The organism is Pseudomonadota bacterium (assembly GCA_018817425.1).
In the GTDB taxonomy this organism is placed as follows: Bacteria; Desulfobacterota; Desulfobacteria; order Desulfobacterales; family RPRI01; genus RPRI01.
This window is the reverse complement of the sequence record JAHITX010000096.1, coordinates 57672-115342: the sequence shown is the minus strand read 5'-3', so window position 1 is coordinate 115342 and position 57671 is coordinate 57672. Positions and strand designations below refer to the sequence as shown.

At 38.5% G+C, this 57671-nt stretch carries 44 protein-coding genes and 1 tRNA gene (2 of these 45 cut by a window edge); 17 read left to right on the top strand and 28 right to left on the bottom strand.

The annotated features are described in order from the left end of the window. The 11 genes from KKC46_16935 to KKC46_16885 all read right to left on the bottom strand — a co-directional run. On the bottom strand, positions 1–1045 hold the 5' portion of the coding sequence (locus KKC46_16935) for a PAS domain S-box protein (protein ID MBU1055486.1). The gene continues 509 nt to the left of window position 1, outside the view; the window shows 1045 of its 1554 coding nt (coding positions 1–1045); its start codon is at positions 1043–1045; the stop codon falls past the left edge of the window. Positions 1046–1498: 453 nt separating this feature from the next. Next, entirely contained in the window at positions 1499–2905 is a 1407-nt protein-coding gene (locus tag KKC46_16930) for a sigma-54 dependent transcriptional regulator (protein MBU1055485.1), read from the bottom strand. A 13-nt stretch (positions 2906–2918) separates the two neighbouring features. After that, positions 2919–4226 (bottom strand): dihydroorotase, encoded by a 1308-nt coding sequence (locus tag KKC46_16925; GenBank protein MBU1055484.1) that lies wholly within the window; start codon positions 4224–4226, stop codon positions 2919–2921. Further along, complete coding sequence (locus KKC46_16920) at positions 4210–5148, bottom strand: aspartate carbamoyltransferase catalytic subunit (protein MBU1055483.1); 939 nt, start codon at positions 5146–5148, stop codon at positions 4210–4212. The genes KKC46_16925 and KKC46_16920 overlap by 17 nt, the downstream gene beginning before the upstream one ends. A gap of 12 nt (positions 5149–5160) precedes the next feature. After that, positions 5161–5700 (bottom strand): signal peptidase I, encoded by a 540-nt coding sequence (gene lepB / locus KKC46_16915; GenBank protein ID MBU1055482.1) that lies wholly within the window; start codon positions 5698–5700, stop codon positions 5161–5163. Between the two features lie 158 nt (positions 5701–5858). Next, entirely contained in the window at positions 5859–6326 is a 468-nt protein-coding gene (locus tag KKC46_16910) for a phosphatidylglycerophosphatase A (protein ID MBU1055481.1), read from the bottom strand. Positions 6327–6401: 75 nt separating this feature from the next. Next, entirely contained in the window at positions 6402–7343 is a 942-nt protein-coding gene (locus tag KKC46_16905; GenBank protein ID MBU1055480.1) for a universal stress protein, read from the bottom strand. A gap of 18 nt (positions 7344–7361) precedes the next feature. After that, positions 7362–10055: a bifunctional acetate--CoA ligase family protein/GNAT family N-acetyltransferase gene (locus KKC46_16900; GenBank protein ID MBU1055479.1), complete on the bottom strand. Its 2694-nt coding sequence runs from the start codon at positions 10053–10055 to the stop codon at positions 7362–7364. Positions 10056–10076: 21 nt separating this feature from the next. Further along, a complete protein-coding gene (locus KKC46_16895) occupies positions 10077–10538 on the bottom strand; it encodes a universal stress protein (GenBank protein ID MBU1055478.1) in 462 nt (153 codons plus the stop codon). Between the two features lie 240 nt (positions 10539–10778). Continuing rightward, on the bottom strand, positions 10779–11492 hold the full coding sequence (locus KKC46_16890; protein ID MBU1055477.1) for an N-acyl homoserine lactonase family protein: 714 nt from the start codon (positions 11490–11492) through the stop codon (positions 10779–10781). Between the two features lie 24 nt (positions 11493–11516). Beyond that, the gene (locus KKC46_16885; GenBank protein ID MBU1055476.1) at positions 11517–12242 is read right to left on the bottom strand and encodes a pyridoxine 5'-phosphate synthase; all 726 of its coding nucleotides are present in this window, start codon (positions 12240–12242) and stop codon (positions 11517–11519) included. Between the two features lie 161 nt (positions 12243–12403). On the opposite strand from KKC46_16885, the gene KKC46_16880 reads away from it, so the two are divergent. From KKC46_16880 to KKC46_16870, 3 genes are all read left to right on the top strand, one after another. Then, entirely contained in the window at positions 12404–12556 is a 153-nt protein-coding gene (locus tag KKC46_16880; protein MBU1055475.1) for a hypothetical protein, read from the top strand. A gap of 383 nt (positions 12557–12939) precedes the next feature. After that, on the top strand, positions 12940–13260 hold the full coding sequence (locus KKC46_16875) for a hypothetical protein (GenBank protein ID MBU1055474.1): 321 nt from the start codon (positions 12940–12942) through the stop codon (positions 13258–13260). A 25-nt stretch (positions 13261–13285) separates the two neighbouring features. After that, a complete protein-coding gene (locus tag KKC46_16870; GenBank protein ID MBU1055473.1) occupies positions 13286–13897 on the top strand; it encodes a DUF502 domain-containing protein in 612 nt (203 codons plus the stop codon). Between the two features lie 37 nt (positions 13898–13934). On the opposite strand, the gene KKC46_16865 is transcribed toward KKC46_16870, so the two are convergent. The 7 genes from KKC46_16865 to budA form a co-directional block, all read right to left on the bottom strand. Then, a tRNA-Gln gene (locus KKC46_16865) sits at positions 13935–14008 on the bottom strand. A 111-nt stretch (positions 14009–14119) separates the two neighbouring features. Next, the gene (gene gltX, locus KKC46_16860) at positions 14120–15526 is read right to left on the bottom strand and encodes a glutamate--tRNA ligase (protein MBU1055472.1); all 1407 of its coding nucleotides are present in this window, start codon (positions 15524–15526) and stop codon (positions 14120–14122) included. A gap of 119 nt (positions 15527–15645) precedes the next feature. Then, positions 15646–16983, bottom strand: a complete 1338-nt coding sequence (locus KKC46_16855; GenBank protein MBU1055471.1) for a YihY family inner membrane protein — start codon at positions 16981–16983, stop codon at positions 15646–15648. Positions 16984–17026: 43 nt separating this feature from the next. Continuing rightward, positions 17027–19705, bottom strand: coding sequence for a DUF748 domain-containing protein (locus KKC46_16850; GenBank protein MBU1055470.1), 2679 nt, complete (start codon positions 19703–19705; stop codon positions 17027–17029). A gap of 33 nt (positions 19706–19738) precedes the next feature. Continuing rightward, positions 19739–20161, bottom strand: coding sequence for a universal stress protein (locus KKC46_16845; GenBank protein MBU1055469.1), 423 nt, complete (start codon positions 20159–20161; stop codon positions 19739–19741). A 176-nt stretch (positions 20162–20337) separates the two neighbouring features. Beyond that, positions 20338–20805 carry an isochorismatase family protein gene (locus tag KKC46_16840; protein ID MBU1055468.1) on the bottom strand — a complete coding sequence of 156 codons (468 nt, stop codon included), beginning with the start codon at positions 20803–20805 and terminating at the stop codon, positions 20338–20340. Between the two features lie 159 nt (positions 20806–20964). Further along, on the bottom strand, positions 20965–21750 hold the full coding sequence (budA, locus tag KKC46_16835) for an acetolactate decarboxylase (protein MBU1055467.1): 786 nt from the start codon (positions 21748–21750) through the stop codon (positions 20965–20967). Positions 21751–21930: 180 nt separating this feature from the next. Between budA and KKC46_16830 the strand changes: the two genes are divergently transcribed. After that, positions 21931–22356, top strand: a complete 426-nt coding sequence (locus tag KKC46_16830) for an acyl-CoA thioesterase (GenBank protein MBU1055466.1) — start codon at positions 21931–21933, stop codon at positions 22354–22356. 44 nt (positions 22357–22400) lie between these two features. Here the strand turns inward: KKC46_16830 and tatC are convergent, their stop codons facing one another. Then, positions 22401–23183 carry a twin-arginine translocase subunit TatC gene (gene tatC / locus KKC46_16825; protein ID MBU1055465.1) on the bottom strand — a complete coding sequence of 261 codons (783 nt, stop codon included), beginning with the start codon at positions 23181–23183 and terminating at the stop codon, positions 22401–22403. After that, a complete protein-coding gene (gene tatB / locus KKC46_16820; protein ID MBU1055464.1) occupies positions 23170–23529 on the bottom strand; it encodes a Sec-independent protein translocase protein TatB in 360 nt (119 codons plus the stop codon). Before tatB ends, tatC begins: the two co-directional genes overlap by 14 nt. An 802-nt stretch (positions 23530–24331) precedes the next feature. On the opposite strand from tatB, the gene rho reads away from it, so the two are divergent. From rho to KKC46_16790, 6 genes are all read left to right on the top strand, one after another. Next, the gene (rho, locus tag KKC46_16815; GenBank protein MBU1055463.1) at positions 24332–25579 is read left to right on the top strand and encodes a transcription termination factor Rho; all 1248 of its coding nucleotides are present in this window, start codon (positions 24332–24334) and stop codon (positions 25577–25579) included. 26 nt (positions 25580–25605) lie between these two features. Then, positions 25606–25833 carry a 50S ribosomal protein L31 gene (gene rpmE / locus KKC46_16810; protein ID MBU1055462.1) on the top strand — a complete coding sequence of 76 codons (228 nt, stop codon included), beginning with the start codon at positions 25606–25608 and terminating at the stop codon, positions 25831–25833. A 99-nt stretch (positions 25834–25932) separates the two neighbouring features. After that, positions 25933–27012 (top strand): peptide chain release factor 1, encoded by a 1080-nt coding sequence (gene prfA, locus KKC46_16805; protein MBU1055461.1) that lies wholly within the window; start codon positions 25933–25935, stop codon positions 27010–27012. After that, the gene (prmC, locus tag KKC46_16800; GenBank protein ID MBU1055460.1) at positions 26987–27889 is read left to right on the top strand and encodes a peptide chain release factor N(5)-glutamine methyltransferase; all 903 of its coding nucleotides are present in this window, start codon (positions 26987–26989) and stop codon (positions 27887–27889) included. Before prfA ends, prmC begins: the two co-directional genes overlap by 26 nt. Next, positions 27789–29258 (top strand): HD domain-containing protein, encoded by a 1470-nt coding sequence (locus tag KKC46_16795; protein MBU1055459.1) that lies wholly within the window; start codon positions 27789–27791, stop codon positions 29256–29258. The genes prmC and KKC46_16795 overlap by 101 nt, the downstream gene beginning before the upstream one ends. Positions 29259–29329: 71 nt before the next feature. Further along, positions 29330–30643 (top strand): sigma-54 dependent transcriptional regulator, encoded by a 1314-nt coding sequence (locus KKC46_16790; GenBank protein MBU1055458.1) that lies wholly within the window; start codon positions 29330–29332, stop codon positions 30641–30643. On the opposite strand, the gene KKC46_16785 is transcribed toward KKC46_16790, so the two are convergent. The 6 genes from KKC46_16785 to asnS all read right to left on the bottom strand — a co-directional run bounded on the left by KKC46_16785 (position 30644) and on the right by asnS (position 41528). Then, the gene (locus tag KKC46_16785) at positions 30644–32170 is read right to left on the bottom strand and encodes a HAMP domain-containing protein (protein MBU1055457.1); all 1527 of its coding nucleotides are present in this window, start codon (positions 32168–32170) and stop codon (positions 30644–30646) included. 358 nt (positions 32171–32528) lie between these two features. Beyond that, positions 32529–32801 (bottom strand): hypothetical protein, encoded by a 273-nt coding sequence (locus KKC46_16780; protein MBU1055456.1) that lies wholly within the window; start codon positions 32799–32801, stop codon positions 32529–32531. A gap of 234 nt (positions 32802–33035) precedes the next feature. Next, the gene (locus KKC46_16775; GenBank protein ID MBU1055455.1) at positions 33036–33449 is read right to left on the bottom strand and encodes a hypothetical protein; all 414 of its coding nucleotides are present in this window, start codon (positions 33447–33449) and stop codon (positions 33036–33038) included. Between the two features lie 305 nt (positions 33450–33754). Then, positions 33755–38002, bottom strand: coding sequence for a hypothetical protein (locus KKC46_16770; GenBank protein MBU1055454.1), 4248 nt, complete (start codon positions 38000–38002; stop codon positions 33755–33757). A 65-nt stretch (positions 38003–38067) separates the two neighbouring features. Then, a complete protein-coding gene (locus KKC46_16765) occupies positions 38068–39717 on the bottom strand; it encodes a hypothetical protein (GenBank protein ID MBU1055453.1) in 1650 nt (549 codons plus the stop codon). A gap of 428 nt (positions 39718–40145) precedes the next feature. Beyond that, the gene (gene asnS / locus KKC46_16760) at positions 40146–41528 is read right to left on the bottom strand and encodes an asparagine--tRNA ligase (protein MBU1055452.1); all 1383 of its coding nucleotides are present in this window, start codon (positions 41526–41528) and stop codon (positions 40146–40148) included. Positions 41529–41783: 255 nt separating this feature from the next. On the opposite strand from asnS, the gene KKC46_16755 reads away from it, so the two are divergent. From KKC46_16755 to KKC46_16725, 7 genes are all read left to right on the top strand, one after another. Then, positions 41784–43274: a tetratricopeptide repeat protein gene (locus KKC46_16755; GenBank protein MBU1055451.1), complete on the top strand. Its 1491-nt coding sequence runs from the start codon at positions 41784–41786 to the stop codon at positions 43272–43274. 44 nt (positions 43275–43318) lie between these two features. Beyond that, entirely contained in the window at positions 43319–47251 is a 3933-nt protein-coding gene (locus KKC46_16750) for a FecR family protein (GenBank protein MBU1055450.1), read from the top strand. Positions 47252–47544: 293 nt separating this feature from the next. After that, entirely contained in the window at positions 47545–50049 is a 2505-nt protein-coding gene (locus KKC46_16745; protein ID MBU1055449.1) for a TIGR03960 family B12-binding radical SAM protein, read from the top strand. 48 nt (positions 50050–50097) lie between these two features. After that, the gene (locus KKC46_16740; protein ID MBU1055448.1) at positions 50098–51630 is read left to right on the top strand and encodes an Rne/Rng family ribonuclease; all 1533 of its coding nucleotides are present in this window, start codon (positions 50098–50100) and stop codon (positions 51628–51630) included. 202 nt (positions 51631–51832) lie between these two features. Then, positions 51833–52981, top strand: a complete 1149-nt coding sequence (locus tag KKC46_16735; protein MBU1055447.1) for an acyl-CoA dehydrogenase family protein — start codon at positions 51833–51835, stop codon at positions 52979–52981. An 8-nt stretch (positions 52982–52989) separates the two neighbouring features. Further along, positions 52990–53814 carry an electron transfer flavoprotein subunit beta/FixA family protein gene (locus KKC46_16730; GenBank protein ID MBU1055446.1) on the top strand — a complete coding sequence of 275 codons (825 nt, stop codon included), beginning with the start codon at positions 52990–52992 and terminating at the stop codon, positions 53812–53814. Next, positions 53811–54827, top strand: coding sequence for an electron transfer flavoprotein subunit alpha/FixB family protein (locus KKC46_16725; protein ID MBU1055445.1), 1017 nt, complete (start codon positions 53811–53813; stop codon positions 54825–54827). Before KKC46_16730 ends, KKC46_16725 begins: the two co-directional genes overlap by 4 nt. A gap of 140 nt (positions 54828–54967) precedes the next feature. Here the strand turns inward: KKC46_16725 and KKC46_16720 are convergent, their stop codons facing one another. Both KKC46_16720 and KKC46_16715 read right to left on the bottom strand, forming a co-directional pair. After that, positions 54968–56287, bottom strand: a complete 1320-nt coding sequence (locus KKC46_16720) for a DUF1329 domain-containing protein (GenBank protein ID MBU1055444.1) — start codon at positions 56285–56287, stop codon at positions 54968–54970. Between the two features lie 107 nt (positions 56288–56394). Next, positions 56395–57671: the 3' portion of a hypothetical protein gene (locus KKC46_16715; GenBank protein MBU1055443.1), read on the bottom strand. It continues 508 nt past the right edge of the window; only the last 1277 of its 1785 coding nucleotides appear in the window; its start codon lies beyond the right edge, outside the window; its stop codon occupies positions 56395–56397.

Genomic DNA, 57671 nt, shown 5'->3' with positions numbered 1-57671 from the left:
TAATATCTCTAAGATTACCAACAATAGCTGCCGGTTCTCCATTTTCATCAAAAATAACTGAACGCGTGGTGCTGACCCAGCGGCGGCCATTTGTTTTATGTTTCATTCTGAAGGTTATGGTTCTGTTAATATCATCCTCATCCGGACGAATGTTCAGTTGTTTAAAGAATTCATGGACATTATCTTCCTCTTCAGGATGAAGGAAGTCAAAATTTCCGCTTTCCTGCAAATATATGATTTCTTCGGGAGTATAACCGGTTATTTTCAAAGAAGACGGGCTTAGATATTCGAATTTTGATGTTTTAAAATTCATAAAGTAAATAACATCATATGAATTATCGAGAACGCTGCGAAACCTTTTTTCGCTTTCTATAAGAGATTTTTCAATATGGGCTTTTTCCTTGACAATCTTTTGTAATTTCCGGTTGGTTTCCATCAGATCATCAGTACGTACTTTTATAAGACCTTCAAGATGTTCACGATATTTTATCAGAGAATCTTCCAGTTGAGAATTCTTTATAACCTGAGCAGCCAAATTGGAGAAACATTCGATATGAACAATATCAGGAGAGCTGATCACCTGTTGGCTGAACACGGTAAGTACACCTATGGCTTTGTCGTAATCCGAAACAAGCTTTAACCTGACAACTGATTTAATATCCTGGGTGCTAATCCCATTTTCATTATGGATAAACAAATCTTTAATGAATTTATTTATTGCTGATTTTTCACTGATGCCGATATTGATCTTGTCGGTTTTAAAATGGCTTAACGGTATCCTGTTAAGATCTGCATCTATGTTGCTATCGAAACCGGAACCGGCTATCAGATGCAGACATTCAATGTCACCTCTACAGGTTTTGTAACCAAAACCGTTTTGTGAAAAAGGACAACCGGAATTGCACCGATCCCCTTCTTTAACAATCCATAATATGGTGAATTTCGCTTTAAAAATGTCATTAACTGTATCGGTGATAATCTGAAGTTTTTTATCTAATTTTCCAATATTTCGCAAAACTTCCCAGAGACGGATAATGCTTTCCATACGATAGTCCAACCTATCTTCGGATAGTATGTCAATCTCGGAATTTTCCAACTTTGTGTTGGTAGTTTCAAAAGCCCGCGTATGTTTTATAGGATATGATAATATGATATATACACTCCGTTTACTAAATTATTAATTTTTCCTAGGATTTTAGGCTGTTGGATCAACTTTTGTGTAAGTATCTATAGTATTAAATTACCTATCATATGACATGTATGTCATATTTCAAACACGTAAGAGTGTCAATATTTATTTCCGAATCGAAAAATGCCAAATAAAGTATTGGGAAATTGATTGATCTATCTTTCAGATTGTTATGCAGATTGCCAAAATAATGTTCCGATTCAAGTTATATATGATTGGTTATGACATTTTCTTTAGGCAAGAATGGGGGACAATATAAGTATCGGTTGTTTAGTACAGACTAATATATTCTGTATGGTTTTTTAAACCTTATTCACCTTTACTGTATAGATGGTGTTTTTCAAGACGGTATCTCATTGACCTTAAGTTAATTCCCAGTAATTCAGCAGATCTTATCTTATCACCGCCTGAAAATTCGAATGCCTTCTTTACATAAGCTTTTTCAAGATCTTCAAGTATTGCATCAAGAGAAACACCGTTTTCAACATCGTTTAAATCAAATCTTCGCCCTTTAACTCCTTCAACAAAGCGTCTTCTCTTATGCATAGAAATAGAAAGACTTTCAGGAAGAAGAATATTTGTATCACTAATGGCTACACTTCTTTCCATTAAATTCTCAAGTTCCCGGATATTTCCGGGAAATTCATATTTATTTAAAAGATCTATAGCATAAGAAGATAATTTCGTAACTTCTTTGCCCATTTCATTGGAATACTTTTCAAGAAAATGCTGGGCCAGAGCACGAATATCGCTTTTTCTCTCTCTTAAAGAAGGCAATTTTATCTCTATAACATTTAATCTGTAGAAAAGATCTTCTCTGAAACGCTCTTCTATTACTTCGCTTGTAAGATCTTTATTCGTTGCAGATATTATCCTTATATCAACTGCAATATCTTCGATACCCCCAACAGCTTTAAATACTCTTTCCTGGACAACCCTTAGAAGTTTTACCTGAAGATGTATGCTAAGCTCGCCTATCTCATCTAAAAAAACGGTTCCTTTATCGGCAAGCTCAAATAGTCCTTTCTTATCATATGCAGCCCCAGTAAAAGCCCCTTTCTTATGCCCGAAAAGCTCACTCTCCATTAATGATTCCGGAATACCGGCACAGTTTATCACCACAAAAGGCTTGTCGCGACGATTGCTTTCATCATGAATGGCTTTTGCTATAAGTTCTTTGCCGGTTCCGCTTTCACCTGTAATAAGTATACTAGTTTTAGTTTTTGCAACCTGCTTTATAAGATTGTATACATGCATCATGGCGGGACTGTTTCCTATTATTTTCCCGAAATGAAGCTGTTTTTTAAGTTCATTATCAATATATTTCTTTTCCCGCTCTATGGTCTTTAATTCAAGAGCGTTAGCAATAGTAAGTTTAAGCTCCTCATTGTTGAAAGGTTTAGGAACATAGTCATATGCCCCACTGTTCATGGCTTCAATCGCTGTTTCCGCTGAAGCATAAGCGGAAATCATGATGACAACAGAATTAAGATCTTTCTTCTTTGCTGCCTTGAGGACATCAATTCCTGTCATATCCCCCAGCCTGATATCACAAAGGAGAAGATCAAAATCTTTTTTTCCAAGCCAGGAGATTGCCTTGCCACCACTTCCGGCTGATGTAATATTGTATCCCTCTCTTGACAAAATTACATCCAGTAATTCTCTCATGCTTTCTTCATCATCAACAACAAGTATATTAAAGTTTTTTTTATCCATAAGTATTGTAAGTTCAGGAAATTATATTTTCATATACAATTTTTCCGGCCACCATTGTAAGATATGTTTTTCCTTTGATTTTCCATCCATTAAACGGGGTGTTACGGCCAAGAGAACAAAATAAATCCGAATCAACAGTGTATGGCATATTTGTATCAATAACTGTAATGTCTGCAATGTTTCCCTTTTTTATGCTCTTGTCAAAACCTAAGATGCGTGCCGGATTAGAAGACATTTTTTCTATCAGTACGGAAAGACTGATAATGCCTTCCTCAACAAGCTTTAAGCCAAGCGAAACAGATGTTTCAAGACCGACAATTCCGTTTGCAGCCAAATCAAATTCAACATCTTTTTCAAGGCTGGAATGCGGGGCATGGTCGGTTGCGATAACATCAATTGTTCCATCGGCAAGCCCTTCTCTGATTGCATTTCTGTCAGTTTCGGATCTAAGAGGCGGGTTCATCTTTGCATTGGTATTATAACCACAAACGGCTTCTTCTGTAAGGGTAAAATAATGCGGGGCAGTTTCAGCAGTAACCGGAAGACCTCTTTTCTTGGCATCTCTTATGGCCCTTAGGGATTGGGAAGTACTTACATGCGCTATGTGAAGATGTGCGCCTGTAAGTTCGCATAAAGCAATATCTCTTGCAACCATTATGCTTTCAGCTTCATTCGGTATTCCTGCCAAACCCATTCTTGTAGAGACAAAACCTTCATTCATTGATCCGCCCGATGAAAGTTCACTTACTTCGCAATGCGAAATCACAGGTAACCCGAACCCCTTAGCATATTCCATTGCTCTTCGCATGAGGCGGCTGTTTGATACGGGATGTCCATCATCGGAAATTGCTACTGCTCCGGCTTCTTTTAAATCGCCATATTCACAAAGCCTGCTTCCGTCAAGACCGACACTTATTGCTGCAACAGGATACACATTTACTTTTCCAACATCTTTGGCCCTGTTTAAAATATATCTGGTAACTTGACTGTTATCATTTACGGGAATGGTATTTGGCATTGCGCAAACGCTTGTAAAACCACCTGAAGCAGCTGCAAGTGTCCCTGATTCAATTGTTTCTTTATATTCCTGCCCGGGTTCCCTTAAATGAACATGCATGTCAATTAATCCCGGAACAACTATTTTGCCGGAAGCATCAATTATTCTGATAGCAGTATATTTTTTTAATAATTCAGAAGTATTGCTTTCAGATTTCTCCAAAGGCGTTATATCGATTATCCTGTCGTTTTTTATAAGGATATCCATAACCCCGTCGATGTTCCCTGGGTCTATAACCCTTCCACCCTTAATCAGAGTCAACATTTCGAATACCTCCGGTGGTTAGATACAAAAGAGCCATACGTAATGAAACACCATTTGTCACCTGATCAAGAATAATTGAATAAGGTCCGTCTGCCAATTCGGATGAGATTTCAACCCCTCTGTTTATAGGGCCGGGATGCATAATCAGAACGTCTTTTTTTGCTTTTTTGATCCTTTGCCGGTTAAGGCCAAAAATTTTGGAATATTCACGATCGGAAGGATATAAAAAACTGTTCTGCCTTTCTTTCTGTATCCTTAACATAATTATTACATCTGCGTTTTTTACGGCAACATCTGAACTTTCTGCAACATGAGCGCCAAGACTTTCTATACCTTTTGGAATCATTGTTAAAGGGCCGGCAACAACTACATTGGCCCCCATTTTAGTAAAGCCTGTAATGTCTGATCTAGCAACTCTGCTGTGAGATATATCTCCAATTATTGCAATTTGCAGGCCCTTTATAAAGCCTTTCTTTTCTCTTACCGTCATTATATCCAAAAGCGCCTGGCTGGGATGAGCATGCATTCCATCACCGGCATTGATTATTGATGTTTTCAGCACTTTTGCAAGCATATGTGGTGCTCCTGCCGAAGAGTGCCTGATAATAATTACATCCGGGTTCATAGCTTCAAGATTTTTAGCAGTATCTATTAAAGTTTCTCCTTTAACAATACTGCTGGAAGATTTTGATATGGAAATACTGTCAGCGCTCAAACGTTTCGCAGCCAGTTCGAAAGAAGAACGGGTACGGGTGCTTGCTTCATAAAAAAAAAGTACCACAGTTTTGCCTCTTAATGTCGGTACTTTTTTTACCGGTCTTCTTGAAATTTCTTTTAACCGGTCAGCGGTGTCAATAATAAAAGTAATTTCTTCTGCTGAAAGGGATTCCATATCAAGAATGTGTTTCCTTTCAAACTGCATATTGCACCTGCCTTATTTTAATATTTTTCCAAGCCTGTTCCACCTGACTCCGAAATTGTCCCCATCCCAGGACCAGTATATAATCATCGCCTTGCCCTCTAAAGCCTTCAGGTCAACGAAACCCCACCATCTGCTGTCATAGCTGTGATCCCTGTTGTCTCCCATAACAAATATTGAATGAGGAGGCACTTTAACAGGCCCGAAATTGTCTTTCGGCTTATCACCTGTAGGGAAAGGATCGGTAAACTGACCATAAATATCTTTGATAGGCTCATTATTTATATAGACTTTTTTATTGCGGATCTCAACGATATCCCCCTCAAGTCCAATAACTCTTTTAATAAAATCTTTACTGGGATCTTCGGGAAACTTGAAGACAACGATATCAAATCTATTAGGTTTTTTTAAATTTATCAGGGTTGTTCTTAAAAAAGGAATTTTAACTCCGAATATGAATTTATTTACGAGAATATGGTCTCCTATCTGAAGCGTTTCCTGCATCGACCCCGAAGGAATCTTAAAAGCCTGTACAACAAATGTCCTTATAAACATGGCAAGAATTACGGCTATAATAATCGCCTCTATATTTTCCCTGAGAGCGCCCTTCTTTTTTGTCTCTTTCTTTATAGCTTCGTCTTTGCTTACAGTCTTAATATTCTTTGATTTCAATTTATATTAGATACCTTTTCTGTTTGTTAAGTTCTTTTAGGTTAAATCAAACCGGTTGAATAAAATATTACCCGTAAAATACAGTTGCCAATTATCCCGGCTACAACGTCATCCATTACTATTCCAAATCCCCCTGAAAGCCTTTTTTCAACTGAGCAAATTGGAAACGGTTTTATGATATCTAACAACCTAAAAACAAAAAAACCTGAAATTACAGTAATAAAATTAAATGGCATTCCTATAAGGGTTACCATAATTCCTGCTATTTCGTCAATTACAATACTGCCGGAATCCTTTTCCTGCAATATCCTTTCGGCTCTATCTGAAATCCAGATTGAAAATAAAATGAAAAAGGCTACAAAGATTATGACATAAAACAATGCCATTTTGGATAAAAAAAAGCAAAATAAAAGCCCCTCGATAGTGCCAACTGTACCGGGAGCTTTTGGAATATTCCCAACATAAAAACCGGTTGCAAGGAATAAGACCATCTTTTCTTTAAAATTCATATTACATTTTTATATCCTGATGCTTTTTTTGTCAAGAAACTGTATTAAATAAATGATATATATGTGTATTATACTCTAATTTACCACCCAGACGGCATACTTTTTTGCCATATGCAAAATCTTTCTGCTTACTCTTCCAATAAAATACTCTTGAGTTGCAGAAAGCCCGCGCCTTCCAAGCACGATAGTTCCATAACCGCCCTCTTTTGCTTCCGCTATAATACTGACGGCCCTGCTTGCTCTATCTGTAAGAATTTTTTCCGATATTCTTGATGGATCAATACCTGCGGAAATAAGTTTTTTTTTGGCTTCTTCCATAGCCGGTTTAATTTTATTTATGTTTGCTTCATTCCAGTCTTTTTCTATCTTTGCAATGGAAATTTCACTTAAACTTTGCTGCTCAATGCCAAGAGATCTTATTACATGGCATATCATTATCTCGGAATCAGTGTTATTAAGCATTGCGCCCACAGTTGTAACACATTTCATAGAGCCTTTTGATCCGTCAAATGCTATAAGAAATTTTTTTGCATTGGGCTTGCCTCCAATAACCACAAGCGGCATATTAACTAAATTCCCGATCAGTTTGTTTGCCACGCTTCCCAATACAATTCCTTTAGCATTGCTGATTCCGGTACGCCCGGCTATAACTGCTCTATATTCTCCGCTATTAGCTTCCTGCAAGATATCTCTGGCTATCCCGGCTTTTCTTCCCTGGATCATAATTGACAAAGCTTCAGCCGGAAATCCGGCATTAATAAGAATTTTAGTGGCTTTGTTCATTGCTTCATTGACGAGTTGTTTCCGCTGCGCTGCCCATGCTTTTACAGGCGCTAATTTTGAACGGAAATCAGGATTTTTCCCCAAATCCCAGAAAGATTCAGGTAGTTCCGAATCAACATAAAAAAAAACCACTTTTATATTTTTGGGTTTAAGAATACTTCCAACATAACGTACTGCAGCAAGAGATTGTTTGGAGCCGTCAACAGGAATAAGTACTTTGATTATTTTTTTCATAGTATCTCCCCTATTAAATTATTTATTTATAATATCATATGGCTTTGTAAGATCAATTATCAATTGGTATTCATTTTCATCAGGAACTCTTTCTATTTTAAAACCCAGTTTTTTACCCATAGCCAGCATCTGCGTATTTTCAGCAAGAACGGTTCCCCATACCTTTTCAATACCATGATCTTTTGCAATATTAAGACAGCGTCTTAAAAGAGTGGCCCCGATCCCTTTCCCGTGCCAATTATCGCCTACAAGAACTGCAAATTCAGCATGTTTGGGGTTTCGTTGACTAATAACACGCGCAACACCAACAATTTTTTCGTCATTTCCCGACTCGAGAATAGCAACAAGAGCAATTTCCCTGTCATAGTCGATCTGTGTAAATCTCGCCAGCATAGTCGGAGAGATATATTTTATGGGCGCAAAAAACCTGAAGTAGATACTTTGCGGGGAAAGTGTTTTAAAAAGCTCTTCTAAAAGAATGGCGTCTTCAGGTCTTATTGGTCTTACAAACAAGCTGATATCTGTACCGATAGTAATATGGCTTTCATGCTGGTTCGGATATGGACTTATTATAAGATGCATGGGTGCTTTGGTTTCAGCAGGTTTTATAATGACCCGCGCATCAACGGCACATGCCGAGTTTTCTGCAAAAAAAATAGGGTTTATATCCAGCTCTTCTATTTCAGGGAAATCTGCTGCAAGCTGGGCAAGACGCATAAGAATCTCTTCAAGCAGATATAAATCTGAAGAATTATTAGCCGCCTGACCTTTTAAAACCCGGTAAACCTTGGTTTCTTCCATAAGCCTTCTCGCAAGAAGCCGATTAAGCGGAGGAAAAGCTATTGCCCTGTCTTTTAAAACTTCGGTCATTATACCACCCATTCCGAAAAGAATTACCGGACCGAATTCTCTGTCTTTTTTTATTCCCAATATAACCTCAAAATCCGGGCGTTGCAGCATGGGCTGAATTGTAACACCGTCGATTTTTGCTTCGGGCTTGCATGAAAGACAACTGGATAAAATGTTTTCATATGATTTTTCCACATCCGATACACTGTTTAAACCAAGACGTATTCCATTTACGGAAGTTTTATGTATAACATCTTTTGAACAGATTTTCATGGCAACCGGAAATCCTATCTCTTTGGCTTTTTGTACAGCTTCTTTTGCTGAATTTACCAATTCGGTTTGATTAGTCGGAATACCATAAGAAAGAAGTAAAGACTTTGCTTCGACTTCGTTAAGAAGAAACTGTTTATTTTCTATTGCACTTTTTATAATCATAGCTGCAGTTTCCCGGTTGTAATTAAGCTTTCCGGGAAGCCTGGCAGGTATTTCCTGAAGCATTTCTATGTTTTTTGCATGCTTGTCAAGATCCATGAAAGCTCTGACAGCGCGTTCGGGAGTGTCAAATGTCGGAATGCCGGCATCATTTAATATCTGACGGCCTTTTTCAACACCCGCACCGCCAAGCCATGAAGTAAAAACGGGAAAAGGATTGTTCTTAAGAAAATCCGCAAGCATTTTTGCAATATTTTCGGGATCATTCAAGCCCTGTGGAACAAGAATTACCAGCAGACCGTCTATTTCGGGAGCATCGATACAGATTTTAACGGCTTTTAAGTATCGATCATGGTCGGCATCTCCGATTAAATCAATCGGATTTGAATGGCTCCAGTAGTGCGGAAGTACTTCATCGAGTTTTTGTATAGTTTCTGCCGAAAGAGCTATGGGCTCCATTCCGTAATCGGAAAGTGCATCAACTGCCATAACTCCCAGTCCTCCGGCATTAGTAATTATTGCAAGGTTCGGGCCTGACGAATGTGGTTTTTTTGCAAGAAGTTCAGCACAGTCAAACAGTTCTTCAAAAGTCTTAACACGTACAATACCTGCGCGTTTAAATGCAGCATCATAAATATCATCTTCTCCTGCAAGCGCCCCGGTGTGAGAAGCAGCAGCAGCAGCTCCGGCTCTTGTCCTACCGGATTTTAGTGCAATAATTGGTTTAATTCTTGATACCGCACGTGCAGCACTCATGAGATATCTGATATTTGTCAGATTCTCCACATACATAACTATGCTGCCTACATTCGGATCCTGTCCGATAAAATCTATCATATCTCCGAAATCAACATCGAGCATTGAGCCTACGCTCACAAAATAACTGAATCCGATTTGCTCTTTTATCGACAAATCCATAACAGACGAGCATATTGCCCCGCTTTGCGATATAAATGCCATTTTTCCCATTATAGGCATCTGACCTGCAAAACTGGCATTCAGATTCGATTTTGTACACACTACTCCAAGGCAGTTTGGTCCTATTATACGAATACCGGAAGATTCAGCTTCTTTTTTTATGGCATTTTCAATTTCTTTTCCCTTTTGGCCGGTTTCTTTACCTCCTGCCGAAATAATTACAGCACCGCCTACTCCTGATTTTGCACAAGCGTTTACTATTTTCGGAGTATAAGCAATTGGAATAGCTATAACAGCAAGATCCACCGCTGCATCAATATCAGCTATCGAAGGATAGGCTTTAAGCCCCCACATAACCTTATGCGAAGGATGAACAGGGTATAGGTTCCCCTGGTATTTGCCATTAATCAGATTTTTCATAATGGCAAAGCCCACGCTTTCTTTTTTTTCACTGGCACCTATTACTGCAATTGATTTGGGTTGAAATATCTTATCCAGATTGTCAACGCCCATAACGATTAAACTCCTATGTTACTAATCTATCATTTTTTTTGCTTTATATGGTTTTATCAACATCATTGGAATTGGTGTGGTTTTTGTCACTTTTTCGGCAACAGACCCAAAAATTAATTTATCGATACCTTTTCTTCCATGAGTACCCATTATGAGCAGGTCTATATCTTTTTCATTTATGTAATTAATAATTTCTTCCGCTGCATCACCATTTACAATAGAAATTTTAATTTTTTCAGGCTCTTTGAAATATTTTTCTGTAAATTCCTCAATACTTTTCCTGCCTCCGTCAACAATAGCACTTTCAAAAAGATCAACGGAAGGATGTGGCACATATATGCTGGTAAAATATTGAAAAGCTCGTGCAACAAACAAAACGTGAATTTCAGAATTAAATTTATCTGCCATTTCTGTTACATAAGGAACAATTTTTGGAGATGCTTCTGAAAAATCAATGGGGAATAAAATTTTTTTAAATTCCATATCTAATCCTCCTTAATATTATTAAATTACGCACTTTAATTATGTTTAAGCAAATGATATGCCACTGGAAAAGACATGGTTAGCAGAATATAACAACTTGAAATGCAATTTAATCAATATGATATACCAAGCAATTAATACGCAGTAATAAAAAAACGCCGGTCTTTGTCGATATTTTTTACAAGGTGTAAAATATATAGCAAAATTTAAGAGTTGGGTAAATATCTTTCATGCATATTTTCAAGGAATCTGTTTTTGTCTTCCTATTGAAATATCATGAAGAGGTATTAAAATATCAGCCAGATTTTTTATTTTCTGCGCAGACTCATAGGCTTTAATAACATCAATGTGAACACCTGGACATATTGCAGGCCCTTTTTCAGGAAAGTTTTTTTCATTGCAGCAAAAGCCTGTAATAACAGCTCTTCCTTTTGCAGTGTTAATAGAAACTGACTGTCCTCCTACCGTATGACCTGGTGAAAAAATTACTTCAATTCCGTCTTCTATTTTAACATCTCCTTCTATTTCAACGACATTAACATCATCGAGAACATCAGGATAATATCTGTGATCTATAGGATGAGGGTTTTTGAAAAAGTCCAGTTCGGCTTTTTGCACATATACAACGGCATTTTTACATTTATAATCATTTTCGCAATGATCATTATGAAGATGGGTATGAATTATTATATCAATCTCTTCAGGTGTAAGATTAAAAGATTCAAGCGCAGATTCAAACTCTAATACTTTGAATCCACATTTTTTTTCGGTTTCTTCCGATACGACAAACTGTTCCAGGCCAGTATCGACTATGATATTTTTATCTCCACCTTTAATATAAAACATATAAACGGGAAGAAGTATTCTTTTCCCATAGTCACGAAGGTAGGTCATAATTCCCTGGTCTGTTTCATTTATACCCACCGCACACGGATGTATTGTATATTCTTTCATAACTTTTGTAATGTTCTCAATTTGTCATCTTAAATCTTTAATAAGAGCTATCATATCTTTCACGGCTCTTTCCATGCCAACCATAACGGCTCTTGCTATAATGCTGTGGCCAATGCTGAATTCACTGATTTCATTTATGCCCTTAAAGGCTTTTATGCTTTGATAACATAAACCATGTCCTGCATTTACTTTCATTTTCAGCTTATTTGCCAGTATAGCGCAATTGCGTATATCGGAAAGCACTTTTTCTTTTTTTGTCTTTGTTTTAGCCTCAACAAAAGAGCCGGTATGAAGTTCAACCATAGAAGCATGGATTTTATGTGCCAGTTTAACCTGTTCGGGTTCCGGGTCGATAAAAATACTGACAGGGATTCCGGCATTTTGAAGAGTTGCTACACATTCTGAAATTGCATTGGCGTGAATTAAAAGATTAAGCCCTCCTTCTGTTGTTAATTCGCTACGTTTTTCCGGAACAAATGTAACTACATCAGGTTTTACACTAAGAGCTATTTCTATCATTTCAGAAGTAGCGGCCATTTCCAGTATAAGTTTTGTCTGAACTATATTTCTTAATATTTTTAAGTCATTATCCTGTATATGACGCCGATCTTCTCTAAGATGAATTACAATTCCGTCAGCACCGGCAAGTTCAGCCAGCACCGCTGCGTAAACCGGGGCAGGGTAACTTACATTTTCTCTAGCTTTTCTGAGTGTGGCTACATGATCTACATTTACGGCAAGTCCGGCCATTTTACACCCTCCGATTTAATTTAAGGTAATAGCTTGTAAAGTTTAATATTTTATGATATTAAACTTTAAACTAAAAATTAGTTCCAAGGCAAGATAAAATTATTATTTACAAAAACTATTTTTATTCAAGACAATAAAATTTTCAGAAGGAAAAACAGGCTATGTCGGTAAAACATCCTGAATGCCCACTATATAATCCGTTAAATTGTAAAGAATATTACAACCCCAAGCTGTGTGCTTTTGTTAGAAAAGACAGAGTATGTCTTAAAAAGAAAAAGCCGAAACTAAAGAAGACTGAAAAAAAAGAAGGCTGAAAAGAATAAAGACATAATAAAGAATTATGATGGCAATATTCAAAATTAATGAAGAAGATATTTATTTGATTGTAAAGCACGGAAGATGTTAATCTCTTTTCCCACCAAATAAAAAATCATTGCTGCTATATTAGAAAAAATAGTCGGAAAATTCCTGTTTTTTTATTGCGGACTTAATTCTTAATTCCATAATTTAAATATGCTTTTATCTTTATAGCGTTTTCCAAAATATTGACTTTTTTGACAGATGGCTTTACATATTACCGTGAGTTGTTTGAGTAACATGTTGATGTTTAATATTGGTAATAGCTATAATTACATTCTCGATTTAAAAAAATTGAAACCAGTAAGGTGAAAAAATATTAGAAAATATGGAGGATAGCATGTTTAACAATTTCAAAAAATTAACAATATCATTGATAATTTTCTGTCTGATTATTATACCGGCAGCTTCTTTTGCATCAACGGAAAACGAATCGGCTACAGAAGAAAAAGGCCCGAATGCACTCGAATATACGTTGGACCTTTTGATCGCAAGACCTATTGGTATTGTCCTTGTTCCTGTCGGAGCAATACTTTTTGCTGTTGCCTATCCGTTTACGCTGATCGATGACAGTACAGATAAAGCTTATGACGCTCTTTTAGGTGAAAATATCGATTATACTTTTAAAAGATCTTTAGGTGAGGATCTGCCTTTATCATAGAAATAATCAAACAAGAAAGATAAATATGGAAAGATTTAAATCCTTTTTTAAAACATCTCTTATCGGTGGAATTACGGTTATTCTTCCCATGTTCATTTTCGTGATGGTAACAAAATGGCTGTTTGTCTGGGTTACAGATATTATACGGCCCATCACAAGTCTTGTTGTTACGCAATCTCATCTCAGCCAGTTTATTGCCGATGCGCTTATTATTGCTCTTATTATAATAAGTTGTTTCATTATTGGAGTTATTGTTAAAACTAAAGCAGGGCAATACATACATACACGTCTTGAGAAACGTATGCTCAGGGTTGCACCAGGTTATTCTGTTATCAAGGAAACCGTAATGCAGTTAGTAGGGAAAAAGTTTCCTTTCTCTGAAGTTGTTCTTGTGAGAATCTATGAAAACAGCTCTCTCTTAACAGGTTTTATAACAGATACGCATAAGGATGGAATTTATACAGTCTTTATTCCGACATCTCCAAACCCTACATCCGGTTATATATATCATCTTAAAAGTGAATTCGTTTATCACGTTGATATTTCAGTAGAAGAGGCTATGAGAACCATACTTACCTGCGGAACAGGTTCGGGGAAAATTATAGACTCATATCTAAAGCAAATTGCTGAAAAATAAAGGTGTTCTACAGGATTTTTTACGAAGAAAATAAAAATGGCTGGGGGACCAGGATTCGAACCTGGGTTAACGGGGCCAGAACCCGTCGTCCTGCCGCTAGACCATCCCCCATTTAGTTTTATGTCTTTAATCTTCAGCCTGCTTCAATGCGTAACAAGCGTGCCAATACTATTGAATGAGAAAATGATAGTCAAGATAATTTTCCCGGAGATTGTTACAAAATCAGCTTTTTTTATTCTCAATAAACAATGCTGCCCTTTTTAACCTTTCAAGAGATTTCTCTTTTCCAAGAACATTTAAGATTTCAAAAATTCCGGGGCTGATTGTCTTTCCGGTTAAAGCTACTCGAACCGGCTGTGCAATTTTTCCGAGTTTTAGCCCGGTTTGTTCCATAACTTTAAGAAAAACGTTTTCAAGGTTTTTTTCATCAAATGATCCAAGAGGCTCAAGTAATGCAATAAGTGTTTTGAGAATTTCAAGAAAATCGGATGTTAAAAATTTTGAGGCCGCATCCTGCTGATATGAAATCGTATCCTGAAAATAAAACTCTGCGCTTTCAGCCATTTCTTTTAAAGTTTTGCTTCGGGCATTAAGCGTTTTTATTACACCTTCTATAAAAGGTACTTCTTTGATTTCAAACCCAAGATTATTTAGAAACGGGGCAAGATGACTTATAATTTTTTTGGGCTCGGCTAATTTTATATGCTCCGCATTTAAAGCAAGAAGCTTATTTATATCAAAAATCCCTGCCGATCTTCCTATATTTTCAAGCGAAAATTTTTCTATCAGCTCGTCTCTTTCAAAAAATTCCTGATCGCCGTAAGACCAGCCAAGCCTTGCAATATAATTGATGAAAGCATCAGGCAAATATCCCATATCTTTGTATTCGGTTACAGACATGGCACCATGCCGTTTGCTCAAACGGGTTCTATCGCTTCCCAGCACCATTGGAACATGACCGAAAGTTGGCAGAGGATGCCCGAGAGCATTGTATATAATTATCTGCTTTGGCGTATTGTTGACATGGTCATCGCCCCTGATTATAGTATTAATGGACATAGTTATATCATCTACAACTACAGCAAGATTGTATGTAGGAGTTCCATCACTTCTACAGATTATAAAATCATCAAGTTCAGTGTTCTGAAAAACGATATTGTTTTTTATGACATCACGCACAACAGTTGTACCATCAAGAGGAGCCTTTATGCGGACAACGGCATTATCAGTTTTCCCCAAGCCTTTATCCCTGCATGTGCCGTCATATTTAGGCTTTTTACCGCTTGCCATAGCGGCCGCTCGCATTTCATCTAGTTTTTCAGGCGAGCATGTGCAATAGTATGCATTCTTTGAGTCAATCAGCTTTTGTATATATTCCAGATAAATATCAAATCGTTTAGATTGAAAGTAGGGGCCTTCATCCCAGTCAATGCCAAGCCATTCCATTGCTTCAAATATTGCATCAACAGAAGCTTGTGTTGAGCGCTGGGCATCTGTGTCTTCGATTCTTAATACAAAGCGCCCTTTCATATGACGCGCATAAAGCCAGTTAAACAAAGCGGTTCTGGCGCCGCCCACATGCAAATAACCTGTAGGACTTGGCGGAAAGCGGGTAATAACGGTATCCATTTTTTATATTAGTCTCCAATAAAAATAAAAATTCCTGTCAGACAACGGCCTGATAACATACCTGCCAGCTTAGTACAAGTAAACAAAATTAACGAGCTTTACAAAAAAAACCGCATGAATTAAATATTTTTCAGCAAAGTGTTTGATGGCGATTTTTCTATGGTTTCAGCGAAAGTTTTCAATCTTTTGGATAGAGAATTAAAGGAATCCGTACGTGCAGTTGGAATTGTATCAATGCCGTTATTTTCGAGAGCATTAATAATAAAAGAAACGGAAAAGTCGTTTATATCGCGGGCAGGCTGATAAGCGGTTCCGCAATTGCCTTCTGAAGTAGTATCAGATATCAGACCGCAAGCAATAAGATCATTTAAAATTTCCTGAACAAGCCGGATAGGGATATCGAGAGTATTACATATTTGGTTAACTGTTACGGGCTTTTCACCCTGAATGAAATTCATTACAAGCATATGGCTGATCTGCAGGCTTAATAGTTTTCTGAATAAAGGACTGATATTTTTTCTGTCCGGCTCAAACTCATAGGCATCTACATTTTGGTGTGCAAAAGATATCTCGGCACCGAAAAGCATTATAAACCAGCTTAGCTGCAGCCATAGCAAGAACAAGGGAAGCGCCGCAAAACTGCCGTAGATGGTATTGTATTTTGATACTCCAACCTGGAAAAATATATAAAACTTTTGGATAACAACAAAAATTGTTCCTGCAACAATCCCTGCAATAAGACCGGAAGCAAAAGGCACCTTTTGATTAGGCATGAAGATATAAATAAAAGTGAAAAGTACCCATATAAAACAATATGGAAGCATTTTTATAGTAATTGCAACAAGCGGAGTGAATATGCCCAGTATAGCTATTTTTTGTGTTATCTGTGGAAGATTTGTAGAAATCAATACCATTGCACTGCTTGACATGATTAAAAGAAGAGGACCAAACATAAATAAAGAAAGATAATCACTGAATTTTCTTCCAAAAGAACGAGACTTTTTAACTCCTGAGATATCATTAAAGGTGTCTTCTATCTGACTTAAAACATTTATAACAGCCCATAGAAGTACTACCACACCCACACCGGCTATAACTCCACCCTTGGTATTTTTAAGCATATTATTGGAGAATTCCAATATCTGCATTACCATTACTTCCTGACCGGAAAACTTTTCCATAAGCTGTTCTTCAAGAAGTTTTTGTAATCTGAATCCCTTGGCAATAGCAAATGCCATTGCTGCAACCGGAACTACGGAAAGAAGCGAGTAATAAGTAAGGGCGGAGGCTCGAAGCGGACATTTGTCATAAACAAATTCTTTTGCTGCGATAATGATGATTCTTAATCCTTTGAGAATAAAACGCTTTATAATGTTAAGATCCTTTATACGTATTCTCCATACATCTTCTCTTATAAAATCAATAATTCCAGCAGCCTTTTTCAACAGACCTTTCATGAACCATTTCCTTATATCTAAAGTATTTATTTAGTTGGCTCTTCTATTTAAGATTAAGTCCTACATACGCAGCTCCAGCACCTTCGGATTTTTCTTTAGAAATTAACTCAGCTTCAACTAAAAATATTCTTTCAGGGTTGATCTGCTGTGATTTTTGCAGAAAATTTTTCACCTGCCTGGCACGTTGTTCCGCAAGAAATTTCAGATCACTCTCTGTTACCTGTATATGATCAATGCTTAACTTTTTCTTTTCAAATAAATATTGAATAATAGCCTGCCGATCTTTATCCTTGTCGGCATATCCCTTTACCTCAAGGGACACTAACGGTTTGTCCGTTAATATCTTTTGGAGAAGTTGCAGCTTGTCTTCACTCTGTGGGGAAAGATCAGCCGTTCCAAAATCAAAGTTCACATTGCTTAGCTGATCTGCGCCGGGATATAATGAAGTAAGAAGTGAAAAAGGAGAAGTTGCAGCCTTTCCAACAAGATTGACAAGCATTTTAACGATAACTTTCCATACGCTGAATTCCGGGTCATCAGTTCTTCCTGAAACAGGCAATTTGAGATTTATTTTGCCTTGATAGTCTTTTAGCAGGGAAACTGCAAGGCTAACAGGCAAACTGGTAGCATCCGGGCTGTCAACAGAATTGCCGAAAGTAAACTGATCGATAAAAACATCATTTTGCGAATCGAGTTTCTTTTTATTAATAAGGTATTTCAGATCAAGAGAGAGTTTGCCTTTGTTTATTGTATACCCCATATATTTTCCGGAATAAGGCGACTCTGAACTTAAATCTATGTCTTTAAAACTTGTATGCAAATCCACAAAAAGATCATCCTTTAGCGGATTTATGCTGCCTGTGATCGACAAAGGAGAAGTATTATCAAGCTTGCCTGACAATTCAACCTTTGCAGCTTCAGTTTCCAGCGACGTCAGCCCTGTAATTGATCCTTTGATATTTACAAGTTCCGTTGAATAATTTGGGTTGATGCTCCTGTCAACAAACCTGATGTTACCGTTGTTGACCGAAACTTTGCCGATCCGTATTTTTTCAATGCTTTTATTGTTCTCCTCTTTCCTGGGTATAGTACTATTCTGATCCTGTTTAACCACATTGTTTAAGTTGAGCTTACCATCAGCATTTACGACAATGCCTGCGAAAAAATCATTCAGTGAAATTTCTTTAATATCAACATAGGTCGGGTTAAAGCCTGCATCAAGAGTATTGAAGTTAAGCGTATTTATTTTGAAAAAGTCATCCTTATTCTCTTTGTCTACAGAAGCAAAATCAGAAAGTACGGCACTTCCTTTATATGAAATTTGCGGATGTTTCATATTGTCCTGTTTCATTGTAAAAGTGCCTTTGGTTGATACACGCCCTTTTGTCACAATTACGCGTATCTGATCGGTGAAATAGGACTGCACCCATGCCGGTTCCATTCCTTCAATACTTATCTCGGAATCACATTTTAATGGGTCTATTGCAAATATTGCCTTTGTTGAAATCATACCCTTCTTGTTCAACCTGCAGGAAAGCTCTGCCATACCGCCCTTTGTTGTATCTATGTTATGAGCGCTTATGTTCAGATTATCGGCTGCAAGATTAACAGGGTCTGAAGTTGACTCATCCAAGAAGTATAAGTTGCCGGATTTAAGCTTAACCTGATCTATTTGAATTGGAAACGGTTGGCTTTCAGTTTTCGCTTCTGTTTCCTGAGCGTTTATTTTCCGTATAATAGCATTTAAATTTATCTCACCTGATTTATCACGCCTGATATATAATTCAGGGTTTGTAATATCAATGCCGGACAGATGTGCATTTCTTTCAGGAAACGCAATGTCGGCAATTTTGATAGAAAGACCGGAAATAAAGATAAGCGGGAGATCTTTTGTATCATAAATTTTGAGGTTGTTTAGCCCTAATGTGCCTGAAACATGAAAAGCAGGTGATTTGTCCCGAGGCTGGATATATTCAATGTTTGCCTGAGCATCAAGAGTTCCCGATGGTATCTTAACCTCTATTTCCTTCGGCAGATAATCCATATAGTATGGGATCTCGATCCCTTTTAGATTGATATTAAAAACAGTTTCAAGACTTCCGGCAAATGGTTTTGATTTGCCTTCGATTACAAGGGCAGTGCCATTTATGTTTGCCCTGAAATACGGTTGCACAAATATATCGTCACTTTTTTTCATATTGGATAAAAACAGAAGAGCAAAAGAAATATCTGAAGCTTTATGCTGCTTGTTCTTAGGTAAATCAAAAAAATTAATTTGGCCGCCCGACACCTGGATATTACCTAAATAAAATCTGAAAGGTTCTTTTTTTGTATCCTCTTTTGCGCCGTTTTCCTGAATAAGGTCTGAAAAATTATATTGCTGTGAAGTTTTATGTATGATGTTTACATAGGGTTTGGATACACTTATTTCTTTAATAACTAAAGCTTTTTTGAGCAAGGATTCAATCTGAGCATTTATATAGAGTTCGGCTATTGATGCAAATATATCCTGATTCTGCTGATCTTTAATGACAAGGCCTTTTACCTTAGCAGATATTATGTAAGGATTGGTTTTTATATCCTCAATTGAGACTGTGCGGTGGAGGCTTTCAGTAAGGTTTTTGGTTAGTATGGACTTTAGAATGGAAGGAAGAATAAAAAATCCGAAAACGGTATAAACAACAATAAAAACAAGCGTTCCGATTACGATTTTTTTGGGCATGAACCATATCCCTTCATGACAAGCTATTAACTTTTATTTAACCATCATAACTGGGCATGGAGCTAATATCGCAATTTTATAGCTTATAGTGGCCCACCCTTCGCCTGTACGAACTTCTTCTATCTTATGTGATTTTAAAATTATAAGATCAATTTTATGCTCCTGAACAGCCCTTATAATATCCGGCACTCGTTTACCAATTGAAATTTCCGTTTTAACGGGAATGCCATGATTTTTATAATCAAGCGCTATTTCATCCATTTTCTTCTGAGCGCGGTTTTTCAGTTTTTGGTAAAAGCTTATAAGATCTTCATCCTCAATGCCCTCTATCTTTTCAATCACATGGATTAGCGTAATTTCTCCCATATCTTTTGAAATCATAGAGATTGCTATATCAAGAGCTTTTTGGCTGCTTTTGGTAAGATCACAAGGGACAAGAATATTTTTAAATGTCATAATTTCCTCCTGAACGGGCTAATTGTACTTTATAACTATTTAATCATGTTATCTTTTTTTATCACTATTATATTAACGCTTTTTTATAGCTAAAATCAATTTAATTATTATTTTGAGAAGTATTATTTATATTATATTGCAACTATTGTATTCGGTTAAGAAAAAACTATCCATTTTTAATATACGAAATTTACTCCGGCATCATGCATTTTCTGACGCGCTTCTTTACCGCCTTCCTGGGTAACCGGCTTTGTTGCATTTGCGATAAGTATTGTTTCAAAGCCTTCTTTGCAAGCATCTGTTACTGTTACCAGAACACAGACATCTTCGGCAAGACCGGAAACCCACAGCCGATTGATGCCGTCTTTTTTTAGCTTAAAGACAAGTCCTGTCTGGTCAAAAACTGAATTCTGGTCCTGGTCAAAGCAAACGCCTTTAGTTATTAATATAGCTGATTCGGGTATTTTTAAATTAGGATGGAATCTTGCACCATCGCTGTCCTGGATACAGTGGGGCGGCCAAAGCCCTCCGCTGTCTTTAAAGCTTAAGTGCCCAACAGGATGCCAGTCTCGTGAGACATATACGGGTATGTGATTTTCAACAGCTGCTTCGATCAATTGGTTAATAAGTGGGGCCAATTGCAAAACGCCCCAGTTAGGTCAAGCTCAAGGCGGGAGAAAATTTCAACCGCAGGAATACTTCGAATATTTCGAGGATAGCGCTAATGCTTCACTTCGTGCGAAATTTAAGCCCAACGCTTAAGATCGGCCAAAATGGGGCGTTTTGAAACTGGCTCATAGCAGCTATTTTTCTACCTTCTCTAAGTCAGACTGTTTGTCCAAAGACAAGTCAGAGTTGTAAAACGCCTTGTTTTGCGGAAGAAGCAATGAAAATCCCGATGTTTCATCAATTTCAAGTACAGCTTCTGAAACGATAAAATCAAGGACATGCCCTCCTGCTTTGCCATCTTCAGTTATAAAATGCAGGTGATAGCCGGGAACGTTTATATTTTTAACATATGAAGGGCAACGAAAGCCTACTATAGTGCCTCTTATTTTACTAAAATGAAATATCGGCTGAGTGCCGACAATTTCTTTTAAAGGCTTGTAAGGCTTGACTTGCTTAGGAACACTTCTTGTCTTAATGGCTTTGAATTTACCTTTAATTTTTATAGCATAAAAAATGTTTGGGGTAATAATTGTTTCATCCATTTTCTTGGTGAAAGAGTCAAAATCCATACCTGAATGAAGATCGGCTTTCTTGTCCGACTCAAAAAAAGTAACTGCGGCAAATGGTGTACGTGTTTTTTCATCAGGTTCTCTTGCCTTGCCGTCCGAAGTTATCTGGTAGTAATGTCCGTCAACTGCAAACATTTCTCCATCCAAAGCGTTGAAAGTGCCCAAGCCGAAGTCTCCATGCCGTTTCAGATCCTTAATAGTCATTTCCCCATCATAAACGCCTCCAAGCAATGCATTGATGGTGGAATATTGAGTGAGTATATCGCGCTGGGAAATATCGCCGCTATAGAGATGCCCGACAAATAAAAAACCAAAACTCAAAATTAAAATAAGGGGGACATGATTTTTCATAATATAAACTTTTCTATGAGTGCATGAAAATAATTTATTTAACTTACTATTAATAATAACTAAAATGTTGACAGAAATTTTGCAACAAATTATTTATTATTTGGTAAGAATGCATAAATTTACGATCTTGCATATGGCAAAAAACCGTAATTGTTATTAGCATAAGAAAATATAATCTTTATGAAAACAAACATTGTTGAACGCAAAATTATGTGGGGTGATCTTGATCCCATGGGAATTGTCTTTTATCCGCGCTATTACGAATGGATGGATGCCGGCAGCCATCTATTTTTTGAATCTATAGGTTTGGATCTGAATATACTTTCAAAACAAAGGCAATTAGGCTTTGGGCTTAACGAGACTTCCTGCATTTATTCAAACCCAGGCAGATATCATCAGACTGTGAGAATTATTACACAACTTGAAGAAGTTAATGAGAAAACCGTTAAATTAAAACACTTGATTTATGATGCATCAGATGATGAGCTTTTGGTTACCGGAGTAGAAAAAAGAATTTGCATGGATGTAAGCAAGCCTGAAAATATCAGAGCAATTGCCATACCGGAAGAAATACATTCCATCTTAAAAAACGCTATTGATTGCTGATAATACAATAATTCAAATAATTTTTTACCAGCTTTTTTTTGATATTATTCCGCTGATGTTTTATCTGTGCTTTCCGTTTCATCATTTTCACTTTCTGCTTTCTCCTTCTTTTTTTCAAAAAATACCGCGCCCAAAATACTGACTTCATAAAGAAACATAAGAGGAACAGCCATAAGAAGCTGATTAAATACATCGGGGGTTGGAGTTAAAAGAGCTGCAACAATAAATATCAGCAGTATTGCATACTTTCTGTTTTTTCTTAAAAATTCAACAGTAACAATACCAAGCTTAGCAAGAAATATTATGACAAGCGGAAGTTGAAAAACAAGTCCAAACCCAAGAAGCATCTTTGTCGCAAATTTTAAATACTCGTTCATGGACGGAAGCGCTTGTATAGTATCTGAGGCGAAACCCAGAAAAAATTTTATAGCTACAGGAAAAACAATAAAATAACAGAAAAGAATTCCTCCGGCAAAAAAAAATACAGAAAAGAATACTATTGGAAATACATGACGTTTTTCATCGTGATAAAGCCCAGGAGCTACAAAAACCCAGATCTGGTAAAACACCACGGGAGAAGCTATCGCAATACCGGCATATAAAGATAACTTCATATAGATAAAAAAGGCTTCTGAAAGCCCGGTAAAAATCATTTTATCTCCGGCTTTCATCTCATGGATAAGAGGAAGTGTTAGAATTTCAAATATTTTTTCCTTAACCCCGTATGTTAACGCAAAACCGACCCCAATAGCGATAAAGCAGATTATCAGGCGTTTTCTGAGTTCGGTCAGGTGGTCTGTAAAAGAAATTTTATCATCCTCTTTCATCTTTTGTTGTTCCTTGTTCAGGTTCTTTTTCTAAGCTGTTTTTATCCTCATTTTCGGTTTTATCTTCGTGCTCGTTTTTATTATCTTCAAAATTGGGAGTGGCATCAATTTCCTCCTGGTTGTTTATATTTAATGCTTTATCTATAATGGCATTTTTATCGATATTTTTTATATCGTTTAAATTTATTTCAGACTCTATTGTTTGTTTAAATTCATTTGTTGTTTTTTTAAGTTCACCAAACATGCGTCCAACTGTTTTGGCTATATCAGGAAGTTTATCAGGGCCAACAACAATGAGCGCTATTGCGGCTATCAAGAGAAATTCAGGCATACCTATGTCTAACATACGTTTTTCTCCATAAAAATTTTTGTTCCACTCTTGGAACAAAAGACCTACCGGTAAAATGATTCAATTCTTTAAGCAAAATTTTTGTTGAAATTAGCACATAATCATACGACTGTAAACTGATCTTGCAATTTGCTACAATAATACTTTTTCTATCTCTAAATATATATAACATTTTTTAACAGGTTCACAATAATTCATCTTTGCGAGCACTCTTGCGTTAGAAATATTTCTATAATAATCATATTTATATTAATGAGTTGTGATCGATATATTCTATAAGCTCAAGAAATTATCAATATTTTAAAATTATTTCTTGTCATAAAAAACCGGATGATATATAATACGCAAAAAAATCAGGTGGCTGTTGATAATGAGTAATTCTTTTTTTTAAAGAAATATTAACAAAAACCAAAGGAATAAACTTCTTGACAGTTGTAAAGCCATAGTATAATCTAAATTATCTTAAAGATATCAAACCCCTCCTTGGAGTGGATACTTAATTTAATCTTCTGATAAAAAACCGATAGATGGCAAATATTCCTCTATAGAAATTAATCCGGATTTAATCCATGATTTGCGGATGGTAATTTATTCTTTTTTGTTTCATGCGACAGGCATATAATCCTTAAGTTTTGAACAAAAAAAAACGATATATTGTATAATAAGTTGATCTTTAGCATCTTGCCGATAGAAGCCCACATATTTGTGCAAACTTCTAGCCCAATATTAACAGCAATTAAATATTCCGTAGAATAATTTTAGAAAAAATCTTTCTGAAGTTAATGAGGTTATAATATTAATGAATATAATTGAACTGAAAAACAAAAAGATTAAAGAGCTGACTCAGCTTGCCAAGACTCTGAATATTGACGGGGCCGCAGGCATGCGTAAGCAGGAGCTGATTTTTGCTTTAATCCAGAGCCAGATAGAAAAAAATGGTTTGATCTATGGGGAAGGTACTCTTGAGATTCTTCCTGACGGATTTGGATTTTTAAGGGCTCCAAGCTACAACTATTTGCCCGGTCCTGATGATATTTATGTTTCTCCGTCACAGATAAGGCGCTTTAATTTAAGAACCGGTGACATTGTTTCCGGCCAGATCAGGCAGCCTAAAGAGTCCGAACGTTATTTCGCCTTGCTGAAAGTAGAAGCTGTAAACCATGAAGATCCTGAAATATCAAGAGATAAAATTCTTTTTGATAATCTGACTCCTCTTTATCCAAACAGGAAAATAAACATAGAAAATAATTCTGAAAACTATTCGATGCGAATAATGGATTTAATGATTCCAATAGGTTTTGGCCAAAGAGGTCTGATTGTTTCACCTCCCAGAGCCGGCAAAACTATGTTGTTACAAAATATTGCAAATAGTATTATAGCAAGCCATAAAGATGTTGTGCCATTTGTTCTTCTTATCGATGAACGGCCGGAAGAAGTTACCGATATGGAACGCAATGTTAAGGCGGAAGTCATTAGTTCCACTTTTGACGAACCAGCCGAAAGACACGTCCAGGTTGCTGAAATGGTTATTGAAAAAGCTAAAAGGCTTGTTGAGCATAAAAGAGATGTTATTATCCTTTTAGACAGCGTCACAAGACTTGCCAGGGCTTATAATTCCGTTATGCCTCCCAGCGGAAAGATTTTATCCGGCGGTGTTGATTCAAATGCTCTTCAGCGGCCTAAACGGTTTTTTGGCGCTGCAAGAAACATAGAGGAGGGAGGAAGCCTGACAATAATTGCAACTGCGCTTGTTGATACCGGAAGCCGTATGGACGAAGTTATTTTTGAGGAATTTAAAGGAACCGGTAATATGGAAATACAACTGGACAGAAAACTTGCTGATAAGCGCGTTTTCCCGGCTATAGACATAAAAAAATCCGGCACAAGAAAAGAAGAACTTCTTTTGTCCGAAGAGACTTTAAACAGGGTATGGATTTTAAGAAAATTTCTTTCTTCATTAAATCCTACAGACAGCCTTGAATTTTTACTTGAAAAAATGCGCGGAACAAAGAATAATGAACAATTTCTTAATTCCATGAATGCATAATATATAAATGTAAGGAGCACAAAACAATGAAAAAAGATATTCATCCGAAATATGCAACTACAACAATTAGTTGCGCCTGCGGTAGTGCAATCGAGGTAGGTTCGACCAAATCAGATATCAAAATTGAAATCTGTTCTAAATGCCATCCCTTTTTCACAGGAAAACAAAAGCTTATAGATACTGCCGGACGTATTGAGCGTTTTCGCAAGAAATACGAAAAATATCAGAATCAGAACAATCAGATATATAAATAACAAAAAAAGATTGCTGTTTGTTTATAAAATCTTTAAAAACGCCTCAAGAAGCATCCATGAGGCGTTTTTAAGCTTATAATATCGTTAAGAAGGCCTTATATGCTTAACAAACTGAAAGGGGCTGAAGAGCGTTTTATGGAACTTGAAATGCTCTTAAGTGATCCTGATACTATTAACGACAGGGAGGCATACCAGAAGTATATTCGGGAGCACTCCTCTTTATCTAAAATTGTATCTATCTACCGCTCATATAAAAATATTAATGAGCAGATCGAAGAAAGCATCACCCTTTTAAAAAATGAAGACCCTGAAATAAAAGAGCTTGCCCGTGATGAGATCGAAGCGCTTGGCCTTGATAAAGAAGATCTTGAAAAACAATTAAGACTGCTTCTTGTTCCCAAAGATGAAAAAGATGAAAAAAATGTTATTCTTGAAATAAGAGCCGGGACAGGCGGAGAAGAAGCGGCCCTTTTTGTAACCGACCTTTTCAGAATGTATACCAGATATGCGGAAAACAGAAACTGGAAAGTTGAAGTTTTATCCAGTCATACCACAGGTGTCGGCGGTCTGAAAGAAATTATTGCTCTAATTCAGGGTAAAGGCGCCTTTAGTCACTTGAAATATGAAAGCGGAACCCATCGGGTACAGCGTGTTCCTGTAACAGAAGCACAGGGAAGAATTCATACTTCTGCGGTAACTGTTGCTGTTTTACCTGAAGCCGAAGAAGTGGAAATCGACATAGATCCTACCGAAATCAAAGTGGATGTTTACCGTGCAACCGGGCCCGGCGGGCAAAGTGTAAATACAACCGATTCTGCCGTGCGAATTACACATCTTCCAACAGGTCTTGTTGTTACCTGCCAGGATGAAAAGTCTCAGTTCAAGAACAAAGCTAAGGCCATGAGAGTATTAAGAGCCCGACTTCTTGACAGATTCACAATGGAACAGAATGAAAAAAGATCCGCAGAACGAAAAACACAGATAGGAAGCGGTGACAGAAGCGAGAGGATCAGAACATATAATTTTCCTCAGTCCCGAATTACCGACCACAGGATAGGACTTACACTATACAAACTTGAATACATTCTTGAAGGTAATATAGACGAAGTAATCAGTGAATTGACATCCCATTATCAGGCCCAGGCATTACAGCATGCAGAATCGGCAAAATCAAACTGAACCTGAATGGACTATAATCAAAATTCTTCAATGGACCACATCTTATTTTAAGACAAATGACATAGACAGCCCCAGAGCAGCCGCTGAAATTCTTCTTGCACATGCACTCAAATTAAAAAGAATTGATCTTTACTTAAGATATGATCAGCCTCTTAACATAAGCGAGCGCAATCTTTTCAAGACTTTGATCAAAAGAAGGATAAACAAAGAGCCCGTCGCATATATTATCGGGAGCAAGGGGTTCTGGAACATTGAACTGATGGTTTCAAAAGATGTCCTTATTCCAAGGCCTGAAACCGAATGCCTTGTGGAAGAGGCTCTCTCATATCTTTCCAAAGATAAAGCTTTTTGCCCAAAAAAGATTCTGGAACTGGGCACGGGGTCAGGCGCTATCATACTTGCGATAGCAGCGCAACATCCTGATAATCATTATTTTGCATCAGATATATCAATGAAAGCTCTTGGCATTGCTTTTAAAAACGCCAAACATCTGGGTCTTGATAATAAAATCAATTTTTTTTGCGGTAGCTGGTTTTTTCCTGTAAAAGATAAGAACAATTTATTGGATATAATTATATCCAACCCGCCTTATATCAGAAGAGATGATATTAAAACCTTGCAACCTGAAATTAACAGATTTGAACCAATAACTGCGCTTGATGGCGGAGAAGACGGGCTTTGCTGTATAAAGCACATAGTAAAGTACGCACATAAATTTCTTAACAAAGGCGGCAAGCTATTACTTGAAATAGGCTATGATCAGAAAACTGCCGTTGATGAAATCATCAAAGCTACAGGGAAATTTGAGCAGGCTTCTTTCAAGAAAGATTACAGCAGTATTGACAGGGTCGTTTGCGCAACAAAAGCATATGATTGAAATTAATCCGGTAATACTCAAAGCAAAAGGTGCTTATCTTGTCGGCGGATCTGTAAGGGATCTGCTTATAGGGCGGACTCCGTCCGATTATGACATAGCAGTACTTGGTTTTGCGCAAAAATATGCCTCCGATCTTGCATCACACATAAGCGGACATGTTGTAAAAATAGGAAAGCAAAAGCAGGTGATATACCGGGTTGTTTCAAAAAATAGCATCTTTGATGTTTCGGCAGCTTTTGGCAATAGCATTGAAGAGGATCTTTCAAAAAGAGATTTTACTATCAATGCAATTTGCTATGATCTTTACTCCCAAAATATTATAGATCTTTATAACGGCATAAATGATCTATCCGCAAAACGGATCAGGATGGTTTCCAAAGAAGTATTTCAAAATGACCCGGTTCGGCTGATAAGAGCTTACAGAATAGGGTCAATGCTTGATTTTGAGATAGAATATCAAACAGAACTGGCCATTATAAATAATGTCAGGCTTATCGCAAAGTCTGCTGGTGAAAGAATAAAAGCCGAAATATTTAAAATTTTTTCAAGTACGAAATCATATACCTTTATTAGTAAAATGGCTGAAACGGGCCTTCTTTTTGAAATCTTTCCGGAGTTATCGGCATTAGTTGGATGCCGCCAAAACAAGTACCATGAGCATGATGTATTCAACCATTGCTTAGCAGCCTATAAGAAGCTTGAAATACTTCTTAACGGCTTTCATGCCAATCCTGAAATATCGGATTTTGCAAAACAGGAAATGGATAATACAAGGTCACCGTTGTTAAAATGTTCAATACTTCTGCACGATACAGGCAAACCATCTTCTATTACTGTTGATAATGGCAATGTCCATTTTTTCGGGCATGAAAAAATAAGTGCCGATATTTTGGGCCGCATAGCAAAAAGACTGAAATTTTCAAATTATGAGACAAATTATATTGATTTTATATTAAGAAATCATATGAAAGTTCTTCATCTCTACGAATCTTATAAGAGAAAGCCGTTGACGGATAAAAGTATTACCCGTTTTTTTGTTAAGTGCAAAGATTATGTCCCGGACTTATTGTTTCATGCAATTGCAGATATGGAAAGCAAAAAAAACAATGATGATAACGGAAACGGGGATTTTATAATGTTTATAACTTTATTAATAAAAATATATACCCTGGTTTATAAGGTCAAACAAAAGGAAGCCCCGCTTATAACAGGCCATGATCTGATTGAAGAATTCGGACTTTCTCCCTCGCCTTTATTTAAAAAGATTTTATCTGTTGTTGAAGAATCAAGACTTTCTGATTATATAAATAGTCGTGGGGAAGCGCTTTTGCTGGCAAAACAATTCTTAAACAACAAAGATAATTCTTGATTTTTAGCAAGGATGATTTTGTCCGCCCTTTTATGTTACTGGTATAATAATGGAGTTGGGTCAAAGATTCTATGCGTTATCGGATTCTAGTAATTGATGATGATTTAGTGGCTTGTGAGGTTTTACAGGAAATCCTAGTAAGAGCTGAATATGATGTTGATATATGTACTTCAGCCAGAGATGCCCTCAAAAAAGACTTATCTTTGTATAATCTTTTAATCAGCGATATACGCATGCCGGATGTAGATGGCCTTAATTTACTTGATCAGGTTCATAAGCAATGGCCTGAATTACCCGTAATCATTGTAACCGCATACGGTTCTCTGGAAACCACCATGGAAGCCCTTCGCCTCGGCGCATCTGATTATATAAGCAAACCATTTTCACCGGAAGCCATCCGTTTAAAGGTAAAAAAGGTTCTCGATGTCAGGGACCTGCAACAGAGACATCTCATAGTTCACCCTGAAACATTACAGGAGCCGCAATTTATAGGTTCTTCCGCTGTCATGGTTGAATTTTATAAGCAACTTGCACGTGCTGCCGATGCATGGGACAGCGTTTTGATAGAAGGTGAGAGTGGAACCGGAAAAGAACTGGCAGCCAGAGCACTTCATCAGCTGAGCTCACGCCGCGGAAATTCTTTTGTAGCGCTCAATTGTGGTGCTATCCCTGAAAACCTTTTGGAATCGGAACTATTCGGCTATGAGAAAGGCGCTTTTACAGGAGCAGATAAATCCCATAAAGGATTGCTTGCTTTGGCTCAGGAAGGTACATTTTTTTTAGATGAAATCACAGAAATGTCAACAGCACTCCAGGGGAAACTTTTGCGTTTTATGCAAAACGGAGAAGTCAGGCGTCTTGGTGGTCATGAGGTTGAAAATGTTGTGGTTCGTGTGGTAGCCGCAGCAAACAGGGATGTTGATGAGGAAATAAAAAAAGGCCGCTTCCGTGCTGACCTTTTATACCGCTTTGTAGTTCGAATACAAACACCTTCACTTAAGCAGCATAAAGAAGATTTGCCGCAGCTTGTAGAGTATTTTATGAAAAAGTGGGGTTATACTTCCGTTAATATTTCCAGTGAAGCTATGGAATGCATAATAGCATATGACTGGCCAGGCAATGTCCGTGAACTGGAAAATATGCTACGCCAAACATTGATAATGTCACCTTTTTCAATGATTTTCCCGGAGAACTTACCGGGGAGATTCCGACACGGGAAAGATAAGGAACAATCACAACTGACACCTCTGGAGGAAGCCGAAAAAAAACAGATCCTCCAGATGTTAAATAATACTTCCTGGAATCAGACAAAAACTTCCCAGCTGCTTGGTATTGATCGGAAAACTCTTCGGGTAAAAATCCAGCGGTATGGGTTAACCAGATAATTAGTTATCAGATATAATCTTTCCGGGTGTTTTTTCTGCAACAGGAAAATGAAGGATGACTTCGGTTCCGCTACCCTGGCAACTTTTTATCTCTATTTGTCCTCCATGCACCTTAGCGACAATGCCGTTTACTATTGCAAGTCCCAGACCGCGCATTCTTTCATCATTATGAGTACTGAAAAAGGGCTCACAGACTTTTTCGATCAATTCCGGTGGAATGCCGGAACCGTTATCTTTTACTGATATTAAAATGAAATTGCCGTCAGGCAGTGAAGATGCTGAAATATGTATTTCACCTCTCTTTTGTATCGCTTCCACTGCATTTTCTATCAGGTTAAGTATAGCTATCTGGAAGCGATAACGGTCAACATGAAGAGGAGGCATATTTTCCTCGACAGTAACGCTAAACTGTATATCCTCTTTCAATATAAGGGGGTCAACTAAAGGCAGCGTTTCATTAAAAAGCTCGGGAATGGATATAGTCTCGAAATGTGGTTCGGGTAAACGGGTTGCACGGCGCACATTCTGAATTACCGTATCCAGTCTTTGTGTCTGCTGGACAATAAGCTCCAGTTTTCGTCCCACATCAGGCGGCCAGTTACCGCTTTCCAAAAGAAGTCTTGCCATTCCTGCTATTGAATGAAGTGGCGTGCCAAGATCATGAGCCAGATTAGCAGTTAAATAGCCAAGGGCGGTAATTTGCTGGAGCTGATTAACCTCTTTTTGCAACTGAACCGCATTATGTGTTGCATCCAGTATTTTCTTTTCAAGCGAAAGATTAAGTTCCTGATACTGTGCAAGTACTTGTTCAATTTTGTCGGCCATTGCATTAAAATGGTTTGCCAGTAGTTTCCACTCATCCTTTCGGTTAAGACTAATACGTCTGTTATACTGTCCTGCCTGAAATTCATCAATTGTACCGATAATTCTTTTCAAAGGACGCCTGATAATCCACCCATAGCTAAGATACAGGACAAGTAAAATAAAAACCAAAAGACCTGCACTGCTTAATATAAGCAAGTGTTTAGCGCTGTTTAATATTTCCATGCCGGACTGAGAAAAGGCAATTACGCCTACAACAACCCTGTTTTTATAGTTTTTACCAGGCATTATGGCAGAAGCTAATAATCCAAGAGCTGGCCCGTTTTCAGTATTTATTTTAATATGTATCGGTTTTAGTTCTTTTGCAACCGACTCTACCAAAGTTTCAGACCAGTTATACTGAACGCGGTTTGCTCCTGCAACATAATCAACATCATCATTTGCTACAGAAAAAATATCAATCCTCGCTAACTGGATGTCACTTTGAATTTGTCCTTTTAAAGTTTTATCAAGAACCGACACTCCGTAACGGGTATGAAAGTTCTGGTAATAAGTAATAGTTGTTTCTGCAACATTGCTGAGCTTTTTAGTCTGCTGGTCTGTTATTATTTTATCCAATGCGCCTATCTGTATCCAGCCCCAAAAGATCATAGTAATGGCCAGCCCTAATAAAGTTATAAGCATAAGACGATTACGAACGGTCATGTGACTTCCTTTTCCTGTCTATAGCATTGGCGATAAATCCATTCCTTGGAGCCACTTTCAAAACATTTCAGTTTGGTTAAGCTCAAGGCGGGCGAAAATTTCAACCACTGGAATACATAAAGTATTTCGAGGATTGGAATTTGAGCCCAACGCAGAGATCGGCCAAAATGGGGCGTTTTGAAACTGGCTCCTTGCTATTGCGGCAATTTAAATACTATGAATTTTAACTTACAGGAGGCAAGATTGCAATTTGATTTGACAAAAGATCAGAATAAAAAAACGGGGTACAAAGATATTCTTTGTACCCCGGAAAGATGATAACCTAAAAGCTATTTATTTGAAAACATGAACAGTTTAATTATTCGACAGCCGCTGTTGGTTCAGCTTCTTCAACAGGTTTTACTTCTTCTTTTGCAGCGGCTTTCTTTTTTGCATGGTGTTTTTTTGCTTTCTTATGGACTTTTTTGGGGGTCTTTGCTTTAACAGGTGTGGCAACTTCAGCTGCCGGAGCAGCCTGTTCTATTGCTACAGCCGGTTCTGCGGCAGGCTCAGTTTTGGTTGCCTCAGTAGCAAACGCAGAACTGCATAAAATAAATGATGTTGCGATCATTGATGCTAATAAACGTTTCATATTAAATCTCCTTTTTAAAAATTAATTAATGGTTTTGTTAAACTTTCAATTACGTTTCTACTTCTTTTGTAAGAAAATACATTTTTTATTATTCGAGCCACTTTCAAAACATTTCAGTTTGGTCAAGCTCAAGGCGGGGGAAAATTTCAACCACAGGAATACATAGAGTATTTCGAGGATTGGAATTTGAGCCCAACGCAGAGATCGGCCAAAATGGGGCGTTTTGAAACTGGCTCATTCGTTAGCTGGTGTTGGTTCTGCTTCTTCAACAGGTTTTATTTCTTTTTTTACAGCGGCTTTCTTTTTTGCATGGTGTTTTGCTTTCTTTTGCATTTTCATCACTCTTGCAGCTATATTCTTATCATCTTTGTTTATATAACTGATCTTCACTTTATCACCTATAGAAATACCAGAGCATGCTTTCTCCAGGGTAAATTCCATGGCCTCTGTTTTTCCTTTAACACGGCGGTCAATCTTGAGCATGCTATCGGAGAGTTCGGTAACTTTTCCAGTGGCGCTCATCTTTGTCTCTTTTCCCATTGATTTGACAGATATAGCAACCAATTCATCCTCAGTTACTGCTGCCGCAAACGAGGAAGCGCATAAAATAAAAAAAACTGCTGCCATCAGCAACAATAAACGTTTCATACGAAATCACCTCCTTCCTAATGATGCGAACGGGCTGCAATCTGAAGATTATTGCATTTTATTTCTTTATTCTTAAGCAATTGATATGCCAAAGGGGTCCAATCAGAATTGAGTTTGCTAACTATCCGGAAAGATAAAACATAAAATTATACTGCTGACAAAATCCAAAAGACCGGCAAAAAAAATGGGGGGGTTATTCCTCATAGGCTGGGGAATTTTTCACCTTTAAATCTTGAAACATCATGTTGAACTGAATCTCTATCCGCAAAGTGTGTAGGCTCAGGAAGTTCCCCGGAGGGGAACGATCACTCAAAATAAATATAATCAAAATACATTCGTGTCGGGGAGATTGATGTTATTTTAATGGCACCTTTTTTCCCGTTTGAGGTTTTTACTGCAAAAATGGTCCCCGGCAATACTCCCTGAAAATAATCACCATACCCTGAATCCGGAATACTGATTACCTGCGCCAGATCCGTATAACCGAACTGCGCCGTCATATCCAGCAGGCCGCCATCCCCGCTCAGGTCGTATGTTGCTATATTATTTTCCCAGTAAAAATCCGCACTGGTATTCGGCACCTCTCCCTGGGCGGCAAACGACCAGCCCATGCCGGAAATGGTCGCCTCCTCTACTGAACTTGTGCGTATGTCAACCGAGGATTTTGCCTGTCCGTATTCGATTTCAATGGGTTCTTCTACAGGAACGACCCTTCCGCCATCTTCAATAATCCGTCCGTCCGTAATGGTAACGGTGCCATATTCATTGGATACTCCAAAAGGTACATTTCCCTGCATTTCAACCAGTTTTATGTCGCCACCTGAAAAAACTTTGAAAATAAAATCCGTATTCTGCTTGTCAATAAGCCATTCCTGTCCCTGCCGGGAAATTTCAGCGCGCCTGTTCCAGTCAATATTAATTCTTATCTCACCCTGATCTCTGTAATAAATCGGTAGCCCACGGAAATAAATGTTGAAGCGAATATTTTTCAGGTTTCGAAAATCATCCTGCACGGATTGTTCAAGCAGCGTGTAGTTTTGCGCCGTTGTATTGTTTGATCGGAATGTTTGAGACACATTGCGCATTACTCCGTTCCTGTCTTTGTTTTCATATGCTTCGAAAATTGCAATCAGTGTCTGCTGCGCTTTATATTCCAATCCATTCTTTTCACCATCATCAACAGCCCCTTCGGTTGAAGAATATTCTTCATCATCATAAACGGCTTCTTTATTTTCTTCGGCTTCCTTTTTCTTCTGCAGTTCTTCTGAAAGCCGTATTTCTTCAAGCCTTGCTTCCGTATCTTTTTTCATTTGATCAATACTGTCGATCTGTTCATTAATCGCCTTTACATAGGCAGTATAAATGACACTGAGATTTGTAAGGAGAGTCTCAGCCTGGCGGATCTGTTCAGCTTTGGCGATGAATTCGGGAAGCTTTTTGAGGATGTGTTTATCGCTTTCCATTACGGCAATTGGAATCATGTTTACCAGTACGGCTTCCTGAAATTTTACATCACAGGGTATTGAATCAATAGAATAGGCAGCATTTTGTTCTTCTCCAAAATAATGTGTGGCAAGGGTCGTTGCCTGATCCTTGTAATTTTTTAAAGATATGTTTTTGTTTTCAAGATCATACTGTTCCTGTTTTATCTTGTATCCCAGAAAATCAAAAGCATCATATTTTTCGTTTTCATTACTTGCCGTAACAAAATAGCCCTTGTAGTCGTTCCATCCTTCCAATAGGGATGTCTTGTCAGCGGACGTATTGTCCTCACCTTCCATGACAATTGCCGAATCATATCCCAGTGCCGTATCGCTTGCGATACCAATGCCCTTTACGAGTTCCTGGGATGCTTCCAATATCCTTTTAAGCCTGCCATCCTTTTGCCGGGAAATCTCTTTTGAGACCTTTTGTAGTTGTTCCGTTATTTTGGCTATGTCCTCTTCATAGGACTGCAATTTATCTTTTTCTGTGTTTAGTATGGAGAGTATCCGCTGCTGCCCCTCTTCATCATAACTAATATCCTTGGTTTTTTCCGTTACTTCCTCCATATATCGGCCCACCGCTTTAGTAATTTGATTTTTTGTTTCATCAAGCATATTCATGCTTTGTGAAAATCCTTTCAGCATCTCATCCAGCGTGGCGCTCTTTGCCAGATATCGGGGATACAAAAAAACTGAATCTTTGATGTGATTGTGTATATCCAGGATTTCCTTTTCCCTCTGGCTGAACTTGTTGGGAATAGTGACATAACAGGCTTTTTGCGGCCTGGGCAGCGGGTCATCGGTTACATAAGTATTGATTTTGAGTTCCTCGGAAAGCTTGTCGACCTCTTCCGAATATTTTTTGAGCAGGGCCTGCCGGTGATTGGCCTGGTCAATCATTTTCCGGATCATTTTTTTATAATTTGCGTCCATATCAACTGCCGCAAGATCAAGACTAAACAGGGGTAGCATTTTGTCCTCATCCGCTACGCATGCAGCTTTTAATTTTTTTGCCAGGCTCCGGTGTTCCTGTAAGAATGAAACAAGATTTTCCTTTTGTTTTTGATAGGGGAGTGTATATTTTGAAAGCTGATAATAGACGTTGGAATACCCGTCTTTCTTGTTTTTTATTATATTTTGTTTAAGAGTATCCTCCACATGCTTTTTATAAGTTTCAGCTGCCTTATCGGCATTGTCGGAACCGTCGATATTTATCGCAAATCTTTCATATGCTTCAACAGGCCATTTTTCATGCTGCTCTTTCACCATGTCCCAATCAATATGTTTGGCAGCTTCCTCTGCTGTGGAATATTTATGAGGACTACTTCTTTCCTCCTTGATTGAATTATTTTGCGTGGGATAATATAATACCGCCCAGGGCCCACCTGCCAAATAAGCCCGTCTTTTGGCCTCAGCAAGAATAATATCATAAGGACGCTTATCTGTGGAAGGGGAATATTCTACGGTAGGCGCAACATCAATCTTATATGTATATCGTGCAGACCAGGTCAAAAACTGCGTGCCTTTTATTTCAAAAATATTCAACCCGAGAGATTCAAACGCCTTCAGCAACCCTTCTGTAGCCACTTTATCATAATATGCAATAAGACTCTCAGCTACCGCAGGTGTAGCATTGGGCATAACCGTACGATAATCTTCTTTCATCTGTTTACGCACTTTTTCTAAGAGCTCATCAAATGAAGCGGCATCTGCCAGATGTTCCTTGGCGGGTTTCAGATCATCCTTGATCTTATCCGCAATGATCTTCGGCACGGTTCTTCCTTCCGTGTTGATCTTGTTGATCTCATCGGAAGTAAGGCTGGATTGTGTGTTTGCTTTTACCGACTCCTGGCGATTTTTCTCTTCCGTATTTTTTTCAGATGCAACATCAAGGATTGTTTCAAGATTGGCAACGACTGTGCCGGCTTTATCTGATACAGTACCGGATGTCCCATTGTTTACCGGCGTATCCTGATTTGCAGCCAGGAATGCAAGCTCCTTACTTTTTTCCTGATCTACCTGTTTTTCCACAAGCAGACGTTCAGCCTCGGTCATGCGCGCATTTCTGCTTCTTATCTGTTTGAGGATGCTATCATAAAGCTCCATTGCTTCTTGTCTTTTTTTGGGGTCCTTATCAGATGTCCGATATATCACAAACCATTTTTTTGCAGTGTGTTTTATTACCTCAGGATCGGGAAACTTGGCATCTCCCGGTTTTTTATTCCGGCTTTTTACCCGAAGCATCTTAAAGTATGGAAGGTTTTCAAATTCACGTTTAAATACTTCATTTTCAAATTCAGAATAGGCCAGTTCCAGCTTGGCATTTAAATTATTTAGATTCTTTGTCAAGTAATTAGCGGCATTTTGCCTCTGAGTGCTGACCTCCTTAACAAGGTCGTCATATCTCGTCAAAAACGAAATCACAATTTGATTAGCGATGTCTTTCTTTTTTCTATCTATTTCATCTCCACTCATGTCATAGAATTTGAGCTTTGATTCATTTTGAAGAATAGCACCTGCAACAACATCCAATTTATTATCATCCGTTAATTCAGAAATTCTTGTTTTGCCTTTTGTGCCCCTGCCTGCTTTTCCCAGAAAGCTCTCCAGCATCCATTTCACGTCCTGCTTACGGGCATAGTCCAGGGCATACTTAAAATAGGCTATCTGTAACTGTATAGGCACCGTGACGCCGGCGTTGGTCAGACCTTTAACCCCATTTGCAATGACACCCTCGATCATCCTGTCCGTGGTATAGTCATAAAGCTTATCGACAAAGGGTACCAATGCTTCTGATGTAAAGCCCTTTTCACTGATGCTCATGGTAACGCCGGTTAATAAATTACCATTGGAAATAAGTCCGGAGACTTCCTCATTGCCGGCAAAGGCAGCTGTGATCAATACAGCAACATTTTCCGCCACGGCTTTATAACAAACCTGCTGAGTAAACAGCTCATCCATGGAATCTTCTACATCATTCATAGACAGAGCCCATGAAACATGGGGTGCGAAAGCCATGAAACAAAAAATGAGTGTGAAAAGAAGTTTTTTAACGCTGATTTTGATCATTTTATACTCCTAAATGTCAGGTTCTTTATCTCTTTATAGGGTGCAACTAAAAAGAGGGGCAGTATTTAGAATTTGAATCTGCAACTGGCTGTTCCGATTTTTTCTCTGTATTCCCGGTTACTATCATCATGACGATTGTCTCTGTCTTCATATTTTATATTAAAATCTATGCCGAATCTGTTTTCAGGCTGTGCCGTTAATTCAAAAAACCAACCTACCTTTGATGAATCTGATGATGTCGCCGCTCTGTTATTGTCTGCAATTGAGAGTCCCCCATTAAAAATAAGAAAGCGATTATAATCAAGTCTTGTATTAAATCGCAGATGGTTGAATATATCCGTATCGTTTGAATATGTATACTTGTCCCGGCACAGAGAATATGTTAATGATGGCCATAGCTTAATTTGCCAGCCCAGGCCCATTTCACGCAGACCGGCACTTAAAGAAACCATATCCCTTTTTGAATCTGTTGTTTTATCCGCCTTGTTTTCAAACTCCTCGTATTCACCGGTAATGCTCATATACACTTTCTTTAAGGAATATCGACCGGTGGCGGTATAGGTGTTCCTGTAATTTCTGGGGTCATGAGTTGCGGAATCTATATAATTATATCTGTAAAGAAATTCCAATGAAAGCTCTTTAGTGGGTAATAAAGTTACCGATAAATGAGGCATATAAGACCTCTGCGTATTTTCCAGCTGGCCCTTCAGGTTGTTGCGGTAAGTTTTGTACCCTCCTCTCAGTTGTAGCCAATTATAAATATTATAATTTAAATTAGTCCTGAAAAGTTGCTGATCAACCGGGGCAGAACCGGCATTAGTATGGAAATCCGGCTGTACTTTTTCATATCCCACATCAAAACGCAAACCGTTTATCAGTGTCCCAATAATACTGCTTCTAAAAGCCCAGTCGTTTCGTGTGGAAACCGAAGAATCATCTTTATCATCGTTAAACCGGCTCGTTGCTGCCTCTGCGTCAACAGCTATTCTTTTTATTTTCCATAATGAGTTTTTTTGGAATTTAGCGTTAATGCTGTAAACGTAGTTCTCATCAGGGCTGAAATTATTGCCTGCGGGGAGGTCATCATTATCGATACTTCCCGTATCATCCCAGTTTTTGCTGAAATTCAAACCGATAACCGCTCCTTTGTTTACAGAACCGGCCTCAAGTCTTCCTCCCATCACATATCTGGCATAATGCTCGGAAGAAATAGCCCGCTTTGAACGCGAAATAACAAAAAGCGGTTTTATATAGTACGAAGGACTGAAATTAAATTGATATGAGCCCTGAAGCCCCTCAAGATTGCTCGTTAAGGAATAGCGGGAAAAATTGCTGTAAATATCGCCAAATTCTACGCGAAAAAGCTTTGGTTTTCCTATTTTTGTATAAAATTTTAAAAGATGGGTATCTTTCTCATCTACCAGAGGATCATCTGTATTCCTGAAATTTATCAGCCATTCAAAATCGCATCCGTTTAATATTTTTTCTCTATTGGCAATCGTAAAATCACTGCTATAAAAAGTGCCATTTTGCAAGATAGATTGGTTTTCATTGCCACTTATGGAAATATCATATACTTTACTCTCTACATCCGTCTTGAGCCCTTTCAAACCATAGACGTTTAATGCTTCCGAAGGTAAAGGAAATAATGGCAATGAAAAAAGAGAAAAAAGCGCTAGTATAATCACCTTTGAGCGAAACGTTATAATGTTCATTATAGTCCTGATTGTAATTATAATTTAATGATATGTAATTGCAATTTATAAACCTTTAAATATAAATTAGCATAAAATATGCCAAAAAAAGGTAACTAGTACTTTATCTTATAATTGGTTTTTATTTACATACCCGAAAGTACTTGGGGTGTATGGCAAACAAATTGGATGGAAGAAAATATATATATTTATTACAGTAATATAAATTATAGTAGTCGTTTGGGTTTCGTAATTTTAAGAAAGAAATAATGATTGGTAATTGAAACATTCTGTAAAATATCCACAAATGCATCAGGTTCAGGCTGCATCAGCATTTGCAGAAATGAATGTCAATTTTTATACGAACGTCAAGTCTTTGACTATAGTACTCAGGCAATTTTGAAAAGTATTCGTACTCGAAAAGAAGGGTGGAGCGAAAAGTACTTAACTCAGAATTCAATACTTCCGGGTGTTCTCGGAAAAGGTATTACATCGCGTATGTTTTTAATTCCTGTTACAAGCATAAGGAGCCGTTCAAAGCCCAGTCCGAAACCACTGTGTTCAACAGTGCCGTAACGCCGTGAATCAAGATACCACCAGTAATTTTCCTTCAACAATCCGCATTCATCCATTCTTTGCTCCAGAACATCAAGGCGCTCCTCACGCTGGCTGCCGCCTATTAATTCTCCTATGCCCGGCACAAGAATATCCATTGCGGCAACCGTTTTATCATCATCGTTTACCCTCATATAAAACGGTTTTATGCTTTTAGGATAGTTATACAAAATTACCGGTTTTTTAAAATACTGCCCGGCAAGATAATTTTCATGCTCTGCCTGTAAGTCTTTTCCGAATGAAACTTCATATTCAAATTTTTCTTTTGACGCTGTTAATATTTTTACAGCTTCTTCATATGGCAGTCGTATAAAATCCGATGAGGATATATTTTCGAGATTACTGATTAGTTCCTTATCAACAAATTTTCCAAACAATTCTATGTCATCCTTGCATTCTTTTAAAGTGTAATCTACCAGATATTTAATTGTTTGTTCGCCAAGATCCATATCTTCATTTATATCGCAAAAAACCATCTCAGGCTCTATCATCCAGAATTCAGCCGCATGTCTTCTTGTGTTTGAGTTTTCAGCTCTAAAAGTTGGCCCGAATGTATAGACATCTCCAAGAGAAAGGGCAAGCATCTCTGCGGACAACTGACCGGATACAGTAAGATTTGCAGGCTTTCCGAAAAAATCCTGAGTGCAGTCAAATTGATTGTTGGTTTTTATAGATTTTTCAGGATCTGCGACTGTAACTTTAAACATTTCGCCTGCGCCCTCACAGTCCGAACCTGTGATAATAGGCGTGTGTATATATTTAAATCCTTTATCCCTGAAAAACTTGTGTACGGCAAAAGATAATTCCGATCTTATACGAAATACGGCACCGTATTTATTTGTACGGGGGCGCAAATGTGCTATTGTACGCAAATATTCATCTGTATGGCGTTTTTTCTGTAAAGGATATGAATCGGAAGCTATGCTGATTATTTCAAATCCGTTTGCCAGAATCTCCCATTTCTGCCCGCTTCCTTTTGATTCGACAAGATCTCCATATACAGTTACCGCCGAACCTATGGAAAGCTTTTTTATCTCGCTGTAATTGCTAAGATTATCTTCCGCTATTATCTGAATATTTTTCAAACATGAGCCATCGTTTATTTCAATAAAAGAAAAGGAGGAAGAATCACGCTTTGTTCTTACCCACCCGCTAATAATGACACCCTTGAGCGAACCATCGGAATTCATTAAAGATAAAATTTTACATTTTTTCATAATAACACCCAATAAAAATAATTAATTAACACCTTAAATCTGATAATAACCCAACTTCTTCACTTATAAGATAAATAAAATATGGCATAATACAAATAAAAAGTCTAATTTTTAACTGTAGCGATTTATTATTGACATAAGTTTTTATTAGTTTTATGCAAATTAACGGTAAATTTATATAATTGTTATTATACTTTCCGGAAGTTTTACCCTGAATAATAACTATCCCTGATCTTTGCAAATGGAGTATGAGTTATGAATAAGTTTAAAGGCTACTTGATTTCGTTTTTTGCTATTTTGTTTATTTTAGGAGTGACTGTAAATATCGGTGCTGCTGGAAACCTTTTGGAAAAAGGCATTGCGGAATACAAAGCCGAAAATTATGAAGAGTCTCTCGTTATTTTAATTGAGGCAAGAAACCAGCAGCCGGAATCTTCGGTTGCCGCCTTTTATACCGGTCTTGCCTTTAAACAGGTCGGAAACCTCGATGAAGCACAAAAGCACTTAAAAGATGCGATCAGGCTGACTCCTCCCGTAGTTGAAGCTTATACGAATCTTATTGAGATATTATACAACCTCAACAAGATTGAAGAAGCAAAGAAGCTGATAGAAAAAGCTGAAAAAGAAAATATCAAACCCTCTCATATCGCCTTTCTAAAGGGCTTAATCTTTGCAAAAGAGGGCGATGCTGAAGCTGCTATAAAATCTTTTCAAAAGGCAAAAACTCTTGATGCTTCAATTTCCCAGGCAGCGGATTTCCAGATTGCCTTGGCTCATGCAAAAAAGGGAAAATTCAAAACGGCAAGAGAAAGCCTGAAAGCTATTGTAGAAGTTGATCCTGCATCCGAGCTTGCGTCCTTTGCAAAGGAATATGAAAAATCAATTGATAAGACTCTTGCGTTACACAAAACATGGAATTTTTCCATAGGGGCGGCATATCAGTTTGACGACAATCCTGTGTCGGCGGACGGTGCCATTGTATCAAAATCGGAAGACAGCAGTATGGTAAATACCTTCAGGGCGAGCTATAATCCCTATATGGAAGGGCCGTGGACTTTCGGAAGCATAATAAATTTCTATGCAAATACCTATGATACAACAGACGAACTTAACGTCATCAATCCATCCATATCTTTGATTCCCGGGTATAACTTCAAGAACGGAATTTTATCCGTGCCGGTATCATATAACCATACATGGCTGCATGACCATAAATATATGAGCCTGGCTTCCGCAAAACCAACATTGAACATAATGATGGTTCCGGGCCACATAGCCCAGTTTTCCGTGGGATTCAGCAACAGGGAAATGCTAAAACCGCCGTTGATGAAAGAAGAAGACAGGGACGGCGAAATATACAACGCCGGAGCAGGCTATATTTATCCGTTTGCAAATAATAAGGGGATGTTTAATCTTCGCTACGAATATTCAAAGACCTTTACAGAGGGCATAAACTGGGAAAACTACGGAAACAGACTCAGTGCCGGCATGCTCTTTCCTGTAAAACATAATGTAAATCTGATGCTCTCTGGCGATATTTTTATCCAAAGATTCAATAACGAGCATACAACATTCAATTTAAGAAGAAAAGATAAGGTCTATTCATGTTCTGCCGGAATAATATGGGAAATGGTCAAGGGTTTAAATGTCAACCTGCAGTATTATGTAACAAGGACCGATTCCAATATCACGATCTATGATTACAAAAGAAACATCTTTACGGCTGGTCTGGAATACAGGTTTTAGGCTGTTAGCCTTAGGATCATCCGATTTTACGGAGGTATATTATAATGTTAAAGAACTATAAAAACAATAAATCGATTTGTCGGTACAGCCATACAGCCGGAATAATGCTGTCTGTTTTTTTATTTATCATATTTTGCCTTCTGCCGGCGGGAGCACAGGCATCGGCTGAATCAACCGGTAAATTTACCTATGTAAAAGGAAGAGTTGATGTGCTCAGAGGCGGTAAACTGCCGGCAGAACCGGTCAGGGTGGGAACCCCTGTTTATGTTAAGGATGCGGTAAGAACTAAAAGCAGGTCAAAGGCCAGAATCAGATTTAATGACGGAAATATTGTAAGCCTTGCTGGCCGGACAAGGGTGGATATAAGCGATTATGTTTCAGAAAGCTCGGGCGTATTGAATTTGGTAAGAGGCAAAGTGCGTTCCGTTGTTTCGTTTCTTTCAAAGAGAATTTCCAGATCGCCAACAAGATTTGAAGTCCGAACGTCAAATGCAATAGCCGGGGTCAGAGGCACTGATTATATTGTGTTTTATGAAAATGCTATGACCGGAGTTCTTGTTAATAAAGGGACGGTAGAAACATACAACCCACAGTTTCCCGATGATGTCGTAAATATTACTGCCGGTCAGATCACAACCGTATCTAAAGGCAAACGGCCCGCTCCTCCAAGACCCGCAACAGACTCCGAAACAGACAGGCATTCCGGGGATACTGCTCCTGTTGATGATGATTCGGATAAAAAAGATGACTCAACGGATACGGGAGATACGGATGTCAAAGATGATTCAACCGGGGATACGGATAGCGGAGCTTCGGATGCCGGAGATACCGGTTCAACAGAGCCAGGCACAGCTGATGCTGATAGCTTTGCCACTCAAGTAAATGCTTTTTCTGAAATGCCACCTGTGCCCGGAGATGTATTATCTCCTCTGACAATAGCAACTAATCCACCCGACCCGATTGTTCCTGTGTCGGATCCTCCTCCTGTATCAGAAACACAACCCGAAGCATTAACAGACACAGAGCCAACCCCAACCACAACCGGCGGAACCTTTATTACAGATCAAATATTCCGGTCTGTTTCCGGCACTTATTATGAGACTGAATATGCTCAGACAGTTAGCGGAATACGGTATCATTATGATGCCGAATATATACAGAGTCCCGACGGTATGGGTATGGGATTTGCTGACAATGGATATGCCGGATTTGAAATGCTGTATTTTCCCGATGGCACAAGTGTAAAAAGTGATCATGACGTGACAACCAAATACAGTTCATGGAACATTACAAGCATAGAGGAACTCAGACCCTTTCCAGCAAACAGCATATGGGACCCGGGCAGCGAGAATTTTGAAATCAACTGGTATTCTGAAATGGCGATTGATGTTCTGGCGCAGAGGCCTTATGACCTGTTCAGCGGCAGCTTTGCGAGTACGGGCTATCCATGGGATAGTACGGCAGCGCCATTTACAATGGGCGGCACATACTCACCTTATAATGGTGATTATTCAAAACCGGACATTTACTTTTCGCGACTGTCAGGTAAATTTGTAACCCCGGCAGGAACCGTAAATGGCGCGTATATTGCGGATACCGGAGGATTTTTATCTGCTGTTCGAGGGGCGAAAGGACTTTTTTACGGCATTTATATAGGCCAGGACAATACTAAAGCCGGCGTTTTTAAAGGATTGTATGAAGGCAGTCTGAGTACATCCAATGGCACATGGAATACAAGCGGAACATTATCTTCTACTGTATGTAATGATAATTTCGCAGCAAATGCCTATGGCATTACACAAGCCAACTTGAATTCAAATGTGATGGAAGGTAGCCTTTTTACCTGGCTGGACGGATCTTTTACAAACAATGGCTCCCCTGTAGCCGGATCTTTTATCGGCTCTATGGATATGTACGGCAAGACTCTCAGCATAAAGGGTGAAAACTGGGGAATTTACCAGATTCCGATATGGGTTGGCGGCTATGGCATACCGGCGGCCGGATATACGGATTTCACAGTTTATGCCAGCGGCTGGGGTGAAATAGGATATTATAAGGATTCTTCAAATACCTGGCAGCCTGATTTCGGATACTGGTTTGTCCCGATAAACGGCACCGCCAATAATGGGGTAATTACAGGTTCCGGAAATGGCGGCAAGTTTATCACAAAAACCAAACTGGGTAATATTTCTGCCGATCTTCTTGGAATAGGTAATACACTGGCTAATCCCGATACCTTTTATTCATGGCAGGGCGATCTTGCAGGAGCCTGGGAAGCTGAAGCATCGCTTACTTTTTTCAGCAAGTTTGATACAAAGACCAGACGATATAAATCTCAATACAATGCAAGCTATTATGAAAGCCCGACAAGACATTATTGGTATTGGTATTCCAATAATGATAAGGAGGGAACCATTTATTTTCATGACGGCACAATTTTAAAGAAAAGGGAATATAATCTGGATGAAGGGCCTTTAGGCAAAGCGATGTGGACTGAATTTTCCTATAACACCTCATCAGAACAATGGGTAGCATACTCAACCGGCACAGATTATCCATCAACTTTTAATGATACATTTTTTAATAATTTAGCCGGCCAGATGGGATTTCCTTCAACAGCTTCAACACATTCATATTATTATGACTATTGGGATTCGATTGTAGCATATATGGGAGGTACAGGTGATCTGTGGTCGGCAACATCAGGCTCGCCTGCAGCATTTTATCTGGGAGGGGAATATGAAAACGATCAATATAAACCAACCGTATTTGCAGCTTATATAGACAGCTATAATGCGATAAACGGTACTCATACTACATTAGACGGCAAAGGCGCTTACAAGGGTTTTGTTAGCGGGTATACTATAGATGATTCAGTAACGGGCATTATATATGCCACATTTGTTTATAAAGAAGGAACGCAAAACAAGGCGGGTATATTAATCGGCAGTTTTGCCGGCACAGCTTATAAAGATCCTGAAGCATGGTATGGTGAGGGCGGACTTTATCCTGTATATATAGATAATACTACTATTGCTCCCGAATCCCTTATGGGTAATATCTGGGAAAGTACGGACATTGTTTCAGGTACAGGCTATTTCAAAATACAGGGAGGCCCGGCAGAACCTGTAGTTAATACCGGAATGCCCCCCTCCTTTGATGAAGCAAAAAGCATTTATTTTTATTCCGGTTCCAGGCTATGGCAAATAAATTATTCACTGTCGGGTGGGGCATATAACGGAATTAATTACACCGATTCATGGACTTCATCTACACTGCTTGAAAGCAATTCCTTATATTATTCTCCCGCAGCCCCCGATGTCAGGGTGATTGCCGGAAACGATACTATTGGATCCAAATGGTCGGACAATGAAATAAAGGGCAAGTATTACGGATATGTCGCAGCATATGAACCGGGGGATTATCCGTTTACAGTTATTCAGGTTGGCAATGTACGGGGCACATTTGACCCTACCAATTACACATGTCAGACCGTTGCTATGGGTATAGGATTTGAAACATCGGCTTTTCTTACGATGGCTGCGGATATGACCCCCGGAGGAGGAAATGACAAACTAAAGCAATTAGGCATCCCGTCTGTTGAGGTCGGAAATGCAACAATGACAGGCAGTGGTAATAATATGAATATCACCATGGAGAAGGTCGCATTTTTTGCTTCAAACAGCGGTGAGCCACCAAAGATATGGGCGTGCGGCAATGGAACCGACAGCTATGTAATGGGAACATATACGGCAGCACCTGTTATAGGAACCGGCATACCTATATCCGGGGGCGGTTTGACTGCAACATTTACTCCCAAAGTATGGGATACAACGAATAAAGTCTGGATGTCCACTATTGATAACGGCACAGGCGGATTCAATGGTTCTACCAGCTTTAGGGGAGCAGGAGCAGGAAAAATAGACTCTCCGTCTTCAGGTGTAATAACAGGAACTGCTTCAGGAACTGCAAAATAGGATCGGGACTAACTCTTGCTTTTGTACAAAACCGCTTTTAAAAAAAAGTGGTTCAATTCAAGTCTGAAAATAAGCCTCCTTGAAAGGCATGTTTTAACTGGAAATAGTAAAAACTCTATAGCCTAAATCAAGGAGGCAGCTCTATAATTACCGATCAAGATTCTTTCCTCTGATCAATTTTGAAATTACCGTCAGATGTTTCTTTATTATTTATTCAATGTCATATATAGAATTCTTTGTGTTTTCCTTCCTGCCTTCCGGCAGGTTTCTTTTTTTCAAGGGTAATAAAAATTATGATCGAAAAAATTATTGACAATATTTTGTCGCAAGTTGAACAACCAAGCCGCTATCTGGGTTCTGAAGTTAATACTGTAAGAAAAGATTACAAAAAATTATCATTTTCCGTTGCACTTGCCTTTCCTGATTTATATGAAGTAGGCACTTCTCATTTTGGGCTTCAAATTTTATATCACATTTTAAACAGCCATAAAAACATCGCTGCCGAAAGAGTGTTTACCCCGGCTGTCGACTTTGAAGCTTATCTCAGAGCTTCAAATACGCCTCTGTTTTCGCTTGAGACACGAAGGCCACTTGATAAATTTGATATGATTGGTTTCAGTCTCCTTTATGAACTGAATTTTACAAATATACTTACAATGCTCGATCTTGCAAATATTCCCTTTTATTCAAACCAGAGGGATATTTCTCATCCTTTTATAATTGCCGGAGGACCTTGTACATCCAATCCGGAAACTGTATCCAAAATATTTGATGCAATTGTGATAGGAGATGGTGAGACAGTAATTGTTGAAATGTCAAATGCCTGGATAAAATGGAAAGAAGCTTTGTCTAAAGATAAGGAAGAGCTCTTAAAATCCTGGTCCCGGATTGAAGGAGTTTATATACCTTCATTTTTTAAAGAAAGATTTGATGAAAACGGATTTCAGATTTTATCTCCGAAATTTTCTGATTATTCAAAAATTACCCGAACAATAATTAAAGATCTTAATGATGCCCCCTTTCCTGATAAACCTGTAATACCATACGGCAGGCCGATTCATGACCGGCTTCGTATTGAGATTGCAAGAGGATGTTCACGAGGATGCAGATTCTGCCAGGCAGGAATGATTTACAGGCCGGTTCGTGAACGATCTCTTGAAAACATCATTAATATCTCCAATCAGTCTATTGCTTCAACCGGCTATGAAGATGTTTCTTTGTTGTCTTTGAGTACGGGAGATTATTGCTCATTAAATCCTCTTCTTGAAAAATTGATGGCAATATATGAAGCAGAGCATATTGCCGTATCTTTACCTTCTCTTCGTGCAGGTTCACTTACTCCTGAACTTATAAATCATATAAAAAAAGTAAGAAAAACCGGTTTTACTATAGCACCTGAGGCCGGAAGCCAGCGTCTAAGAAATGTTATTAATAAAAACATTGACGAAGAAGATATTTTCAGTTCCGTTAATACGGCATTAAACATGGGATGGAAGACAATAAAGCTTTATTTTATGATCGGCCTTCCAACTGAAACAGATGATGATATAAAAGAGCTTATAGAACTTGTTTATAAGCTTAGAAAAAGCAGGATCAATAAGAATAGTGCGATCAATGTAAGTGTTTCAACATTTATCCCAAAAGCACATACTCCTTTTCAGTGGTGTCCTCAGATATCTTTGGAAGAATCGGAAGAAAAGATCAAACTGATCAAAAACAAACTTGATGTTTCAGGAATTAATTTCAAATGGCAAAACCCTAAAGTAAGCTTTCTCGAGGGATTATGGGCGCGTGGGGACAGAAGGCTTAACAGCCTGCTTATCACCGCCTACGAAAAAGGATGCAGATTCGATGGCTGGAGCGACAAATTCAGGTATGGATTGTGGGAAGAAGCCATATCATCTGCCGGTATTGACCCTGCTTTTTATCTTTCCAGAAAAAGGACGATATCAGAACCTTTGCCCTGGGATCATATTGATGCAAGAGTTACTAAGGATTTTTTAATAAGTGAATTTGATAAAGCCTTGTTTGCAAAAACTTCCGATAATTGCAAAACTTTTTGTAACAGCTGCGGTGTATGTGATTTTGCCGGTATTGAGCCAATGTTTTGCGAAAACAATAATGAAACAATAAATATAAACCCCAAAATAAGTAAACCGGAAAAAAGATTTTATAAAAAATTAATAATTACTTTCCACAAAAAAGATGCGGCAAGATTTTTTGGTCATCTTGAGATGATCAACATATTTTTACGGGCAATCAGGCGAAGCGCAATTCAAGTTGCTTATTCGGAAGGTTTCCACCCCATGCCTAAAATATCCTTTGAAGACACACTGCCCATAGGCATGGAAAGTCTTTGCGAAACATTATACATAGCAGTTACTGCCGATACTGACCCATTTTTAATAATAGAAAAACTAAACAAACAACTTCCGCAGGGATTATCTGTTTTGCATTGCGAACATAATCAAAAGCCAAAAAACAAAAACCTTAATACCGCACTGCATGAATATGAAGTTATATTGAACTCGGGAAATTTTGATAAATACAGCCTGGAATTATTCGAGAAGGAATCAGAGGCTTTTATAGAACGCAAAAATAAAAAAGGAGTTGTAAAAAAGATTGATTTAAAAGAAGTTATAAACTGCATAGATTTGCTATCTCCAACCGGTCTTAAAATGGTATTATTATCCGGTCCAGGTACAATAGTAAGACCAATTGAGGTTATTAAAAATATTTTTGATCTTTCCGAAGAAAATTTAAAAACGGCACGTATAGTAAAAATTTCCGTTGTATGATATGGTTTTAACAAAATTATATGAAGCTAACAAAAAGGGTGGGTTATTATGTATAAGAAGATTGTTGTAAATGTCTGTGAGCATGAAACAAGGGTAGCCCTTCTTGAAGACGGAACCATTGCGGAATTTTTTATTGAACGGGGAAACATTTCCGATATAGCCGGAAACATTTATAAAGGAAGAGTGCAAAGAGTGTTGCCGGGAATGCAGGCTGCTTTTATCGATATAGGCATTAACCAGGCTGCTTTTATATATGTCGATGATCTGAATGTGAATAGTTTCGATGAGCTTAACCCTTTTAATTCCGATGAATTACAAACAGAAGACAACGCAAATTTGCACCATGAATCAGCTCATCCTTTTAAGAAAAATCATGATATTAAAATTGGAGATCTAATTACTGAAGGCCAGGAAGTGCTGGCCCAGGTTGCGAAGCCGCCTATCGGCACCAAAGGCGCGCGTGCTACTTCCTACGCAACACTTCCGGGAAGATTTTTAGTACTTATGCCGAATTCGGATCATATCGGGATATCCAGGCGTATAGAGAATGAAACGGAAAGAACCCGTTTGAAAGAAATGGTTATTTCTTTAAGAAAAGATCATTTCGGATATATTGTAAGAACTGCTGCTGAAGGAATTCAGGAAGAAAGTCTTCTAAATGAAATGAGCTTTCTTATTAACATATGGAAGAATGTTCAGGAAAAATACCAAAAGACTTCAGCCCCGTCATTGCTTCACAAGGAACTTACAGTTTGCCTGCGCGCCGCCAGAGATCTTCTGATGCACGAAGCGGAAAAAATGATAATTGATTCACGTCCCGATTATGAATCGGTTCTTTCATTCCTTGATACTTTCATGCCTAGCCTAAAAAGTTCGGTAGAGCTTTATGAAGGTCATGAGCCTATTTTTGATGCATATAATCTTGAAGGGGATATTTCACGTGCCATAAGAAGAAAGATCTGGTTAAAATCCGGTGGTTATATAGTAATTGAGCATACGGAAGCCCTTGTTGCAATTGACGTAAACACAGGTCGTTATGTAGGAAAACATAATCTGGAAGAAACTATATTAAAGACCAACCTTGAAGCTGTAAAAGAAATTGCTTACCAGATACGTTTAAGGGATATAGGTGGTATAATAATAATTGATTTTATCGACATGGAAAAAAAGCAAAACCAGGAAAAAGTATTTAACGCTTTTAAGGAGGCTCTATCTAAAGATAAAAGCAAAACGAATATTTTGCCTATTTCGGAAATGGGATTAATACAAATGACAAGAAAAAGGATTAGATCCCCATTGATACAGGCTCTTTCCGAACCTTGTTTCTACTGTGAGGGAGAAGGGAAGCTTTTATCCAAGCAAACTATTTGTTATAATATTTACAGAGAAATTCAAAGGGAATCTCTTGATATGGCCGGCAGCAAAGTTGCTTTACATGTTCACCCGGAAATAGCAGAGCTTCTTCATGTGGAAGAAAGCCATCTTATAAGCTCACTTGAAAAAATGATAGGAAGACAAATTGTAATATATCCGGAACATGAATATCATTTACAGGAATTTGAAATAGTTGAAATATTATAGACTCTTAACGCAGAGTTTATAATGGGGCTTGATTTTTTGCAGCTTTTAAGTTAACTAAACAATTTTTTATCAGCAGCACTATTGGCTGTTTTGTAGTTTTAGGGTATATTTTTTTAAAACATAATTGTTGTTTGTATTTGTGTAAGTGATCAATCCTGGTTTTATAGCAATTGGCATAGCCGGGGAAAAATCGGAGGGTATTTTGAATTTTAATCCCTGTTTAAAACATAAAACTGTGCGTAAAACCGTGAGCAAATTTGTTGAGACAGAACTTGGCCCTATTGCTCATGAAATTGATCAGAATGCGCGTTTCCCAGTGGAAGTAGTCGAAAAAATGCGGGCATTAAATTTTTTCGGCCTTCAGGTTCCAAGAAAATACGGTGGAGCCGAGATGGACAGTATCAGTTATGCAATTGTTATCGAGGAGATATCACGTGTTTGTGCTGCCATGGGGCTTTGCATAACTGTTCATAACAGTGTGGGAACTAATCCCATTGCACAATTTGGAACCAAAGAACAAAAAGAAAAATTTTTACCGCCACTTGCAAGCGGAGAAATAATTGGTGCTTTTTGCCTTACCGAAGCAAACGCAGGTTCTGATGCAGGTGGAGTTGAAACCACTGCAGTTGAAGACGGCGATGATTATGTTATTAACGGCACCAAAATATTTGTTACAAATGGTGGAATCTGCGGTTCAGCTCTTATTTTCGCTATAACCGATTCGGAAAATCAGCGCAGTACAAGCAGCGTGCTAATAGCAGAAAAAAATACGCCCGGATTTTTTGTAGGAGAAATTGAAGACTTGTGCGGTATGCGGGCTAATCCTGTTTCTTCTCTGTTTTTTGAGGATTGCCGGGTTCCAAAAAGCAATTTGCTCGGACGCAAAGGAGATGGTCTGAAGATCGGACTTTCTACACTTGATTCAGGCCGTATAGGCATCGCCGCCCAGGCTTTGGGCATAGCACAGGCAGCTTTTGATGATGCTCTTAAATATTCAAAAGAACGGCAACAATTTAAAAAACCGTTAAGTAATTTCCAGACTATTCAAAATTATCTTGCGGACATGGCAACCGAAATTGATGCCGCCCGTTTACTCTTATACAGAGCCTGTGTTTTTAAAGATTCAGGAAAGGCTTTTGGTGCAGAAGCTGCAATGGCTAAATTATATTGCAGTACGCTGGCTTCACGTGTAACCGGCCTTGCTGTCCAGATTCATGGCGGATATGGTTACAGTAAAGAATATGATGTGGAACGCTATTTCAGGGATGCAAAAGTTACTGAGATTTATGAAGGAACCAGCGAAGTGCAGCGCATGGTAATAGCGCGTTCTTTGCTTTCAAAACCAACGTAGAGAAGAAAATGTTAAAATTGATTGTATGCATAAAACAGGTGCCTATGGTATCGGAACTAAATTGGGATCCGCGTACAGGTACCTTGAAGAGAGATCTGGCGGAAGGCATGATGAATCCGGCCTGCCATCATGCTCTTGAAGCGGCATTGCGCTTAAAAGATTTACATGGCGGTCATATAACTGCTATTACAATGGGCCCTCCGATGGCGGAAGAAGTACTCAGAGAAGCCATGGCAATTGGTGCTGATCGCTGCATACTGCTTACTGACAAGCGTTTGGCAGGAGCCGACACCTTCATGACATCTTTTATCCTGGCTCGTGCTATTGAAAAAGAGTGTTCGAATTTCGATATTATCCTGTGCGGTTGCCATACAAGCGATAGTGAGACTGCGCAGGTTGGGCCTCAACTTGCCGAGGAACTGAAAATCCCTGGCGCGGCTTATGTTGAGTGGCTTGAACTTAAGGAAAATATTCTTCGCATGAAGCGTTTGTCCGATAATTTTCTTGAAACAATGGAAATGGATCTGCCTGGTTTGGTTACAGTGACTACCAGCCACTACCAGCCGCGTTATGTACCACTATCTGGGATTCAGGATGCTTACGACAAATGCGATATTATTACATTAGATGCTGATGATCTTAAGCTTAATATTATTGGTACAAAAGATTCTCCCACAAGAATATTGAAAGTCTATTCACCATGTTCTGAGAAAAAGAATATTGAGATGAAAGGTCCAGCAAAAAAAATAGCTGAAGAACTTTTAGACAAATTCGGACGAAAAATCGGTGGTGCAATTAAAAAAGATTTGAAAGCATACGAGCAGGAAAAATGAAGAAGAAAGCACAAACAGCAAAAGTAAAGGATATTTGGGTTTTTGGTGATTACAGAAACTATTTTCAAACAAGAGTTACTTTGCAGCTTCTTTCAAGAGCAGGAGATCTTGCTGCCAAAACCGGAGCTTCAGTTTGTGCGGTTATATTCGGCCATAATCTGGATGAGTATGTGAGTGAATATATTGCCCACGGAGCCCATAAAGTATATGTGATTGAGCACAACTCTTTAAAAAAATACAGCATGGAAATTTATATCTCTCTTATGGAAAGACTGGCCAGAGAGTATGAACCGGATATTATACTGGTAGGAGCCACAACTTTTGGAAGAGAATTTGCGCCACGAATAGCAAAACGCCTTGGGACAGGGCTGACTGCTGATTGCGTGGGCCTGGACATAGATGATCAGGGAATTCTGGTACAAACAGCTCCAGCTTTCGGAGGCAATCTGCTGGCCGAAATTATTACACCCGAAAAACGGCCGCAAATGGCAACGGTGCGGCCAGGCATGTTTCAGGAAATTCCACATGATTATGAACGCAAAGGTGAAGTGATAAAGCTGCCTCTGCCAAAAGATCTGCCAAAAGAGAGATTGAGGATTGTTCAATATCAAAGAAAACCGCATCGCGGTCAGAGGATAGAAGAGGCAGACGTTGTTGTGTGCGGCGGGCGGGGCATGGGAGGTAAAAACAGATTTAAAAAACTTTTTGAACTGGCAAGGCTTTTAGGTGGAGAAGTGGGTGCCACCCGTCCTGTAGTTTATTCAGACTGGGCAGATCCCGAACTTCTGGTAGGCCAGGCCGGAAAACATATTAACCCCGATGTTCTTTTTTCTTTCGGAGTCAGTGGTGCAATCCAGCATACAGCTGCCATACGGGATGCCGGGCTTATTATAGCTGTAAATAAAAATCCCAATGCAACCATGATGAAAAAGGCGGATGTAGCTATTGTTGCCGATACAAATCAGTTGTGCATGGCGCTTATCAAAGAATTGAAAAAGAGAATCAGAAGTTAAATTCCAAACATAAATTTTACAACTACTAAAAAATAAACAGGCCAAAAGCATATAGCCTTTGGCCTGTTTATTTTTTAGATAATCTCTTTAGAACATCGGGAAAGTGATAGCACTTTCCCGATGAGCAATATGGAGGGTTGTTATTTAGACAACAACAAAAAATTATTCACGCTAAAAAAGCTAGGGTCCAGTTTTGAAGCAGGCATATACAGGAATTCTTCCGGATGTGCTGATCGGTTTACACTTGTAGCATGACGCGCTTTTTCATCTATATAAAGCATAGCATCATGATCCCCTACATTGTTTTTACCGCTAGGGCTTTCACTGTAGTGCATTGGTAAAGTAATCCATGTACGGAAATCTCCTGATTTTTCATATACCTCCTTGTACCATGTGACATAAGTTTCCTGATCAATATAATTTACGTGCAGCCCCCAATTATAATACGGATCTTTAGGCATCTGTTCAACAATCCATACTTTTCTTGGAACATAGATAATATTTTGAGGTGCCCAGGTGGCTCCTTTCCAGTTTGGATCGTCAAAGCCGAATTGTAAGTGAGTTCCGGTATAGGGAAACGCCCTGTGCGTACTTCCATCAGGAAATTCCTGCATTGGGATCATATCGGAACTGGTAAAAGAAACAAGTATTGTTTTCTCACCAACATACTTCCATTTCATGGTTCTGTCTTTCCCACCCCACCCGTAATTTGTATCCAGCCATGAATCAGAACCCATATAAGGGTCGGACCTCGTTGTTGAGCCGGTTTGCCGAATCCTTCGGATGGCTGGAACATAGGCATAATTGCTATCCTGCCTTTGATCCATATAAATGTAGCCCAATGTGTTGGTCCCTTTCATACCCATCGGTTCCAAAACTCTTTGAAATTCGTAAGTCAGAACCTTGTCCGGATTGTTTAGTTCCTGACCGGGCGGGCGGCCATTCATATAAAGGCGGGAATCCAAGCCTTGAATATAACGTTCTTCCCCATTTTTGTCTATCCACATAACACGGATTCCCTCTCTTGTGGCCAAAAAACGGTACCTCTGGAAATTGAAGTTATATATTATCTTTGCCCCGGCCTTCGGATCTTTTAAATCAATGTTGGGAAAAGGAAAACCGTAAACATTTTCCGGGTATTTCCCGGTGCGTTTATCAATCAAATCTCCATCAGGAGTTATATCAAATTTCCCTCCATTCTTTGCGCTGGCAGCTAAAAAGCTGTTGGTATGTTTATATTCGAAATTGATTTTTCCCGGTGTAACAATATAGTCGCCCCTGTCAATAGCCCGGTACATAGCAGGAAGCAGAATGTCTTTATATTGAGAACAGTTAGTTTTATCTATGGTTTTTGGTAAATCCATAGCCTGTAAGGAACTTCCGATTTCCAGGAGAAGAACAAACAAAGAAAGCAGCGATAAACCCAAGTACTTAGTGATTCGTATTAATTTTATTCTCACTTTTTCCTCCTTTGGTTTTATTAATAAAATCCAATTGTTATTTCATGTCTTGCCTGACAACGCTTTAACAACAGCTAATACGATCCTCAATCAATAAAACAAAAGGGTTACCATTCATATCCTACTTTAATGGATGCCTCACTCGCTTTCTTTACAAATCTGCCGAATCCGTAACTTGCCCAATCGTCTCCCATAAAGGCCTGAAGTACTGCTTCGGTATAAAAGTTTGGAGTTATAGTCCATTTAATGGAAGGACGCAGCATCCATGTTGTACCCTCTCCATGTTTTCCGGGGGTGCAGGCTACAACAACCATTGGAGCAAGTTTGCTGGCCCACCAGTTTGTCATTACCTGAAGATAGAAGCTATCCTGTTCCCGGATGTTTTCACGATCAGCATTTAATACACCTATTTGTGCTTGATCCAGTCCGTCACTGCCATGCCATTCATTTATGGTAGTATGCAACCACTCAAAAGTGACTCTTGTAAGATCATGAGGAGAAATCCATTTTAAACGCAGATCTTTGTCAATCGCAAGCATTGTCTTTGTGACCGGTTTATAAACATATGCATGAGATATTCCTGTTCCATCCCCATTAGATTGATATTCATTACCATTCCAAACTGGCGACATGGTCGAAAGCTCAACCCCATTAACAGTAAATGCTTTATTAAACGATGCTATAGGATATTTGGTGTAATGTGAAACCTCACCTCTTATAACAGCCTCAAAGCGACCCAAAAGCATTTGGTAACTGAAATAACCGCCATAAACATGCTGTTTATTATGGGTAATTGTAACCGAGTCAATACTTGCAGGCATGGCACCACCTGGCAAAATGGCCTCATTCCATTTAATGTCCATACCACCTTCATTGACCACATCCCTGAAATAAAGCAGGGAAAGACTGAATCTGTCTCCGATCTGTGCCGATACTTTTCCACCGTATTCATTATTGTTGGTGGGAACATCCTGCCTCATTGTTGCTCCATTAAGAATTGTTGTCGGTGCTAACAGGGCTGCTTTTGTTCCTGGTACCATACTATCTAGGAAATTCAGATAAGCATCAGGAGATCCTCCCGTATAAAAAGGAGTACTTGTATCACTGTAAAAATAAGTTCCAGCTTGTTGCACTTTTTGACCTAAAAAAGCATATGGCAAAGGACTCATATAAGGTGACTCCATTCCACCTGGCTCTCCGGTCACACTATCCATTGGTGCAAGCTGGGTAGGCCTGATATCAGGAACCCACAATAAATCAAAATTAATACTGGTTCTTGCAAAACGCGGCAAATCGAAATTTAACCGGCCCATCCAGAGGGGGGTTTTTACATCATCAGGATTCTGGAAAAACATCTGGTAAGACTGGTCGGGGGGGTTGATAA

What these genes read in the sequence shown, in the direction of transcription:
- KKC46_16930 (MBU1055485.1), bottom strand. Translation starts at nt 2,905, where the DNA reads ATGGATAAAAAAAACTTTAATATACTTGTTGTTGATGATGAAGAAAGC.
- KKC46_16925 (MBU1055484.1), bottom strand. Translation starts at nt 4,226, where the DNA reads ATGTTGACTCTGATTAAGGGTGGAAGGGTTATAGACCCAGGGAACATC.
- KKC46_16920 (MBU1055483.1), bottom strand. Translation starts at nt 5,148, where the DNA reads ATGCAGTTTGAAAGGAAACACATTCTTGATATGGAATCCCTTTCAGCA.
- lepB (MBU1055482.1), bottom strand. Translation starts at nt 5,700, where the DNA reads ATGTTTATAAGGACATTTGTTGTACAGGCTTTTAAGATTCCTTCGGGG.
- KKC46_16910 (MBU1055481.1), bottom strand. Translation starts at nt 6,326, where the DNA reads ATGAATTTTAAAGAAAAGATGGTCTTATTCCTTGCAACCGGTTTTTAT.
- KKC46_16905 (MBU1055480.1), bottom strand. Translation starts at nt 7,343, where the DNA reads ATGAAAAAAATAATCAAAGTACTTATTCCTGTTGACGGCTCCAAACAA.
- KKC46_16900 (MBU1055479.1), bottom strand. Translation starts at nt 10,055, where the DNA reads ATGGGCGTTGACAATCTGGATAAGATATTTCAACCCAAATCAATTGCA.
- KKC46_16895 (MBU1055478.1), bottom strand. Translation starts at nt 10,538, where the DNA reads ATGGAATTTAAAAAAATTTTATTCCCCATTGATTTTTCAGAAGCATCT.
- KKC46_16890 (MBU1055477.1), bottom strand. Translation starts at nt 11,492, where the DNA reads ATGAAAGAATATACAATACATCCGTGTGCGGTGGGTATAAATGAAACA.
- KKC46_16885 (MBU1055476.1), bottom strand. Translation starts at nt 12,242, where the DNA reads ATGGCCGGACTTGCCGTAAATGTAGATCATGTAGCCACACTCAGAAAA.
- KKC46_16880 (MBU1055475.1), top strand. Translation starts at nt 12,404, where the DNA reads ATGTCGGTAAAACATCCTGAATGCCCACTATATAATCCGTTAAATTGT.
- KKC46_16875 (MBU1055474.1), top strand. Translation starts at nt 12,940, where the DNA reads ATGTTTAACAATTTCAAAAAATTAACAATATCATTGATAATTTTCTGT.
- KKC46_16870 (MBU1055473.1), top strand. Translation starts at nt 13,286, where the DNA reads ATGGAAAGATTTAAATCCTTTTTTAAAACATCTCTTATCGGTGGAATT.
- gltX (MBU1055472.1), bottom strand. Translation starts at nt 15,526, where the DNA reads ATGGATACCGTTATTACCCGCTTTCCGCCAAGTCCTACAGGTTATTTG.
- KKC46_16855 (MBU1055471.1), bottom strand. Translation starts at nt 16,983, where the DNA reads ATGAAAGGTCTGTTGAAAAAGGCTGCTGGAATTATTGATTTTATAAGA.
- KKC46_16850 (MBU1055470.1), bottom strand. Translation starts at nt 19,705, where the DNA reads ATGCCCAAAAAAATCGTAATCGGAACGCTTGTTTTTATTGTTGTTTAT.
- KKC46_16845 (MBU1055469.1), bottom strand. Translation starts at nt 20,161, where the DNA reads ATGACATTTAAAAATATTCTTGTCCCTTGTGATCTTACCAAAAGCAGC.
- budA (MBU1055467.1), bottom strand. Translation starts at nt 21,750, where the DNA reads ATGAAAAATCATGTCCCCCTTATTTTAATTTTGAGTTTTGGTTTTTTA.
- KKC46_16830 (MBU1055466.1), top strand. Translation starts at nt 21,931, where the DNA reads ATGAAAACAAACATTGTTGAACGCAAAATTATGTGGGGTGATCTTGAT.
- tatC (MBU1055465.1), bottom strand. Translation starts at nt 23,183, where the DNA reads ATGAAAGAGGATGATAAAATTTCTTTTACAGACCACCTGACCGAACTC.
- tatB (MBU1055464.1), bottom strand. Translation starts at nt 23,529, where the DNA reads ATGTTAGACATAGGTATGCCTGAATTTCTCTTGATAGCCGCAATAGCG.
- rho (MBU1055463.1), top strand. Translation starts at nt 24,332, where the DNA reads ATGAATATAATTGAACTGAAAAACAAAAAGATTAAAGAGCTGACTCAG.
- rpmE (MBU1055462.1), top strand. Translation starts at nt 25,606, where the DNA reads ATGAAAAAAGATATTCATCCGAAATATGCAACTACAACAATTAGTTGC.
- prfA (MBU1055461.1), top strand. Translation starts at nt 25,933, where the DNA reads ATGCTTAACAAACTGAAAGGGGCTGAAGAGCGTTTTATGGAACTTGAA.
- prmC (MBU1055460.1), top strand. Translation starts at nt 26,987, where the DNA reads ATGCAGAATCGGCAAAATCAAACTGAACCTGAATGGACTATAATCAAA.
- KKC46_16795 (MBU1055459.1), top strand. Translation starts at nt 27,789, where the DNA reads ATGAAATCATCAAAGCTACAGGGAAATTTGAGCAGGCTTCTTTCAAGA.
- KKC46_16790 (MBU1055458.1), top strand. Translation starts at nt 29,330, where the DNA reads ATGCGTTATCGGATTCTAGTAATTGATGATGATTTAGTGGCTTGTGAG.
- KKC46_16785 (MBU1055457.1), bottom strand. Translation starts at nt 32,170, where the DNA reads ATGACCGTTCGTAATCGTCTTATGCTTATAACTTTATTAGGGCTGGCC.
- KKC46_16780 (MBU1055456.1), bottom strand. Translation starts at nt 32,801, where the DNA reads ATGAAACGTTTATTAGCATCAATGATCGCAACATCATTTATTTTATGC.
- KKC46_16775 (MBU1055455.1), bottom strand. Translation starts at nt 33,449, where the DNA reads ATGAAACGTTTATTGTTGCTGATGGCAGCAGTTTTTTTTATTTTATGC.
- KKC46_16770 (MBU1055454.1), bottom strand. Translation starts at nt 38,002, where the DNA reads ATGATCAAAATCAGCGTTAAAAAACTTCTTTTCACACTCATTTTTTGT.
- KKC46_16765 (MBU1055453.1), bottom strand. Translation starts at nt 39,717, where the DNA reads ATGAACATTATAACGTTTCGCTCAAAGGTGATTATACTAGCGCTTTTT.
- asnS (MBU1055452.1), bottom strand. Translation starts at nt 41,528, where the DNA reads ATGAAAAAATGTAAAATTTTATCTTTAATGAATTCCGATGGTTCGCTC.
- KKC46_16755 (MBU1055451.1), top strand. Translation starts at nt 41,784, where the DNA reads ATGAATAAGTTTAAAGGCTACTTGATTTCGTTTTTTGCTATTTTGTTT.
- KKC46_16750 (MBU1055450.1), top strand. Translation starts at nt 43,319, where the DNA reads ATGTTAAAGAACTATAAAAACAATAAATCGATTTGTCGGTACAGCCAT.
- KKC46_16745 (MBU1055449.1), top strand. Translation starts at nt 47,545, where the DNA reads ATGATCGAAAAAATTATTGACAATATTTTGTCGCAAGTTGAACAACCA.
- KKC46_16740 (MBU1055448.1), top strand. Translation starts at nt 50,098, where the DNA reads ATGTATAAGAAGATTGTTGTAAATGTCTGTGAGCATGAAACAAGGGTA.
- KKC46_16730 (MBU1055446.1), top strand. Translation starts at nt 52,990, where the DNA reads ATGTTAAAATTGATTGTATGCATAAAACAGGTGCCTATGGTATCGGAA.
- KKC46_16725 (MBU1055445.1), top strand. Translation starts at nt 53,811, where the DNA reads ATGAAGAAGAAAGCACAAACAGCAAAAGTAAAGGATATTTGGGTTTTT.